Annotated in this window: 46 protein-coding genes, 2 pseudogenes and 1 other annotated feature (1 of these 49 running past the window's edge); of the genes and pseudogenes, 20 read left to right on the forward strand and 28 right to left on the reverse strand. The window is 56.1% G+C overall.

The window, feature by feature from the left end; translation table 11 throughout:
• On the reverse strand, window positions 1-1,106 hold the 5' portion of the coding sequence (envC, locus tag RTU33_RS13385; protein ID WP_312627983.1) for a murein hydrolase activator EnvC. Its footprint begins 166 nt before the window's first position; only the first 1,106 of its 1,272 coding nucleotides appear in the window; it begins with the start codon at window positions 1,104-1,106; its stop codon lies beyond the left edge, outside the window.
• A 9-nt stretch (window positions 1,107-1,115) separates the two neighbouring features.
• On the reverse strand, window positions 1,116-2,660 hold the full coding sequence (gene gpmM / locus RTU33_RS13390; protein ID WP_312627984.1) for a 2,3-bisphosphoglycerate-independent phosphoglycerate mutase: 1,545 nt from the start codon (window positions 2,658-2,660) through the stop codon (window positions 1,116-1,118).
• Window positions 2,661-2,909: 249 nt separating this feature from the next.
• Between gpmM and RTU33_RS13395 the strand changes: the two genes are divergently transcribed.
• The 5 genes from RTU33_RS13395 to cysE all read left to right on the forward strand — a co-directional run bounded on the left by RTU33_RS13395 (window position 2,910) and on the right by cysE (window position 6,021).
• Window positions 2,910-3,341, forward strand: a complete 432-nt coding sequence (locus tag RTU33_RS13395; RefSeq protein ID WP_312627985.1) for a rhodanese-like domain-containing protein — start codon at window positions 2,910-2,912, stop codon at window positions 3,339-3,341.
• A 17-nt stretch (window positions 3,342-3,358) separates the two neighbouring features.
• Window positions 3,359-3,610 (forward strand): glutaredoxin 3, encoded by a 252-nt coding sequence (gene grxC, locus RTU33_RS13400; protein WP_312627986.1) that lies wholly within the window; start codon window positions 3,359-3,361, stop codon window positions 3,608-3,610.
• A 23-nt stretch (window positions 3,611-3,633) separates the two neighbouring features.
• Window positions 3,634-4,101 (forward strand): protein-export chaperone SecB, encoded by a 468-nt coding sequence (secB, locus tag RTU33_RS13405; RefSeq protein WP_312627987.1) that lies wholly within the window; start codon window positions 3,634-3,636, stop codon window positions 4,099-4,101.
• Complete coding sequence (gpsA, locus tag RTU33_RS13410; RefSeq protein ID WP_312627988.1) at window positions 4,101-5,120, forward strand: NAD(P)H-dependent glycerol-3-phosphate dehydrogenase; 1,020 nt, start codon at window positions 4,101-4,103, stop codon at window positions 5,118-5,120. The genes secB and gpsA overlap by 1 nt, the downstream gene beginning before the upstream one ends.
• A gap of 79 nt (window positions 5,121-5,199) precedes the next feature.
• Window positions 5,200-6,021: a serine O-acetyltransferase gene (gene cysE, locus RTU33_RS13415; protein ID WP_312627990.1), complete on the forward strand. Its 822-nt coding sequence runs from the start codon at window positions 5,200-5,202 to the stop codon at window positions 6,019-6,021.
• Between the two features lie 91 nt (window positions 6,022-6,112).
• Here cysE and trmL read toward each other — a convergent pair whose 3' ends face one another.
• From trmL to ivbL, 5 genes are all read right to left on the reverse strand, one after another.
• Window positions 6,113-6,586, reverse strand: a complete 474-nt coding sequence (trmL, locus tag RTU33_RS13420; RefSeq protein ID WP_312627991.1) for a tRNA (uridine(34)/cytosine(34)/5-carboxymethylaminomethyluridine(34)-2'-O)-methyltransferase TrmL — start codon at window positions 6,584-6,586, stop codon at window positions 6,113-6,115.
• Window positions 6,587-6,790: 204 nt separating this feature from the next.
• On the reverse strand, window positions 6,791-7,243 hold the full coding sequence (locus RTU33_RS13425) for a DUF1198 family protein (protein ID WP_312627992.1): 453 nt from the start codon (window positions 7,241-7,243) through the stop codon (window positions 6,791-6,793).
• Between the two features lie 74 nt (window positions 7,244-7,317).
• On the reverse strand, window positions 7,318-7,608 hold the full coding sequence (gene ilvN, locus RTU33_RS13430) for an acetolactate synthase small subunit (protein ID WP_312627993.1): 291 nt from the start codon (window positions 7,606-7,608) through the stop codon (window positions 7,318-7,320).
• 3 nt (window positions 7,609-7,611) lie between these two features.
• Window positions 7,612-9,315 (reverse strand): acetolactate synthase large subunit, encoded by a 1,704-nt coding sequence (gene ilvB / locus RTU33_RS13435; RefSeq protein WP_312627995.1) that lies wholly within the window; start codon window positions 9,313-9,315, stop codon window positions 7,612-7,614.
• 101 nt (window positions 9,316-9,416) lie between these two features.
• Entirely contained in the window at window positions 9,417-9,515 is a 99-nt protein-coding gene (gene ivbL, locus RTU33_RS13440) for an ilvB operon leader peptide IvbL (RefSeq protein WP_312627996.1), read from the reverse strand.
• Window positions 9,516-10,041: 526 nt separating this feature from the next.
• On the opposite strand from ivbL, the gene tisB reads away from it, so the two are divergent.
• From tisB to dsdA, 3 genes are all read left to right on the forward strand, one after another.
• Window positions 10,042-10,131 carry a type I toxin-antitoxin system toxin TisB gene (tisB, locus tag RTU33_RS13445; RefSeq protein WP_312627997.1) on the forward strand — a complete coding sequence of 30 codons (90 nt, stop codon included), beginning with the start codon at window positions 10,042-10,044 and terminating at the stop codon, window positions 10,129-10,131.
• 224 nt (window positions 10,132-10,355) lie between these two features.
• Window positions 10,356-11,540 (forward strand): multidrug efflux MFS transporter EmrD, encoded by a 1,185-nt coding sequence (gene emrD / locus RTU33_RS13450; RefSeq protein WP_312627999.1) that lies wholly within the window; start codon window positions 10,356-10,358, stop codon window positions 11,538-11,540.
• Between the two features lie 80 nt (window positions 11,541-11,620).
• Window positions 11,621-12,925, forward strand: coding sequence for a D-serine ammonia-lyase (dsdA, locus tag RTU33_RS13455; protein WP_312628001.1), 1,305 nt, complete (start codon window positions 11,621-11,623; stop codon window positions 12,923-12,925).
• Window positions 12,926-12,950: 25 nt separating this feature from the next.
• On the opposite strand, the gene RTU33_RS13460 is transcribed toward dsdA, so the two are convergent.
• The 5 genes from RTU33_RS13460 to RTU33_RS13480 form a co-directional block, all read right to left on the reverse strand.
• Window positions 12,951-14,039 carry an anaerobic sulfatase maturase gene (locus tag RTU33_RS13460; protein ID WP_409438247.1) on the reverse strand — a complete coding sequence of 363 codons (1,089 nt, stop codon included), beginning with the start codon at window positions 14,037-14,039 and terminating at the stop codon, window positions 12,951-12,953.
• Between the two features lie 9 nt (window positions 14,040-14,048).
• Entirely contained in the window at window positions 14,049-14,399 is a 351-nt protein-coding gene (locus RTU33_RS13465; protein ID WP_312628003.1) for a DUF202 domain-containing protein, read from the reverse strand.
• Window positions 14,389-14,736, reverse strand: a complete 348-nt coding sequence (locus RTU33_RS13470; protein WP_312628005.1) for a DUF202 domain-containing protein — start codon at window positions 14,734-14,736, stop codon at window positions 14,389-14,391. Before RTU33_RS13470 ends, RTU33_RS13465 begins: the two co-directional genes overlap by 11 nt.
• Before the next feature lie 114 nt (window positions 14,737-14,850).
• Complete coding sequence (locus RTU33_RS13475) at window positions 14,851-16,344, reverse strand: sulfatase-like hydrolase/transferase (protein ID WP_312628007.1); 1,494 nt, start codon at window positions 16,342-16,344, stop codon at window positions 14,851-14,853.
• A complete protein-coding gene (locus RTU33_RS13480) occupies window positions 16,341-18,056 on the reverse strand; it encodes a solute:sodium symporter family transporter (protein ID WP_312628009.1) in 1,716 nt (571 codons plus the stop codon). Before RTU33_RS13480 ends, RTU33_RS13475 begins: the two co-directional genes overlap by 4 nt.
• Before the next feature lie 84 nt (window positions 18,057-18,140).
• Between RTU33_RS13480 and RTU33_RS13485 the strand changes: the two genes are divergently transcribed.
• Window positions 18,141-19,001 (forward strand): AraC family transcriptional regulator, encoded by an 861-nt coding sequence (locus RTU33_RS13485; RefSeq protein ID WP_312628010.1) that lies wholly within the window; start codon window positions 18,141-18,143, stop codon window positions 18,999-19,001.
• Between the two features lie 19 nt (window positions 19,002-19,020).
• On the opposite strand, the gene RTU33_RS13490 is transcribed toward RTU33_RS13485, so the two are convergent.
• The 3 genes from RTU33_RS13490 to ibpA form a co-directional block, all read right to left on the reverse strand.
• Window positions 19,021-20,676 carry a putative transporter gene (locus RTU33_RS13490; RefSeq protein WP_312628011.1) on the reverse strand — a complete coding sequence of 552 codons (1,656 nt, stop codon included), beginning with the start codon at window positions 20,674-20,676 and terminating at the stop codon, window positions 19,021-19,023.
• 217 nt (window positions 20,677-20,893) lie between these two features.
• Complete coding sequence (ibpB, locus tag RTU33_RS13495; RefSeq protein WP_312628012.1) at window positions 20,894-21,322, reverse strand: small heat shock chaperone IbpB; 429 nt, start codon at window positions 21,320-21,322, stop codon at window positions 20,894-20,896.
• A 116-nt stretch (window positions 21,323-21,438) separates the two neighbouring features.
• Window positions 21,439-21,852, reverse strand: coding sequence for a small heat shock chaperone IbpA (gene ibpA / locus RTU33_RS13500; RefSeq protein WP_312628044.1), 414 nt, complete (start codon window positions 21,850-21,852; stop codon window positions 21,439-21,441).
• Window positions 21,846-21,920: a sequence feature (ROSE (Repression Of Heat Shock gene Expression) occurs in the 5'-region of heat shock genes and acts as an RNA thermometer to modulate expression.), on the reverse strand. (Overlaps the previous gene by 7 nt.)
• 240 nt (window positions 21,921-22,160) lie before the next feature.
• Between ibpA and RTU33_RS13505 the strand changes: the two genes are divergently transcribed.
• Window positions 22,161-22,493 carry a YceK/YidQ family lipoprotein gene (locus RTU33_RS13505; RefSeq protein ID WP_312628013.1) on the forward strand — a complete coding sequence of 111 codons (333 nt, stop codon included), beginning with the start codon at window positions 22,161-22,163 and terminating at the stop codon, window positions 22,491-22,493.
• Between the two features lies 1 nt (window position 22,494).
• Here RTU33_RS13505 and RTU33_RS13510 read toward each other — a convergent pair whose 3' ends face one another.
• The 11 genes and pseudogenes from RTU33_RS13510 to dnaA all read right to left on the reverse strand — a co-directional run bounded on the left by RTU33_RS13510 (window position 22,495) and on the right by dnaA (window position 35,897).
• Entirely contained in the window at window positions 22,495-23,718 is a 1,224-nt protein-coding gene (locus RTU33_RS13510; RefSeq protein WP_312628015.1) for a DUF3748 domain-containing protein, read from the reverse strand.
• 51 nt (window positions 23,719-23,769) lie between these two features.
• A pseudogene (locus RTU33_RS13515) lies at window positions 23,770-25,105 on the reverse strand (MFS transporter).
• Between the two features lie 184 nt (window positions 25,106-25,289).
• Entirely contained in the window at window positions 25,290-26,438 is a 1,149-nt protein-coding gene (gene dgoD, locus RTU33_RS13520) for a galactonate dehydratase (RefSeq protein ID WP_312628017.1), read from the reverse strand.
• Window positions 26,435-27,052 (reverse strand): 2-dehydro-3-deoxy-6-phosphogalactonate aldolase, encoded by a 618-nt coding sequence (locus tag RTU33_RS13525; RefSeq protein ID WP_312628018.1) that lies wholly within the window; start codon window positions 27,050-27,052, stop codon window positions 26,435-26,437. Before RTU33_RS13525 ends, dgoD begins: the two co-directional genes overlap by 4 nt.
• Window positions 27,036-27,914 (reverse strand): 2-dehydro-3-deoxygalactonokinase, encoded by an 879-nt coding sequence (locus RTU33_RS13530; protein WP_312628019.1) that lies wholly within the window; start codon window positions 27,912-27,914, stop codon window positions 27,036-27,038. Before RTU33_RS13530 ends, RTU33_RS13525 begins: the two co-directional genes overlap by 17 nt.
• Window positions 27,911-28,600, reverse strand: a complete 690-nt coding sequence (gene dgoR / locus RTU33_RS13535; RefSeq protein WP_312628021.1) for a D-galactonate utilization transcriptional regulator DgoR — start codon at window positions 28,598-28,600, stop codon at window positions 27,911-27,913. The genes RTU33_RS13530 and dgoR overlap by 4 nt, the downstream gene beginning before the upstream one ends.
• Before the next feature lie 248 nt (window positions 28,601-28,848).
• On the reverse strand, window positions 28,849-29,661 hold the full coding sequence (gene yidA, locus RTU33_RS13540) for a sugar-phosphatase (protein WP_312628023.1): 813 nt from the start codon (window positions 29,659-29,661) through the stop codon (window positions 28,849-28,851).
• Window positions 29,662-29,878: 217 nt separating this feature from the next.
• On the reverse strand, window positions 29,879-32,293 hold the full coding sequence (gene gyrB / locus RTU33_RS13545) for a DNA topoisomerase (ATP-hydrolyzing) subunit B (protein WP_312628025.1): 2,415 nt from the start codon (window positions 32,291-32,293) through the stop codon (window positions 29,879-29,881).
• 28 nt (window positions 32,294-32,321) lie between these two features.
• A complete protein-coding gene (gene recF, locus RTU33_RS13550) occupies window positions 32,322-33,395 on the reverse strand; it encodes a DNA replication/repair protein RecF (RefSeq protein ID WP_312628027.1) in 1,074 nt (357 codons plus the stop codon).
• Complete coding sequence (dnaN, locus tag RTU33_RS13555; protein WP_312628029.1) at window positions 33,395-34,495, reverse strand: DNA polymerase III subunit beta; 1,101 nt, start codon at window positions 34,493-34,495, stop codon at window positions 33,395-33,397. The genes recF and dnaN overlap by 1 nt, the downstream gene beginning before the upstream one ends.
• Before the next feature lie 4 nt (window positions 34,496-34,499).
• Entirely contained in the window at window positions 34,500-35,897 is a 1,398-nt protein-coding gene (gene dnaA, locus RTU33_RS13560; protein ID WP_312585116.1) for a chromosomal replication initiator protein DnaA, read from the reverse strand.
• Window positions 35,898-36,494: 597 nt separating this feature from the next.
• Here dnaA and rpmH point away from each other — a divergent pair.
• The 9 genes from rpmH (at window position 36,495) to RTU33_RS13605 (ending at window position 44,145) form a co-directional block, all read left to right on the forward strand.
• Window positions 36,495-36,635, forward strand: a complete 141-nt coding sequence (gene rpmH, locus RTU33_RS13565; RefSeq protein ID WP_000831330.1) for a 50S ribosomal protein L34 — start codon at window positions 36,495-36,497, stop codon at window positions 36,633-36,635.
• A gap of 16 nt (window positions 36,636-36,651) precedes the next feature.
• On the forward strand, window positions 36,652-37,011 hold the full coding sequence (rnpA, locus tag RTU33_RS13570; protein ID WP_156565723.1) for a ribonuclease P protein component: 360 nt from the start codon (window positions 36,652-36,654) through the stop codon (window positions 37,009-37,011).
• Window positions 36,975-37,232, forward strand: coding sequence for a membrane protein insertion efficiency factor YidD (yidD, locus tag RTU33_RS13575; RefSeq protein ID WP_097162467.1), 258 nt, complete (start codon window positions 36,975-36,977; stop codon window positions 37,230-37,232). Before rnpA ends, yidD begins: the two co-directional genes overlap by 37 nt.
• A gap of 2 nt (window positions 37,233-37,234) precedes the next feature.
• Window positions 37,235-38,884 (forward strand): membrane protein insertase YidC, encoded by a 1,650-nt coding sequence (gene yidC / locus RTU33_RS13580; RefSeq protein WP_312628032.1) that lies wholly within the window; start codon window positions 37,235-37,237, stop codon window positions 38,882-38,884.
• Window positions 38,885-38,984: 100 nt separating this feature from the next.
• Window positions 38,985-40,349 (forward strand): tRNA uridine-5-carboxymethylaminomethyl(34) synthesis GTPase MnmE, encoded by a 1,365-nt coding sequence (mnmE, locus tag RTU33_RS13585; protein ID WP_312628033.1) that lies wholly within the window; start codon window positions 38,985-38,987, stop codon window positions 40,347-40,349.
• A 154-nt stretch (window positions 40,350-40,503) separates the two neighbouring features.
• Window positions 40,504-41,688, forward strand: coding sequence for an MFS transporter (locus tag RTU33_RS13590; protein ID WP_312628034.1), 1,185 nt, complete (start codon window positions 40,504-40,506; stop codon window positions 41,686-41,688).
• Window positions 41,657-42,652 carry an HTH-type transcriptional regulator YidZ gene (yidZ, locus tag RTU33_RS13595; protein WP_312628035.1) on the forward strand — a complete coding sequence of 332 codons (996 nt, stop codon included), beginning with the start codon at window positions 41,657-41,659 and terminating at the stop codon, window positions 42,650-42,652. Before RTU33_RS13590 ends, yidZ begins: the two co-directional genes overlap by 32 nt.
• A gap of 146 nt (window positions 42,653-42,798) precedes the next feature.
• A complete protein-coding gene (locus RTU33_RS13600) occupies window positions 42,799-43,548 on the forward strand; it encodes a hypothetical protein (protein WP_312628036.1) in 750 nt (249 codons plus the stop codon).
• Between the two features lie 30 nt (window positions 43,549-43,578).
• Window positions 43,579-44,145: an NADPH-dependent FMN reductase gene (locus tag RTU33_RS13605; RefSeq protein WP_409438248.1), complete on the forward strand. Its 567-nt coding sequence runs from the start codon at window positions 43,579-43,581 to the stop codon at window positions 44,143-44,145.
• A 129-nt stretch (window positions 44,146-44,274) separates the two neighbouring features.
• Here the strand turns inward: RTU33_RS13605 and adeP are convergent, their stop codons facing one another.
• The gene (gene adeP, locus RTU33_RS13610; protein ID WP_312628038.1) at window positions 44,275-45,612 is read right to left on the reverse strand and encodes an adenine permease AdeP; all 1,338 of its coding nucleotides are present in this window, start codon (window positions 45,610-45,612) and stop codon (window positions 44,275-44,277) included.
• 170 nt (window positions 45,613-45,782) lie between these two features.
• On the opposite strand from adeP, the gene yieH reads away from it, so the two are divergent.
• Complete coding sequence (gene yieH / locus RTU33_RS13615; RefSeq protein ID WP_312628039.1) at window positions 45,783-46,448, forward strand: 6-phosphogluconate phosphatase; 666 nt, start codon at window positions 45,783-45,785, stop codon at window positions 46,446-46,448.
• A 95-nt stretch (window positions 46,449-46,543) separates the two neighbouring features.
• Here yieH and RTU33_RS13620 read toward each other — a convergent pair.
• A pseudogene (locus RTU33_RS13620) lies at window positions 46,544-46,654 on the reverse strand (phosphate transport system regulator PhoU); the annotation flags it as partial.

The following is a 46,654-nucleotide window of genomic DNA, read 5'->3' on the forward strand; positions in this document are numbered from 1 at the left end:
AGGCTCATATCGCCTTTTCCGTGCTCCACCACCACGACCAGGCCGTAGCCCTGCAGCCAGTCGGCGAGGATCACGCGGCCATCGGCGATGGCTTTGACCTCGGTGCCTTCAGACGCACCGATAACCATCCCTTTCCAACGTAGTTCACCCTGGAGCTGTTCGCCATAGCGATGCAGCGTTGGGCCACGAACGGGCCAGAATGCCTGGCCACGAGGTGAGCCCAGGCCGCCGGTACGGGCCATCAGCGAGCGTTCGCTCTCAGAAGGTTTGTAGGTTGTACCTTTACGCGAAGCGTCCTGCTGGCGATCGCGAACGGCCTGCGCCTCTTTGGCTTCTTTTTCGGCGCGTGCACGAGCGGCAGCTTCAGCCTGCGCTATGCGAGAACGCATGCGGGATTCGTTGGCGCGCAGTTCGGAAAGCTGCTGCTGACCGGCCTGAATGGAGGACTCAAGCCCGGCAAGGGTTTTCTTACGTTCGTTACGCGCCTGCTCAAGTTTGGCCTGCTGCGCCTTTTGCTCGTAGAGCAGGGTTTGCTGCTGGCTCTGCTTCTCTTCAAGCAGCGCTTTTTGCGAGGCGACCTCTTCACTGGTCTGCTTCAGCTCGGCGATGGTTTCCTGGCGGGCCTGATTGAGGTAGCCAAAATAGGCCTGCAAACGCTGGCCCCGCTGGCTCTCTTCGCCGCTGAGAATAAGCTGAATACCGGTATGCTCGCCCTGGCGGAATGCCGCATCCAGCTGAGCGGCAAGGTTGCGCTCTTGAGCAGCTTTTTGCTTAAGCAGTTTGGTGATGGAGGCATTCATCTCATCGACCTGCTTATTGAGGTCGGCGAGGGTATTCTGCGTGTCGCGCAGCTTACGGGCGGCGACGGCAATCGCTTCTTCCTGGATTTTAAGCTGGGCGAGCAGGGCTGAGCGCTGCTGTTGCTGCTGGCGTACCGCCTTCTCTTTGCTGGCGATATCGGCCTGAATGGATTTCAGCTGGTCACGGTCATCTGCCTGAGCAGATGCCGCGCACAGCAATACGCCAGCGCTGAACGCGCTGGCGTAACAAACGGATCGGACTGCCGTCGCGATCCAGGTCTTTGAAACAATCGCCTTTCCCCTCATGGGGAGGGATTATTCCACGATGAACAGCGGCTTGCCAGTCATCTCTTGCGGGATTTCCATGCCCATCAGGGAGAGCATGGTTGGGGCGATGTCGGAGAGTTTACCGCCGTCGACCGCTTTCACCGCTTTGTTACCGACGTAAATCAGCGGTACCGGCAGGTTGGTGTGCGCCGTGTGCGCCTGGCCGGTAGAAGGGTCACGCATCTGCTCGGCGTTGCCGTGGTCTGCGGTGATCAGCAGCTGTCCACCAACGGATTCAACGGCTTTGCTCACTTCGTCAATGCAGTGGTCCAGCGCTTCAACCGCCTTCACTGCCGCTTCCATCACGCCGGTATGGCCAACCATGTCGCCATTCGGATAGTTACAGATGATGGCGTCGAATTTACCGCCTTTGATGGCACCGACCAGTTTTTCAGTCAGCTCTGCAGAACTCATTTCTGGCTGCAGATCGTAGGTTGCGACTTTCGGAGAGTTGATCAGGATACGTTCTTCGCCCGCGAAGTTCTCTTCGATGCCGCCGTTGAAGAAGAAGGTCACGTGAGCATATTTCTCGGTTTCAGAGATACGCAGCTGGGTTTTGTCGTTCTTCGCCATCCACTCGCCGAAGGTATTCGCGAGAGAAGCTGGCGGGTAAGCGCACGGTGCGTCGATATCGGCGGCATACTGCGTCAGCATGATGTAGTCGAGGTTAACCACTTTTTTGCGCGCGAAGCCGTCGAAATCTTTGTTTACGAAAGCGCGGGTGATTTCACGGGCACGGTCCGCACGGAAGTTCATGAAGATCAGCGCATCGCCATCTTCCATTGCGGCATCGGCCTGGCCTGCGGCACGGATAACGGTCGCTTTCACGAATTCGTCGTTTTCGTCACGTGCGTAGGCGGCTTCCAGAGCGGCAACTGCGGAGTCGAACTGGAACTCACCTTTTGCCAGGGTCATCAGATCGTAGGCCTGCTCAACGCGGTCCCAACGGTTGTCGCGGTCCATAGCGTAGTAACGACCGATGATTGACGCTACGCGGCCTTTGCCCAGCGCAGCGAATTTCTCTTCGAAGGCAGCCAGAGAGGATTTCGCGCTGCGAGGTGGAGTATCGCGACCGTCGAGGAAAGCGTGCAGGTAGATTTTCTCTGCACCACGCTCAGCGGCCATTTCAACCATCGCCATGATGTGATCTTCATGGCTGTGAACGCCACCGGCAGACAGCAGACCCATAATGTGCACCGCTTTGCCTGCGGCAACAGCTTTATCAACGGCACCGGCCAGCACGCTGTTTTCAAAGAAGGTACGCTCTTTGATTTCCACGTCCAGACGGGTCAGGTCCTGATACACGATACGGCCTGCGCCGAGGTTAACATGGCCGACTTCAGAGTTACCCATCTGACGGTCTGGCAGACCCACTTCCAGGCCGGAAGCGTCAATCAGCGTATGAGGGCGTTTTGCCCACAGGCCATCCATCACTGGCGTTTTCGCGCTGAAGATCGCGTTATCCTGCTGCTCTTCGCGATAGCCATAGCCATCCAGAATCACCAGTACCATCGGTTTTTTAGTATCAGACATTGCGACAACCTCATGCTCACAAGATAAAAAATTTGCGTAATTTTACTACAGCTGAATCGATAAATCTGCCTCAGAAGATCAAAGAACGGGCGCGGCTGGCGGGGCGATTTGGCTATTTTTGATCGAAATTTCTCGTACCACTCCGCAGAAATTGGATTAGCTTAGGTTCGGCTTGCTGTAATTGCCCCCCTGCACAGGTATACTCCTTTCCTGTTTTTTTAATCACTGAGTCGGGAGTTATCACCCCCCATGCAAGAAATTATGCAATTTGTTAGCCGTCATCCCATACTGAGTATCGCCTGGGTTGGCTTACTGGCTGCCGTGCTGTTCACCACGTTCAAAGGCCTGACTTCCAAAATTAAAGTCATCACCCGCGGTGAAGCCACGCGTCTTATCAACAAAGAAGAAGCCATCGTTGTCGATCTGCGCCAGCGTGATGATTTCCGTAAAGGCCACATTGCTGGTTCCGTTAACCTGCTGCCAGCCGAAATCAAAGCGAATAACCTCGGCGAGCTTGAAAAACATAAAGATAAACCCATCATCGTTGTAGATGGTTCCGGTATGCAGGCTCAGGAGCCCGCCAACAATCTGAACAAAGCGGGCTTCGGGCGCGTTTTCGTTCTGAAAGAAGGTGTTGCAGGCTGGAGCGGTGAGAACCTGCCGCTGGTTCGCGGTAAGTAATTTTCTGAGGTAACGTCATGGCCAATATTGAGATCTACACCAAAGCAACCTGTCCGTTCTGCGTACGCGCGAAAGCGCTGCTGAAAGAGAAGGGCGTCAGCTTCCAGGAGTTGCCTATCGATGGTAACGCTGAAAAGCGCGAAGAGATGATTGAACGTAGTGGCCGCACCACGGTGCCGCAGATTTTTATTGATGCACAGCACATTGGCGGCTGTGACGACTTGTATGCGCTTGACGCGCGTGGTGGACTCGATCCCCTGCTGAAATAATCCCTTTTAAGGACAAAAAAAAGATGTCAGAACAAACCAACCCAGAAATGACTTTCCAGATTCAGCGTATTTACACCAAAGACGTTTCCTTTGAAGCGCCAAATGCGCCGCATGTTTTCCAGAAAGACTGGCAGCCAGAGGTTAAACTTGATCTGGATACCGCTTCCACCCAGTTGGCGGAAGGCGTGTATGAAGTCGTACTGCGCGTGACCGTAACCGCGTCCCTGGGCGAAGAAACGGCGTTCCTGTGCGAAGTTCAGCAGGGCGGCATTTTCTCCATCGAAGGTATCGAAGGGACTCAGATGGCACACTGCCTGGGTGCATACTGCCCGAACATTCTGTTCCCGTATGCTCGCGAATGCATCACAAGCCTGGTTGGCCGCGGTACATTCCCACAACTGAACCTTGCGCCAGTGAACTTTGATGCGCTGTTCATGAACTATCTACAGCAGCAGGCTGGCGAAGGTGCCGAACAACATCAGGATGCCTGATGAACGCACGTAAAGCTGCAATGACTGTGATCGGTGCCGGCTCGTACGGCACCGCTCTTGCCATCACCCTGGCAAGAAATGGCCACGACGTAGTGCTTTGGGGGCACGACCCGAAACACCTCGCCGTGCTGCAACAAGACCGCTGCAACGCGGCCTTCCTCCCTGACGTGCCTTTCCCTGACACGCTGCACCTTGAAGCCGATCTCGCCACGGCGATGGCCGCCAGTCGCGATATTCTGGTCGTCGTGCCAAGCCATGTCTTTGGCGAAGTGCTGCGCCAGCTTAAACCGCTGATGCGCGCTGATGCCCGCCTGGTCTGGGCGACCAAAGGACTCGAAGCGGAGACAGGTCGTCTGCTGCAGGATGTTGCGCGTGAAGCGCTGGGCGATGCCATTCCGCTGGCGGTAATTTCAGGCCCGACGTTTGCGAAAGAGCTGGCGGCAGGCATGCCAACGGCGATTGCGCTGGCGTCAACCGACCCTCAGTTCGCGGAAGATCTGCAAAAGCTGCTGCACTGCGGCAAAAGCTTTCGCGTCTACAGCAACCCGGATTTCATCGGCGTGCAGCTGGGCGGTGCGGTGAAAAACGTGATTGCCATTGGTGCGGGCATGTCCGACGGTATCGGCTTTGGCGCGAACGCGCGCACGGCGCTGATCACCCGCGGGCTTGCAGAAATGTCCCGCCTGGGCGCAGCGTTAGGCGCCGATCCTTCCACCTTTATGGGCATGGCGGGGCTTGGCGACCTGGTGCTGACCTGCACCGATAACCAGTCGCGCAACCGCCGCTTTGGCATGGCGCTCGGCCAGGGTAAAGACGTGCAAAGCGCACAGGATGCGATTGGTCAGGTGGTCGAAGGCTACCGCAATACCAAAGAGGTTCGGGCACTTGCGCACCGGTTTGGTGTCGAAATGCCAATAACCGAGGAAATTTATCAGGTATTGTATTGCGGAAAGAATGCGCGCGAGGCAGCATTGACCCTATTAGGTCGTGCCAGCAAGGAAGAGCGCAGCCACCACTAGCCGCAGGGAAACGTCATCATCCCAATGACCCGGTCAGCGCAGAACTGACCGGTCATTTGCTTATCGCCTGGAGTTCGCAATGCCGTGTGAAGAACTGGACATCGTCTGGAACAATATCAAAGCCGAAGCCCGCGCGCTGGCCGACTGTGAGCCGATGCTTGCCAGCTTCTACCACGCCACGCTCCTCAAACATGAAAACCTCGGCAGTGCGCTGAGCTATATGCTCGCCAACAAGCTCGCCTCCTCCATTATGCCCGCGATTGCCATTCGTGAAGTGGTGGAAGAAGCCTACGCCGCTGACCCGGAAATGATCGCCTCCGCCGCCTGCGATATTCAGGCCGTGCGCACCCGTGACCCGGCCGTCGATAAATACTCCACTCCGCTGCTGTACCTCAAAGGTTTCCACGCGCTTCAGGCTTATCGTATCGGCCACTGGTTGTGGAATCAGGGGCGTCGTGCACTCGCCATTTTCCTGCAAAACCAGGTCTCGGTGACGTTCCAGGTGGACATCCACCCGGCGGCAAAAATTGGCCGCGGCATCATGCTCGACCACGCCACCGGCATTGTGGTGGGCGAAACAGCCGTCATCGAAAATGACGTATCCATTCTGCAGTCCGTGACTCTCGGCGGGACAGGCAAAACCAGCGGCGATCGCCATCCGAAAATTCGTGAAGGGGTGATGATTGGCGCGGGGGCGAAAATCCTTGGCAATATCGAAGTGGGCCGCGGCGCGAAGATTGGTGCGGGCTCCGTCGTGTTGCAGCCCGTCCCTCCACACACGACCGCCGCAGGCGTTCCGGCGCGCATCGTCGGCAAGCCGGACAGCGACAAACCGGCGATGGATATGGATCAGCACTTCAACGGCATTCACCATACCTTTGAGTATGGTGACGGCATTTAGCGTATTGCCCGGCGGCTCTCACGTTTGCCGGGCCTACACGAACGTCGAATCTGTAGGTCGGGTCAGGCGTAGCCGCCACCCGACAAATCCTTCAGCTGCGTAAGACCGCGCCCGGATATCCCAGCTGGCGCCATGCCTCATACACCACGACCGACACCGCATTCGACAGGTTCATGCTGCGGCTGTCCGGCATCATCGGAATGCGAATTTTTTGCTCTGGCGGCAATGCATCCAGAATGCTGGCAGGCAAACCGCGGGTTTCCGGGCCAAACATCAGATAATCCCCGTCCTGATAGCTCACCGCACTGTGGGCAGGCGTGCCTTTGGTGGTGAGCGCAAACAGGCGCTGCGGCTTCTCTGCCTCAAAAAAAGCGTCGTAGCTGGCATGGCGCTGAACGGCGGTAAATTCGTGATAATCCAGTCCCGCGCGGCGCAGACGCTTATCATCCCAGGCAAAGCCCATAGGCTCGATGATGTGCAGGCGAAAGCCGGTGTTGGCGCACAGGCGAATGATATTGCCGGTATTGGGTGGGATTTCTGGTTCGAATAAAACGATGTTAAGCATGCTGCCCCCTTAATTGCGCGGGCAGAATAGCAGAAATTTTATTAACCCTCACCCCGGCCCCCGGGGGAAAAATGGCCAGAATAATAACGTCCTGAGTAGTTGGCTCTGTCATTTGAACCACGCCAGCGAACGAGGTTCAGTTTGCGCATCAGGATGACATAAATGAATGACGATCGCCGATACCAGTCGTCATTCACCGTGGTATCAGTGCAGCCAGGTGACGCCATCCTGCGGCATAAACAGCTGATTGTAGCGGTGCTGGAAGGCGTTAAACTCGGCCATATCAGGATCCAGCTCCCGCAAAAAGCTCAGCGCAAGGCGTATTTGCGCGTCGGTGACGGGCACCGCAAGTCGCGCCTTTTGCAGTTGCCTGTGCCAGAAAAGCAGGTTGGACTCACTTGCGTCCACCACTGCCACCTGCCAGATCAGCAAAATCTGTGCAGCATTCTGTAGATGGGCCTCATTTGGGCGGTGCAGATAGCTCAGGTACTCCTCCCCCATCTTTTTACCCATCTGATCGATCATCGATTCGATGTGCATGGGCGTTATATTCAGGCGCTCGCTCAGGCGCTTAATTGCCCGGCGCGAATCCGAAGTTAATACCCGGAACCCCACCACAAATACCACCACCAGCGTGGCCAGCGTCAACCAGATCATGCGTCCTCACAGATTGCTTTTGCCTGCACATCATAAAGGCATCCACGAGTAAGTCGACAGCCAGCCTGAGTTAATTACTCAAAAAACAGGCCCAGCTTATTGAAGACGCCAGGGTCACTCTGGTGGCGCATCACCTCGGTGACGTCTTCAAGCTTGTCGATTTGGCTTATCATCTGTTCCAGACGCTGGTCATTGTTAACCAATAGCCAAATACGGCTTTTATCGCTGTTCTGAATCGGCAGGCACAGAATGCCCTCCACGTTGAATGCACGGCGGGCGAACAGGCCGCATACGTGGGTCATTACGCCCGGGTGGTTGCGCACGGTGAGTTCAAGGATTACGTTGTCATGGGTTGCGTTTTGCATGGCTTATTCCCCCACCATTTCAGTATTTGCGGCACCCGGCGGCACCATTGGCCAGACTTTTTGTTGCGGGTCGATGCGCACGTGAATCAGCGCCGGGCCCGGACGGGAAATGATTTCCTGCAGTGTGGCCTGCGGCTCTTCCGCTGCATTCAGGTCACAGGTTTGCAGACCAAAGCCCTGCGCAATCTGCATAAAGTTGATCATACCTGGATAGGTCGCGGCGAATACGCCCTGCTTGTAGAACAGGCTTTGCTGCTGATGCACCAGCCCCAGCGCCTCGTTGTTCATCAGGATGATTTTGACGTCGAGCTGGTTTTCTGCCGCCGTCGCCATCTCCTGAATGTTCATCATCAGGCTGCCGTCGCCGGAGAAGCACAGCACTTTGCGGTGCGGGTTCGCCAGCGCCGCGCCAATAGCCGCGGGCAGGCCAAAACCCATAGTCCCGAGACCGCCGGAGGTCAGCCACTGACGCGGGCGGTTCAGCGGGTAAGCCTGCGCCGTCCACATCTGGTGCTGGCCCACGTCGGTGGTCACAATCGCATCGTCATCCACGCAGGCGGCCACGGCATTAATCAGGCCGTAGTGCGTTAACGGATCGCCAGCCTGCGGGATCGCCGATGGAAACTCCTGCTGCAAATCGCTCACCAGCTGACGCCACTCGGCGCGCGGCTGCGCTTCGATCAGCGGGATTAACTGGTCCAGCACTTCACCGACGTCTGCCTGAATCGCCACGTGCGGCTGCTTGATTTTACCAAGCTCCGCGCGATCGATATCAACGTGGATAATTTTGGCATTCGGGCAGAACTGCTCGGTTTTACCAATCGCCCGATCATCAAAACGTGCGCCTAAAACAATCAGTAAATCAGATTCTTGCAGGATATAGTTGGTGCTTCGCGCGCCGTGCATCCCGAGCATCCCGAGCGACAGCGGATGCGTTTTCGGCAGCATGCCCAACGCCATTAACGTCATGGTGGTCGGGAGGTTGGCTTTTTCCGCAAGCTTGCGAATATGTTCCGGCGCGTTAATCACGCCACCGCCCAGGTACAGCACCGGGCGTTTGGCGGCATTGATCATCGCTGCTGCGTCGCGAACATCGGAAAGGTTAAACACCGGCGCAGGCGCTTTACAGCCCGGCATTGGCAGGTCGTCGATGTCGATTTCTGCGGTCTGAACATCCTTCGGAATATCCACCCACACCGGGCCTGGGCGGCCAGACTGCGCGATCCGGAACGCGTCGCTGATGACCTGCGGCAGTTCGCTGATGTCACGCACTAAGTAGTTATGTTTGGTGATCGGGATGGAGATGCCGTAGGTGTCCACTTCCTGGAATGCGTCAGTACCAATCATCGAGGCAGGCACCTGGCCGGTGATGCAGACCAGCGGAATGGAATCGAGCCGGGCATCGGCAATGGCGGTGACCAGATTGGTGGCACCCGGCCCGCTACAGGCCATACATACGGCAGGTTTGCCCTGAGTGCGCGCCATGCCCTGCGCAATAAACCCTGCACCCTGCTCGTGGCGGGCCAGCACGTGGCGTATTTGTTTGCTCTGGCTGAGGGCGTCGTACAGCGGTAAAACCGTGCCGCCAGGGATCCCCGTAACGGTAGTGATACCCTGACGTTCCAGCAGGTGAACAATCAGCTGCGCGCCAGTAAAGCGCTTAGCCTGTGAAGTTGCTTGTGACGACTGCGTGCCCGAAGTTGCCATGCTCCAGTCCTTCTTCTTCTGGGCCGACTTTCCGGGGGGCTTTTAACGAAAAACCCCGCCGGTTTGCGCCGGCGGGGTTTTGGAATCGTGTGTTCCGGACCCTACGGCGCATTGCCGACGACGACCACCACACGCACGACGACCACTGCGGCTGGTTGCGCAGTTGGTAGTAGGTTCAGTGCGTTGAAGGTAGCGTTCATTAGGGACCATGACGTTGTGTTATTGACCAGAATCATACAAGCACAGCTTTACAGATTTCGGCAAGGGCTTTATCGCGACTCATGACGTTTTGTGCAATCGATCACATTTCGCTGTAAAACATCAGAAAACAAAAAACCCCGCCGGAGCGAGGTTTTGTCTGCGATCTGCGGGTGGTAGCCGCAAAGCACACTCTGTTACGTCAACCGCAAAAGTATACGCGATCGGCGGCGATCGTGCAATTTTAGCCCCGGTTTTCCGCGTAGTCCCGCATCCAGAACATGACGAATTTCACTTATAAAAACACCTGTTCATATATACAGCATTTATCTATACTGAAGCTGTTCACGGTGAGCCATTTGGGGGCCGCATGTACACCGGCGCGCAATAAGTCCTGGCTGAAACGGGTGGTGCCGTCAGCGCCTTAACCCCCGGGAGAGCACACTGTGTTACGTCAACAACACGGCTGATGACAGGCAGCGGAGAGGTAAGTCAGCCGGAAGTTCTCCTTCACTACGGGAGAAGCGTATGGGTGGAATGGAACTGGCACTGTTAGTCCTGAAACTCATGGTTGCGTTGCTGCAACTGCTTGATGCAGTCCTGAAAACCTTCCGGTGATCGGGTTCAGGCCGTACCGAAGAGGGGCGGGCAACCGCCCCTCTTTTATAAATCGCTGGCAACAATAGTTGCCGAGTGTTGTTTACAAAATCTGCCTGAACCCTGCGAATCAATCAGCCCGACATGGTTGTTCTGTCGTTTTACTGTGGTAGATTTCCACCGCGTTTAACGGATGTGCCAGTCACATATTCTTTCTTTTAAATAATTCACAAAGTATTCATCGCATGAAAAGGCATAAGAACGTCAGTCTGCTGTTGATGTTGGTGCTGCTTGTCGCCGTCGGGCAGATGGCGCAGACCATTTATATTCCGGCAATTGCCGACATGGCGCGCGAGCTGAACGTCCAGGAAGGCGCGGTGCAAAGCGTCATGGCCGCTTATCTGCTGACTTACGGCATTTCGCAGCTCTTTTACGGCCCGCTCTCCGATCGGGTGGGTCGCCGCCCGGTGATTCTGGTCGGGATGACGATTTTTATGCTGGCGACGGTCATCGCTATGACCACCCACAGCCTGACGGTTCTGATTGCCGCCAGCGCACTGCAGGGAATGGGAACCGGCGTTGGCGGCGTGATGGCGCGTACGCTTCCGCGTGATTTATACGAAGGCACGCAGCTGCGTCACGCCAACAGCTTGCTGAATATGGGCATCCTGGTAAGCCCGCTGTTGGCCCCGCTGGTTGGCGGCCTGCTGGACACGGCCTGGAGCTGGCGCGCGTGCTACGGTTTCCTGCTGGTGCTGTGCATGGGCGTAACGTTCAGCATGGCGCGCTGGATGCCGGAAACGCGTCCGCAAAACGCACCGCCAACGCGCTTATCCACCCGCTACAAAACCCTGTTTGGCAACGGTGCTTTTAACTGCTATCTGCTGATGCTGATTGGCGGCCTGGCGGGTATTGCGGTGTTTGAAGCCTGTTCCGGCGTGCTGCTGGGTGCAGGCCTGGGCTACAGCAGCATGGTGGTCAGTATTCTGTTCATCCTGCCAATCCCGGCGGCCTTTTTTGGTGCCTGGTTCGCCGGTCGCCAAAATAAGCGCTTCGCCAGCCTGATGTGGCAGTCGGTCATCAGCTGTCTGCTGGCCGGGCTGATGATGTGGATCCCCGGTCTGTTCGGCGTGATGAACGTCTGGACGCTGCTGGTGCCTGCCGCGCTGTTCTTCTTCGGTGCCGGAATGCTGTTCCCGCTCGCTACCAGCGGCGCGATGGAACCCTTCCCGTTCCTCGCAGGCACGGCAGGTGCGCTGGTCGGCGGTCTGCAAAATATTGGCTCCGGTGCGCTGGCCTGGCTTTCCGCGATGCTGCCGCAAACCGGGCAAAGCAGCCTTGGGTTACTGATGACCCTGATGGGGCTGCTGATTCTGCTGTGCTGGCTGCCGCTCGCCTCGCGCTTTAACCAGCACCAGCAGCCCATCTGATTTTCCCGGCGGCAGGTTTTGCTTGCCCTGTCGCCCGCTTTTTGGCTTTATTCTGGCATCCGTCTGAACAGAGCCTCGCCATGAATGCCATCGAACTGACCGAACTGAAACAGCGCTTTCCACTGGTTGCTGAACTCATTGCGCTACGTGAAACCTGCTGGCTAAATCCAAAATCCTCCTCGCTGGCCGTTGGCCTTCCTTACGTAGGGCTGACTGCGGAGGATGTAAAAGATGCCCATGCCCGCCTCGCGCGCTTTGCGCCTTATCTTGAAAAAGCGTTTCCGGAAACCGCGCCCACCCACGGCATTATCGAATCAGAGCTGATCCCCATTCCGGCCATGCAGCGCCGCCTTGAACAGGAGTACGGTCAACCGATAGCGGGCACGCTGCTGCTGAAAAAAGACAGCCACCTGCCTATTTCCGGCTCCATCAAAGCCCGTGGCGGCATCTATGAAGTGCTGGCCCATGCTGAAAAGCTGGCGATTGAGGCGGGTTTGCTCTCCGTCAGTGATGACTACAGTCGGCTGTTATTGCCCGAAGCTCAGCGCTTTTTCAGCCAGTACAGTATCGCCGTCGGTTCTACGGGGAATCTGGGGATGTCGATTGGCATCATCAGCGCCAGGCTCGGCTTCAGGGTCACCGTACACATGTCTGCCGATGCCCGCGAATGGAAGAAGGCAAAGCTGCGCAGCCACGGCGTTGAGGTCATCGAGTATGTTGAAGATTACGGTGTTGCCGTGGAGCAAGGACGTATCGCCGCCGGGCGCGATCCGAGCTGTTTTTTCATCGACGACGAAAACTCCCGCAATCTGTTTCTGGGTTATGCGGTGGCAGGCGAACGGCTGAAAGCCCAGTTTAGCGACCAGGGTCGCGTGGTGGACGCAGATCATCCTCTGTATGTTTACCTGCCCTGCGGCGTTGGCGGAGGGCCGGGCGGCGTGGCGTTTGGCTTAAAACTCGCCTTTGGCGATCATGTTCACTGCTTTTTTGCCGAGCCCACGCACTCACCTTGCATGCTGCTCGGGGTTTATACCGGCCTGCATGATGGAATTTCGGTGCAGGAACTTGGCATCGACAATATCACCGCCGCAGATGGTCTGGCCGTGGGTCGAGCTTCCGGTTTTGTCGGACGCGCCATGGAGCATTTGCTGGACGGTTTTTACACCCTGGACGATCAAACGCTGTACGACATGCTTGGCTGGCTGGCGCAGGAAGAGCACCTTTTCCTTGAGCCCTCGGCGCTGGCCGGAATGGCCGGACCACAGCGGACAAGCGCTCTGCTGGCACCCGAGAAAATCTGCCAGGCCACCCATCTGGTGTGGGCAACAGGTGGCGGCATGGTGCCGGAAGCCGAGATGGCGCAATACCTGGCGAAAGGACGTTAACTCACCTGCTGACGCAGCATCGCCATCAGCTCCAGCGGCGCTGATTGATTAAATCGCGCATCACCTTCATGTGTGGCGCAGTGTATTCAAAGAATGCACGATAGCCTTCGCATAGCGCACTTTTGCCGGAAGCATCGCGATGTTTTGGGCAGTCTCCGTTGCAGAGCCGCAGCACGGCGCAGGAGTGACATTCCTGCGGCAGCGATGCCAGCTTGTAGTGCCCAAAAGCTGCCGCTTCGGCGCTGCTGTTTATGTCCTCCAGCGTGGTGTGGTGAATATTCCCCAGCCGGTAAGAGGGATAAACGTAGTGATCGCACTGGTACACGTCACCGTTGCTCTCCAGCGCAAAAGCATGGCCGCAGGTTTTACTGAGCGAGCACATCTGTGAGGAAAAACCATTCCAGACCCCGAGCGTGGAATCAAACAACTGCACGAATACCCGACCAATATCCTCACGCACCCAGACGTCAAAGACCCCGCACAGAAACTCACCCCACGCCTTCGCCGACACGGAGTACTCATCCGGCTGATGGCGATCGTTCATCTCCAGCAGCGGGATGAATTGCAGGAACGGCGTGCCGAGCTCGCGCAGATAGCGATACAGGCGTTGCGGCTGCGCGCTGTTGAGGCTGTTCACCACAACTAAAAGATTAAATTCGACGCCGTGCGTCTTCAGGTACTCAATTGCCCGCAGCACCTTGTGATGCGTGGGATTCCCGCTGCGGCTGACGCGAAACGCATCGTGTAACGCTGCCGGGCCATCAAGAGAGATACCCACCAGCCAGTTGTGATCTTTGAAGAACTGACACCATTCGTCGTTCAGTAACACGCCGTTGGTCTGAAAGGCGTTGTAGATGCGTTTCTCCCCGGCGTAGCGCTGCTGAAGCACCACGACGCGGCGAAAGAAATCGAGCCCGCAGAGCGTGGGTTCGCCGCCCTGCCAGGCAAACTGCACGTCGCCGCCGGGCTGCGCATCAATATGCTGACGAATAAAAGCCTCCAGCGTGGCGTCGCTCATCACCGGCTGTTGGTTTTTTTCGAGATAAAAACAGTAGCGACAACGGAGGTTACAGCGCGAGCTGGCCGGTTTAGCCATGACGTGACATCCTGTCATTTCAGTCCCTTAGAATAGTGTTACGAGTTGCTGTAAGTGAGTTATAGCAAACAACAAAGCCAGGGAGAGGACCGCGAGAGCGATCAAAAATTTATCACGCACTGCTCTATTTTGAGAAAAGTCCAGGTCTGTAACATTCATCAGATTGCGGCTGCGGGTGTAGTGCCAGAGGATAAAACTCACCACCATCAACACCGCCACAGAGAGCCAGAACGGCGTACCCGACCGGTGCCAGTTGTGCTTAAGCGCCAGCGCCATCAGCGCGCCGTAGCCAAGCAGGGTGCGGAACCAGGCAAGCGACGTACGTTCTGGCTGAAGACCGGGATCGCTTACGCGACGCGCGCGACGGTTATCCGGCATAGAACACCAGCACAATCACTGCCGCCGCCACGCCTACCAGTGCCATGCTGATAATCAGCAGCCCGCGCGTATAGGGCAGATCGTCTTTCAGGCGCATCGCTCTTTCGTTATTGAGCCAGCGAAGATAACCGTAAATCGCCAGCGCGCCCGCAAACAGGCAAAGCAGGAGCGCCAGCAGTTCACGGATGAGCGGCGTGGCGAAATCCGGAGCCAGTTGGTCAAGACCAACACCCGCGGCCAGAAACCCCAGCGCGGTACGAATCCACGCCAGGAATGTGCGCTCGTTTGCCAGCGAGAAGCGGTAGTCCGGCGCTTCGCCGAGGCGGGATAGCTTCATTGTTGCTCCTTTATCTCATCCATTTTTTGCCGGGCGGCACTACGTTTGCCCTGCCTGGGTACCCTGTAGGCCCGGTAAGCTTCGCGCCACCGGGCAGCAACAGGAAACCGGTCATCAAAACTTCTGCTTCTTCTCTTCCACCTTAACACCCTGAGTGGGCAGCCCGGTATCGTAGTCGCGCACCACCGGCGAGTAGCCATCCTCAGGACGTGGGCGAAACGCGCCCATCCAGCGGGGTTTCGCCTGAGCGCGCCACGGGCGCAGGCTCCACTGGTAGGTCCGGAACGGATCGCGGATTTTGTCCATATAATCCAGCAGGCTGTCGTGCATTTCGTCGCGTACTTTAGCGTAGTCTGCATTCTCAATCAGGTTGCGCAGCTCGTCCGGGTCATTGTGTCTGTCGTACAGCTCATCGCTGGTGAACAGATTCAGCACCAGCTTCCAGCGGTCCGTCACCCAGCAGCGCACCGGGATGAAGCCGCCGAAGCTGTCGTGCTCAATTTCATAGCGGTTAAACTCCACCATCACCCCACGAGCCGCATCCGCCTGCAGGATATTCTCGCCGGGCAAAATGTCGGGCTGATGAATTCCCGCCATCGCCATCATGGTCGGCAACAGATCGACATGACTGACGGGGGTGTCCACCTGCGCAGTCTTACCGCCCGGCGGGCGAATGATAAGCGGAATACGGGTGATATCGTCGTACATCGCCGCGCCTTTACTGATAAGCCGGTGCGCGCCCATCATCTCACCGTGATCGGAGGTGTAAATCACCCAGGTATTTTCCCGCTGCTCCGGCGTCAGGGCGTTGATCACCCGGCCAATCTGATCGTCCACAAAGTCGTTGCAGGCAAAATACATTGGGTGATGGTAGCGGGCATCCTCGCCCACCGGCGACGGCATCGCCTGCGCCCACAGCCTGTGATGCTCGGGTTTGCTGTCCAGGCTATCGCGTCCTTTGTCGCCGAGCTCGTAGTAAAAGTCCTGATACTTCTCAAGATACGCCACCGGGCAGGTGAACGGATGATGCGGCTCGTCGTAGGAGACCACCATCAGGAACGGCTCGTCCTGGCGATCCGGTTTGCCGAGAAAATCGATCGCCCGGTTGCTGATGCGGTACGCCCAGGTGAAGGTTTCATCTATCTGATGCTCCTGCAAATCCTCCACGCTGTTCAGGCCGTTACGCCACAGGCTGATTTGCTCATCGGTCAGCTCCGACAGGTAGTTCGCCCCGTCATACCAGTACCCCGCATCCCACTCGGGCGGGCAAACGCCGGTGCCGAAGTAGTCGTGTCCGTCGAGATGCCATTTGCCGATGTAGCAGGTGCGGTAGCCCGCGTCCTGAAAATAGCGCCCCATCGTTGAGATGTTTTTCCCCGGCGCGACGTTGTTGGTCCATGGCCCGGACTGGTTGGCATAAATACCGGTAAACAGCCCGGCGCGGGCTGGCGTACAGACGGGCGAGCAGGTGTAGGCCGAATTAAAGCGGATCCCTTCCTCAGCAAGTTGGTCAATATGGTTCGTATTCAGCGGCTTCCCGCTATAGCAGCCCACCATGTTGGTGGCCTGGGTGTCGGTCATGATGAACAGGAAATTGGGACGGCTCATGGTTTTTCCTTAATCTCTTTAGCGAAAACGTCAGGCCCTGCGCGGCGCGCCTGCCAGCCCGAAAACAGGAGATACAGCACCACCGCGACGGTGATGCCGTAGCTCAGAACGGTCAGCCATTTCACGTGATAGCCGCCGAACTGCGCCAGCCCGGAATAGACGCCAATCATCGCGAACAGGACGCCAACGGAGGCGATTTTCGCGTTTCGCCACGGTTTCATGTCCACGGCAAAGGCATCATGGAACTTAAACGGCGTGGCGCGCGGCCAGAGGGCGCCGATGACCAGCATCAGCACCACGTTGATGCAGAAGGTGCAGGCCAGCACGTAGAGGAAATGCAGCTCGAAATGCACCAGATATTTCAGGGTGATGTAGCTGAAAATGCCAAAAAGCATGGCGGCTTTGGCCGCCACGGCGGGAATACGCGGGAAGAAAAAGCCCATGATCACAATCGTTACCAGCGGCACGTTGTAGATGCCGTTGAGCTGCTTCATCCAGGTGTAAAGCCCTTCAGGCGCGTTGGCGATCCACGGCGCAACCAGCACGGAGACGATCGCCACGATAAACCCAAAGCGACGGCCCACAGAAACCAGCTGCTCCGGCCTGGCCTGCTCGTTGATAATGCGGCGATAAATGCCCATGCTGAATAGCGTTGACGCACTATTCAGAAAACCGCAGAACGCGCTGATAATCGCGCCGAAAAGTACCGCACTGAAGAAGCCAATCAGCGGCAACGGCATCACTTTGTTGACCAGCGCCGGGTAGGCCATATCGGCTTTCGGCAGGTCCTGGAACAGGTGAAAAGCAATTACCCCCGGCAGCACCAGAATTAAAGGATCGAGCATCTTCAGCACCGCCGTCAGCAGCGCGCCTTTTTGTCCTTCAGCCAGGCTTTTCGAGGCCAGCGTACGCTGGACAATGCCCTGATTGGTACACCAGTAGAACGTGTTAACCAGAATCAGTCCGGTCAGCGCCGCGCCAATAGGCACCGGATCGTGGCTGCCGCCGACAGAGTTGAGCATCTGGCTGTGATCGGTAGTCAGCTTATGAAGACCCGCCGAAAGGCTACCGCCGCCCATCGCCATCAGGCCAAACAGTGGTACCATCAGGCCGCCAATCACCAGTCCGATACCGTTAATCACATCGGCGATGGCTATCGCCCTCATGCCACCGACCACCGCGTAGAGAATGCCGCAAATGCCCAGCACGGCCGACATTGCCCAGATAGCCGCGTTCTGGCTGATGCCAAACGCTTCGGCCACGTGGAACATGCTGTTAAACGCCAGCGCGCCGGAATAAAGAATGATCGGCAGGAAGCAGATGCCTGTGGCAATCAGGAAACAGCAGTCGATGATGATGCGGGTCGTTTTATCGTAGCGTTCTTCAATAAAATCCGGGATGGTGGCGATGCCGCGCTGGAGGTAGCGCGGCAGGAAAATTAAGGCCAGGAAAATCAGAGGAATGGCGGAGATAACCTCCCAGGCCATCACCGACATGCCGCTGCGGTAAGCCTGGCCCGTCAGGCCAACCAGCTGTTCAGTCGACAGGTTGGTCAACATCAGCGATGCCGCAATCACCGGCGCTTTCAGCGAACGTCCGGCCAGAAAATAGCCCTGTTGCGAAGCCGTGTCGGCCTTGCGTAACTTCCACCATGTAATCAATGCCACCAGTAGGGTAAATGCTATAAAGCTCACAATCTGTTGAATGTTCATCTTGCAGCCCTTAACGATTTATTATTCGGGGATTACACTCCCCATTAATGTGCTGGGCAGATAATTGGTTGTGGACGAAATAAAATGAATGGAAAAAGCGTTCTTTTGCATGTAAAAAACGAAATCACTTACAATATTCCGTTAGTTATTGACGAAAATGTGATCTCCAGCGGCATCTCATTAATTTCACTCTGGCATACGCTGGCCGACGAAAGCTACAAGGTTATTTGGCCAAGGGATAAGAAAAAACCGCTGATACCGAATTCATGGGTGGCTATCTACACCCTACAGGGCTGCGGCCAGCTGCTGCTGCGCGACGGTACGGAAATAATCCTGAACGGCAACTGCATTATTTTCCTGAAACCTATGGATATTCAGTCCTATCACTGCGCAGGCCTGCTGTGGGAACAATACTGGATGGAGTTTATCCCCACCAACGTGATGGAAATTCCGCTATTACAGACGGGTATAATTTATAACGGTGAGATATTTAACCAGGAGCTGTCGGAAGTTGCGTTATTGATTGCTCATAAAGACCCACTAAAGAATAACCTCGCGGTCGCGTTCTTAACCAAAATGATATACCAGTGGATATGTCTTATTTCAGAAAACGGCAAGAAAGATGCGCTGCTTATTCAGATTGAGAAATTACTGTCAGTATTACACAGCGATCTACAGCGAAACTGGAGCGTGACGGAAATGGCGCAAAAGATGCAATGCAGCGAGCAATATCTGCGGCGTCTGTTTCTACGCTACACCGGAAAAACGCCAAAGGAGTACTACCTGGACGCGCGTCTGGACCTTGCGCATTCGCTGCTGAAGCAGGAGGGACAAAGCGTGGGAAAAGTGGCCGATATGCTGAATTTTTTCGACTCGTTTCACTTCAGCAAGGCGTTTAAGCGCAGGTTTGGCCTCCCGCCGTCTCAGCTGTTAAAGGGGGAGTAATCCCCCTTCGGTGAAACGACTAGGCCCAGAACAGCACCGCCAGCAGCTGCGGCGTAATAATGCGCAGGAACATCACCAGCGGATAGACCGTGGCATAGGAGAGCGCCGCTGCACCGCTCGTTGCATGCAGGTTATTAGCAAAAGCTAACGCAGGTGGATCGGTCATTGAGCCTGCGAGCATACCGCACAGCGTCAGGTAGTTCATTTTGGCAAAGATGCGCGCCAGGATACCGACCGTCAGCAGCGGTACGGCGGTAATGAAAATGCCGTAACCAATCCAGCTTAAGCCGTCGCCTTCCGTGAGCGTACGGATAAAATCACCGCCGGACTTAAGGCCAACCACCGCCAGAAACAGCACAATCCCCAACTCTCGCAGTGCAAGGTTAGCGCTCGGCGGCATAAACCAGTACAGCTTGCCGATGCTGCCGATGCGCCCAAGAATCAGCGCCATAATCAGCGGCCCGCCCGCCAGACCAAGCTTCAGCGCCACCGGGAAACCCGGTATAAACAGCGGCACGGAGCCCAACAGCACGCCAAGCCCGATCCCAATAAACACCGGCAGCATCTGAACCTGTTGTAGCTTCTGCTGCACGTTGCCAACTTCTGCCGCCACTGCGTCAATCGACGCCGGGCGCCCGACAAGGTTAAGGATATCGCCAAACTGCAGGCTGGCGTTGCTGCTTGCCACCAGCTCAACGCCCGCGCGATTGAGTCGCGATATCACCACGTCATAGCGCTGTTTGAAGTGCAGATCGCGGATTTTCTTGCCTAATACCTTCTCATTGGTGACGACAACGCGTTCAACTTTCAGATCCGTACCGCGCGTGGAGAGCGACGTTTCCACCTCTTTGCCAATCACCAGCTGCGCGTTATGCAGATCCACCTCAAGCCCGACCAGGTGCAGCAAATCCCCGGACTGAATCACCGTTCCCGGCGACGGCACCATCAGCATTTCGTCGCGCTTCAGGCGCGAGCAGATGATTTTATCGCTGTTGAGAATGGGGACGTCCTGAATGGCAAGGTTGTGCAGGTTGGGGTTTTCCACGCGAATGTTGATGGTGTGCAGATGGCTGTGTCCGTTCCCGGCCTGCGCATCAAACTGCTGCGCTTCTTTCTCGACGTTCACCCTGAAAAAGAGCCGCACAAACCACATAGTCAGCAGAATGCCGCAGATGCCGAACGGATAAGCCATGGCGTAGCTCATCCCCATCTGATCGACGACTTCGAACGGCACGCCCAGATCGCGCAGAATTTGCTGCCCGGCCCCGAGCGCTGGCGTGTTGGTGACGGCCCCGGAAAAAATCCCCAGCATCACCGGCAAAGGAATGGCGAACAGCTTATGCAGCAGTGCGGTCACCACACCGCCAAGCAGCACAATCAGAATGGCGAAGAGATTCAGCCGCAGGCCGGACACCCGCAGCGAGGCGAAAAAACCCGGTCCGACCTGAATCCCAATGGTGTAGACGAACAGGATCAGGCCGAACTCCTGAATAAAGTGCAGCATCGGGCTGCTCAGCGTAACGCCCGCCTGTTCAACAAAATGGCCAACGATAATGCCGCCAAACAGCACGCCGCCAATACCAAACCCGACGCCGCGAACTTTAATATTACCGATCCACAGCCCCACAACCGCCACCAGCGCCAGAACGCTGACGGTCAATGCTATATCACTCATCGTCTTTTCCCTGTGAATAACATTACTGATAGAAGGGATTCTGGCAGAGAGGCACTGAAATGTATCGATCGCGGCGCACAAAAAAGCCCTGAAGAATTCAGGGCTCAGAATGCGGCTTGAATTGCCCGGCGGCGCTTCGCTTGCCCGGGCCGACAAGACCAACAAATCGTGGTGGGTACGTAGGCCCGGTAAGCCTGCGCCACCGGGTATCTGGAACTTAGCTGTCCAACGCCGGACGCTCGCTAATGGCAATGCGCTGCGGAGCGATGGCTTCCGGCTCGTTACGGGTCAAATCAATATGCAGTAACCCGTTGCTGAAGGTCGCCCCGGTAACTTCCATATGCTCGGCAAGGGTGAAGCTCAGGCTAAACGGTTGCATCACCAGGCCCTGATGCAGCCATTTGGTTTCGGTTTCAGGCTTCACCGGCGTGCCTTTAACGCTGAGACGAGTGCCTTCCAGCTGCACGTCCAGATCTTCCTGACGGAAGCCTGCCAGCGCAAGGGTAATACGGTAGTGGTTATCGTCGCTTTTTTCGATGTTGTACGGCGGGAAACCCTGAGTTTCCGGGGTATTCAGCATCGCGTTGGCCAGTTTATCGAAGCCAATCCACTGACGCAGCATAGGGGTTAAATCGTAGTTACGCATGATAGTTCTCCTTCAAAGAAGCGAGTTTGGCCCGGCGAGTGAAAGACTCGCCATTGCTCCCTGTCGGCAAGCAGCGGGCTGGTATTATCAGACGGCGCATGGCCGCCTGAAGGGAATCAATTGATTTCGATACGACGCGGTTTATTCGCTTCAGGAATAATGCGTTCAAGGTCGATATAGAGCAGCCCGTTCACCAGATTGGCGCCTTTAATATGCACGTTTTCAGCAATCTGGAATTTGCGCTCAAAGTTACGCTCGGCAATACCCTGATAGAGATAAGTCCGCTCTTTTTGCTCGGTTGGGTGGGAGCCTTTCACCACCAGCAGGTTGTCCTGGGCGGTAATCTCCAGCTCGCTTTCGGCAAAGCCTGCGACCGCGATAGCGATGCGGTAGTTATTTTCGTCAACGAGTTCAACGTTATATGGAGGGTAGCCGCCGTTGCTCTGGCTCTGGTTGTTTTCCAGCAGATTGAAAAGACGGTCAAAACCAATGGCGGAACGGTACAGTGGGGAAAGATCGAAGTTGCGCATAATCATAAAGCTCCTGAAATCAGCGAGAATTTTCTGACCTTCCACAATGGACAGGTCGTGAACCCGGAACACCCCTCAGGCATGTTCTCAATGGGTACAGGATTAAAATGGGATTCGCGGAACGTTTATCAAGGGCAAAGGTCTTACTTTTTTTGCACTTTCGCCCACAGAGCATAGACTGAAGGGCGGCACGGAGGCCGAAAGTGCGACAGGTGCCACAGAGCGCCATTTCCGGACTATGTATTTTTTCAGCGGGCCGTTATAACCCGATAGACAGGCACTCCGGGTGCCGACAACGATGATAGCGCATGATGAAAACGTTAATGTTGAAACCTGTTTTATTCTCAGGGATGGTCGCGCTGGCAGGGTGCTCCAGCGTCATGTCTCACACCGGCGGCAAAGAGGGGACCTACCCCGGCACGCGCGCCAGTGCAGAGATGGTAGGGGATGATGCCACCAACTGGGGCACTAAAACCCTTGTTCTGCTGGATTTACCGTTTACCGCCGTCGCGGATACGCTGCTGCTGCCGTGGGATTTGTTCCGCAAAGATAACTCGGTCCGTTCCCGCGTAGAGAAAAGCGAACAGCAAACGCAGGCGATGAACGCCGTGATCCCGCCTGCGGCGATGCCCGTTCGTTGATTCAGACTTCCGTGCTCGTCATCCAGAGCTGGCGATAGCCGCCCGTCTCCTGCATCCAGGCAACATGCTCTCCCGTTGGTGAGAACACAATGGCGTCACCCGACGGTGGGTTTTCATGATTAGTCGTCAAAAAGCGAATATCACCGTTTTGCGCATCGCAGAGCACAATCCTGTCTTCCAACACAAACCCAAGCCATTTGCCTGACGGATGCCAGTTAAACGCAGACTGAATGCCGCTGGCGTGCGTCAGCTGGCGCAGATCGCTGCCGTCCGGCGCAATCAGCCAAAGCTGAACCACGCCTGATTCATCACGCATCAGAAAGGCGATCGTGTCACCTTGTGGATTACAGCGCACCCAGTGGCGTGGCGTATTCACCAGCCCCGGAAATGCCCTGTCATGGGTGAACGTCAGACGACGCTGAACTACGTCCGCAGGCGGCGCGGGCATTGTACTTTCAGAGCCACAAAGCGAGGACTTCCCGGCCCGCTTCCATCCGGATTCCTCTTTCGGCAGGTCAACGATAAACAGCTCCGGGATTTTTTCCCCGCTCAGCGACAGCGTATCGCCGATAAACGCTAACTGCTCATTCCCCACCCAGCCTTCTTCGTAGGCGCGATTAATCTCATCGCTGCCGGGCTTTGGCGCTGGCGTGGTCTGGCTCACCAGCACGCACCAGTGGCTGCCCGCATATTCGCGCGGATGATGGCCCGGCGGCGTAACAGGCCCGAACGGCACGGCCACGCCAACATTACGTAAATCCAGCGCCGGGTCGCGTTCATGCAAAACATGATCGTTATAAGTGAAGCTCACGAATTCACCGTTCGGGCTGTAAACGTGAACGTGGGTTCCACCCCGCAGCGCGCCGGGCGTGAACGGCGGGGTGATATCCATGGCGTCGAGATTGCGGGTTTCACTGTGATGCGTTACCACGCCGCGGCGATGATGAAAATCGTAGTGCCATGACGCGTCCGGATTTTCAGGGCCGTGAATAAATACATAGCGATCTTCAAACGGATGCACGGTCACTACGCCAACGTGCGCGCCGTTGGTAGCCCGATAAAGCACCTCTGTGTCACCACTGTGGACATTGACCCGCTCGATGGTTTCACCGGTAAAGAATGCGCCGGACGGACGCACGTCAAACACCAGCCACTGGCCGTCAGGAGTCCATGTCCGGGTATTCGTTAACTGGTGATGACGAGGAGCAAAAGTGAGTTGTTTCATTGAGGAACCCTGATGCGCGTGAATCGCATCAGGGTATAGCAAGGCAGGAATTTAGCCTACACGTTTCACATCGCCGACCAGCAGGATGTAGGACAGCGCGCCAATCAGCGTAATTGCTGAGATGTAGGTCAGCGCCGGAGCAAAGCCGTGCGCCTGTGCCAGATAGCCAATCACCAGCGGCACCGTGATCCCACCCAGGCCACCCGCAAAGTTGAATACCCCACCGGTCAGGCCAATCAGGCGCATCGGTGCCAGAGACGACACCAGAGACCAGGTAATGGACGCAAAGCCATTGCCGAAGAACGCCACCGCCATCAGCACGGTGATCCACACCGGGTCATTGGTGTAGTTAGCGCCCATGATGCAGGTGGAAATCAGCAGGCCACAGATAATCGGCAGCTTACGGGAGAAGCCAATTGAGAAGCCTTTACGCACCAGTTTGTCCGCAATCCAGCCCGAAAGCAGTACCCCGACGAACGCCGCCAGGAACGGCACCGTTGTCATAAAGCCCGCTTTTAGCGCAGTGATGCCTTTTTCCTGGGTCAGGTAGTTCGGGAACCAGGTCAGGAAGAACCACAGCGTCGAAGCGATAGCGAACTGACCCAGATAGACGCCCACCAGCTTGCGATGGAACACCAGCTTCCAGTCAGCTTTGGTCAACGGCGCGCTGACTTTGTTTTCAATCTGCGCATCGCCGTCAATCAGGCCACCGCCCTGTTCGATATAGTCCAGCTCCGCCTGGGTGATGCCTTTGGTTTTGCGCGGGGCCTGGTAAACCTTATGCCAGATTAAAGCCCAGATGATGCCGATGCCGCCGGTGACGATAAACACCCAGTGCCAGCTCAGCATCTCCTGGATCCAGATGAGCAGCGGCGTCAGGAATGCCAGACCAACAAACTGCCCGGAGGTGTAGAAACCAACCGCCGAAGCACGCTCTTGCTCCGGGAACCAGCTGGTGACCATGCGGTTGTTGGTGGGAAATGCGGGTGCTTCAAAAATACCGGTAATGGCGCGCAGGCCAATCAGCGACAACAGCCCGGTCGCGAAGCCCTGGAACAGCGTGGCGACGGACCAGCCCATAATAGCGATGAAGTAGGTGGTGCGGGAACCTAAACGGTCGAGCACGCGACCGCCGGGGATCTGGCAGAGCGTATACATCCAGGCAAACGCCGAGAAGATATAGCCCATCTCCGTTTTTGTAATGCCAAACTCTTCCTGAATATGTGCAGAAGCGACGGCAAGGTTTGCGCGATCGACGTAACAAATCACCACGGTGATAAAAATCATCAGCAGCGTCAGGTAGCGACGGCGCCCTGTTTTAACGTTAGTCACGGAAATATCCATTCATCTGTCTCCAGATTCTGGGCATAGCGATACGTGCCACCATGCCCTGTAAATTACAGAGGGTGTGTAAGTTCTATAAAATTAAAAGGCACTGCTTATTGCGCTAAATAATTCGCGGCGGTGGGGGGAGGCCGCAAATTTTCTCATCCCCGGGCGCAGACAAAAAGTATGTGACCGGGGTAAGAAAACACAGCCGACGCATCACCAGCGTGAAGTATGACGCGCAATTACCACTCGGCGACAGCGCCGTCCGGATAACGCCACAGCGGGTTACGCCAGTCCGGGGCCTGTTTGCTCATTTCGATGACTTTGGCTTCGTCAATCTCCACGCCCAGACCCGGCTTCATCAGCGGTCTGAAGTAGCCGCCTTCCATACTGAAGTCTTCTTTATTGATAACAAAGTCGAGGAGCTCCGCGCCTTTGTTGTAGTGAATGCCCATGCTTTGCTCCTGCAACACCGCGTTGCGGGAAACAAAGTCGATGTGCAGACAGGCCGCCAGCGCAATCGGGCCAAGCGGGCAGTGCGGGGCAAGCGATACATCATAGGCTTCAGCCATCGCCGCGATTTTGTAGCATTCGGTGATGCCGCCCGCGTGTGAGAGATCGGGTTGCAATATCGCCAGACCGCCAGCCTGCAATACGCGTTTGAATTCGAAGCGCGAGAACATCCGCTCGCCAGCGGCAATGGGAATATGGGTTTGTTCCGCGAGCTTCGGATAGTATTCCGCCTGCTCGGCCAGCACCGGCTCTTCGATAAACAGAGGGCGATACGGCTCCAGCTCTTTGATCAGCACTTTTGCCATCGGTGCGCTGACGCGACCGTGGAAATCGAGGCCGAACTCAATTTCATTGCCAAAGGCTTCACGAATCTTGGCCACGGTATGCACAGCGGCATCCACGCTGCGGGAATCATCGATAACGCCCATCTCTTCGCAGCCGTTCAGCTTAAAGGTGTCAAAGCCAATGCTGCGCAGGGTTTTGATGCCGTCGATAACGTCCGCCGGACGGTCGCCGCCGACCCAGCTGTAGGCCTTAATTTTATCGCGTACCAGGCCACCCATCAGCTGCCACACCGGCGCGCCGAGGACTTTGCCTTTGATATCCCACAGCGCCTGGTCGATACCGGCGATGGCGCTCATCAGAATCGGGCCACCGCGGTAGAAACCGCCGCGGTACATCACCTGCCACAGATCGTTGATGCGTGCCGGGTCCTGACCAATCAGGTATTCACCCAGCTCATGCACGGCAGCCTCCACCGTCCTCGCTTTGCCTTCAATAACGGGCTCGCCCCAGCCGATAACACCCTCATCGGTTTCGATTTTCAGGAACATCCAGCGCGGCGGTAAACGGTAAGTTGTCAGTTTAGTGATTTTCATTGGGTGGCCTCCTGCCAGGCTTTTACAAAGGCCGCAGCCTGCTGTGCGGAACGTTCAACGGATTGTCCGGCTCGATAGAGATCGCTGCCAAGCCCGGCTCCTGCACAGCCGGCATCCAGCCACACGTTAAGGTTTTCTGGCGTCACGCCGCCGACGGCAAACACCGGCACGTCTTTTGGCAGTACCGCTTTCAGCGCTTTGATGTACTCCGGGCCAAAAGCGGAGGAGGGGAAGATTTTCAGCGTCTGTGCGCCCGCTTCCAGCGCGGTGAAGGCTTCAGTGGCTGTAGCGCAGCCTGCGCAGACCGTCATGCCGTGAGCAACTGCCCGGCGAATAACATCAGCGTTCGTATTTGGCGTCACAACCAGTTTGCTGCCTATCGCAGCTAACGTGTCGACATCTTTGGCTTTCAGCACCGTTCCGGCACCTATCAGTGCCTTATCACCAAACTCTGCCACCATCGCGGCGATGCTGGTTTGCCATGCCGGTGAGTTGAGAGGAATTTCTACCGCGTCGAATCCTGCGTTGAGAATAGCGGCGATGTGATCGCGCGCCTCTTCCGGCCTGATGCCGCGCAAAATAGCGATCAGGGGAAGTTTAGTTTGCCACTGCATGGGCGATGCTCCTTATACCTGCCTGAAATGCCGCGTCGCCGGAAACGAACGTCGAACAGCGACCCACGCGGCTTAGCGCCTGCTGGTAGCGGTCGGCGAGGGATTTTCCTGCGACAAGCGTTATCGCCTGTTCACCGGGGAAGCATTCGCACATCGTGGCGACTTCTGCGCCGATAAGCAGACCGGATAAAAATTCGCTCACCTGTTCGTGCGGGAGAGCCCCGAGCACGTGGGAGGCGCGAACTTCAAAAAGCTGCGGCAGCAGGGCAGGTCCACAAAGCCCTTTCTCCAGACCGGCAGCGAATGCCTCAGGCGATGTTTCCTGCTCAGGCAGGCCTGCGCCCACCAGCGAGTAATTCAGCAGAAGGTGGTGCAGTTCGCCGGTCATCACGGTCCGGAAATCAAAAATTTGCTGGTTGTCCGCCAGCACCCATTTGCAGTGGGTGCCCGGCATGACGTACAGCGACGCAGGTGCCAGCTGGCGAGCACCCAGAAGTTGGGTCTCCTCACCGCGCATGACGTTGTGGTTGTCGTCTCTCGACACGGAAAGGCCTGGAATAATCCATACTTTATCGGCAACGGGCGTTAACTGCTGGCCAATTGCCGGGAAATGCACTGGAACGGGTAAATAAGGGGCCACCTTCCAGCCAACATTACTGCCGACCATGCCCGCCATCACTACCGGCGTGGCGGCATCCCGCCAGCCTTGAGTGATTTCCGCTAACACCGCTTCGGGGGAACGCCCGTTCAGGCGAGTGACCCCTGCTTCAGACTGCCGGTTATCCAGGCACTCATCGCCCTGATAAAGCCAGGCGCGCAGGTTGGTCGATCCCCAGTCGATAGCGATGTAGCGTGATGTCATGTGCTTTCCTTTAACCTTCGTGTTGAGCTGGCGATCATGGTGAGCGCCGCCTGCTCTGCCGCATTGCTGTCCTGATGCCGGATGGCGTCAAAAAGCGCTTTGTGCTCCTGAAGGGTCTGCGGCATGTTGGCCTCATCGCCCATCCAGGTGCGTTCAAAAACTGCCCGCTGCAGCGAACTTATCGCCACGCTGAGCTGCTGTAATACCGGGTTATGGACCGAGGCCAGTACCGCTTCGTGATAGCGGATATCGGCTTCGTTGAAGGCATCGCGATCCTGGTTGTTCGCCACCATGTCATTCAGCGCCGCTTCGATTTGCGCCAGGTCGCTGGAGGTCGCCCGCTCGGCGGCCCAGCGGGCAATCGCTGGCTCCACCAGGTTTCGTACTTCGCTCATCGCCACGATAAGCCGTGGGTCGTAGTCGTTTTCCAGCACCCATTCCAGGACGTCAGTGTCGAGGTAGTTCCATTCGTTGCGCGGGGCGACAAATGCACCGCGATAACGCTTCATCTCAATCAGCCGCTTCGCCATCAGCGAACGAAACACTTCACGGATGATATTGCGGGACGTTTCAAATTCTTCGCAGAGGTCTGCCTCGGCGGGCAGCGCCGCGCCGGGAACGTATTTTCCGCTCACAATCTGGCGGCCCAGCGTCACGATAATGCGGTCGGTTTTGGTCAGGTTCATGGATTGTCCTTTTATTCGGAATACCCGACTACTTTACCGCGACTGCCGAAACTCCTCTCACTTTTGCAGTACAAACTTGAACATATACGTCTTTCCATACGCCACAATGTAGTACAAACAGTTTATATTGTACTACAATTTAGATCACAAAAACGACAACTCAGATCGAGAAAGCGTAAAGCGAGGATCGTCAGGCAATAAAAAAGCCCGCGCACAGGGCAACGGGCTTGAATTGAAAAAGGGAAGAATCAGTTCAGAACAAACTTCTCGATAGCGTAAGCCACGCCGTCTTCAAGGTTGGATTTAGTGACGAAGTCAGCAACCTCTTTAACCGAAGGGATGGCGTTTTCCATTGCGACACCCATTCCGGCGTATTCAATCATCGCAATATCGTTTTCCTGATCGCCCAGGGTCATCACCTCTTCAGGTTTAATGCCCAGCGTATCGGCCAGCGATTTCACACCGGTGCCCTTATTGACGCGTTTATCGAGGATTTCGAGGAAGTACGGCGCGCTTTTCAGCACGGTATACTTCTCTTTCACTTCCGCCGGAATGCGGGCGATGGCTTTGTCCAGAATGGCCGGTTCGTCGATCATCATCACCTTCAGCAGCTGAATATCGCGCGCCATATTTTCCGCTTCGCAGAACACCAGCGGAATGGTTGCCACGTAGGATTCATGCACGGTGTAGTAGCTGATGTCGCGGTTAGCGGTGTACAGCGTGTTGCGGTCAAGCGCGTGGAAGTGAGAACCCACCTCGCGGGAAAGCTGTTCCAGATAGCGGTAATCATCATAACTCAGCGCCGTTTGCGCTACCGTGCTGCCGTCGCTGGCGTTCTGGACCAGTGCGCCGTTATAGGTGATGCAGTAATCCCCTTCCTGCTCCATGTGCAGCTCTTTCAGGTAGCTGTGAACGCCCGCATACGGACGACCGGTACACAGCACCACCTTCACCCCGCGCTCACGCGCCGCGGCAATGGCCTGCTTAACCGCTGGAGAGATGGTGTGATCGGGCAGCAGCAATGTTCCGTCCATGTCGATTGCAATGAGTTTGATAGCCATTAGGGTCCCCGGGATAAGTGAGTTATCACTCATGCTAACGCGATTTAGCTCAAAAAACAGCAAAAGAGTCGGGGGAAAAGGGGGATGGAAAGAAGTGGGGGGATTCCTCTTTTCGAGGATGAATGTAGGCCTGATAAGCGAAGCGCATCAGGCGCTTCTGAACACCCGCCAGATGCGGCTGGTGCCTTATCCGGCCTACATTATTTTACTGCAAAACTTAGATATCGATGTTCGCTGCTTTCAGGGCGTTCTCTTCGATAAATGCACGACGCGGTTCAACGGCATCGCCCATCAGCGTGGTGAAAAGCTGGTCAGCTGCGATCGCGTCTTTTACGGTCACGCGCAGCATACGGCGGCTTTCCGGATCCATGGTGGTTTCCCAGAGCTGTTCCGGGTTCATCTCGCCCAGACCTTTATAACGCTGGATTGCCAGGCCACGACGCGACTCTTTCTGCAGCCATTCAAGCGCCTGCTCGAAGCTCGCTACCGGCTGACGACGTTCGCCACGTTCGATGAACGCATCCTCTTCAATGAGGCCACGCAGTTTTTCACCCAGCGTGCAGATACGACGATATTCGCCGCCGGTGATGAACTCCTGGTCCAGCGGATAATCGGTATCCACACCGTGAGTACGCACGCGAATAATTGGCTCAAACAGGTGCAGCTCGGCGTTCTGACGGACATCAAGCTGCCACATGCTGCCATGCTGCTCATTTTCATTCAGCGTGGTGACCAGAGCATTTACCCAGCGGGTGACTTTCTGCTCGTCGCTCAGATCGGCTTCTGCCAGAGTCGGCTGATAGATCAGCTCTTTCAGCAGCGAGCGAGGGAAGCGGCGCTCCATGCGACCAATCATTTTCTGCGTAGCGTTAAACTCGGCCACCAGTTTTTCCAGCGCTTCACCTGCCAGCGCCGGGGCGCTGGCGTTGGTGTGCAGGGTTGCACCATCAAGGGCGATAGCGATTTGGTACTGATCCATCGCTTCGTCGTCTTTAATGTACTGTTCCTGCTTGCCTTTTTTCACTTTGTACAGCGGCGGCTGGGCGATATACACGTGGCCACGCTCAACGATTTCCGGCATCTGACGGTAGAAGAAGGTCAACAGCAGCGTACGGATGTGCGAGCCGTCGACGTCGGCATCGGTCATGATGATGATGCTGTGATAGCGCAGCTTGTCCGGGTTGTACTCGTCGCGACCAATGCCGCAGCCCAGCGCAGTGATAAGCGTCGCCACTTCCTGCGAGGAGAGCATTTTGTCAAAGCGCGCTTTCTCAACGTTGAGGATTTTACCCTTCAGCGGCAGAATCGCCTGGTTCTTACGGTTACGACCCTGCTTCGCAGAGCCGCCCGCGGAGTCCCCTTCCACGAGGTACAGTTCGGACAGCGCCGGGTCACGTTCCTGACAGTCCGCCAGCTTGCCCGGCAGGCCAGCCAGATCCAGCGCGCCTTTACGGCGGGTCATTTCGCGGGCTTTACGCGCCGCTTCACGGGCACGCGCTGCGTCGATAATTTTGCCGACCACGATTTTCGCATCGGACGGGTTTTCCAGCAGGTATTCTGCCAGCAGTTCGTTCATCTGCTGCTCAACCGCGGATTTCACCTCTGAAGAGACCAGCTTGTCTTTGGTCTGCGAGGAGAATTTCGGATCCGGTACCTTCACGGAAACGACGGCAATCAGGCCTTCACGGGCATCGTCACCGGTGGCGCTGACTTTGGCCTTTTTGCTGTAGCCTTCTTTGTCCATGTAGGCGTTCAGGGTACGGGTCATCGCCGCACGGAAGCCCGCCAGGTGGGTACCGCCGTCACGCTGTGGAATGTTGTTAGTGAAGCAGTAGATGTTTTCCTGGAAACCGTCGTTCCATTGCAGCGCGACCTCAACGCCGATACCGTCTTTTTCGGTGGAGAAGTAGAAGATATTCGGGTGGATTGGTGTTTTGTTCTTGTTCAGATATTCCACGAACGCTTTGATACCGCCTTCGTAATGGAAGTGATCTTCTTTGCCATCACGCTTGTCTTTCAGGCGAATAGAAACGCCGGAGTTCAGGAACGACAGCTCGCGCAGACGTTTTGCCAGAATCTCGTATTCAAATTCGGTGACGTTAGTGAACGTTTCATGGCTTGGCCAGAAGCGCACCTGAGTACCGGTGGCTTCGGTTTCACCCGTTACGGCCAGAGGCGCTTGCGGCACGCCGTGAACGTAAATCTGCTGGTGAACTTTGCCTTCGCGGCGAATCACCAGCTCCAGCTTCTGGGACAGGGCGTTTACAACCGAGACGCCCACGCCATGCAGACCGCCAGAGACTTTATAGGAGTTATCATCGAACTTACCGCCTGCGTGCAGGACGGTCATGATCACTTCCGCCGCCGACACACCTTCTTCCGGGTGAATACCGGTTGGGATGCCACGACCGTCATCCGTTACGGAGACTGAGTTATCGGCATGGATGGTGACCACGATGTCTTTACAGTGACCCGCGAGCGCTTCGTCGATAGCGTTATCTACCACCTCAAATACCATGTGGTGCAGACCGGTGCCGTCATCCGTGTCGCCGATATACATACCCGGGCGCTTACGCACCGCATCCAGCCCTTTCAGGACTTTGATACTGGAGGAGTCATAAGAATTCGACATCAACGTTTCTCGCTCATTTAAACTTGGGTTAATCCGTTATTTTACCTTTTTCCACGCTGAACATCTTCGAATTTTTGTCCGACATGTCCATAACGTGTTCAGCGCTGATCGCACTGACGAAAACCTGGGATTCCGTGGCCTTGAGCCTGCTTGCTAACAGGCCCCGGCGTTCGTCATCCAGCTCTGAGGCAAAATCATCGATGAGGTACAGGCAGCGTCGACCGCTTTCGCGAGTCAGAAACTCGCCCTGCGCCAGACGTAAGGCGCACATCAGCAGCTTCAGCTGCCCGCGCGATAAGGTGTCTTCCACCGGCGCACCGTCAGCACGAATGCGAAAATCCGCTTTGTGCGGGCCGTGGGCGGTATAGGTCAGCATCCTGTCTCGCTCGAAATTCCGTTCGAGCACCTCAGAATAGTCGGTCTCTTTTTCCCAGCCGCGCTGGAAAGAGAAGCTGAGACTGAATTCGGGCAAAAACTGTTTACAGGTATCCGCCATGTCTTCGGCGATCCCTGCGCTGTATTCCGCGCGCCACTGGCTGATTTGCTCGGCCAGCGGAATCAGCTCCATATCCCACGGACGCAGCTGGGCGTAGCGCGTGACCTGGCGCAATGCCGCGTTACGCTGTTTCAGCAAACGCTTCAGGTTGCTCCAGGCGGTAAAAAAACCGGCTTCGTTGTGAAAGCATCCCCAGTCGAGGAAGGCTCTTCTGTATTTGGGGCCGCCGTTGAGTAAAGTAAACCCCTCCGGCGTGATGAGCTGCATCGGCATCAGCAGCGCCAGTTCAGCCACCTTGTGGCCGTCGGTGCCGTCGATGCGCACTTTGCTGTCACCCTGCTTATCTTTGGTCAGGCCAATGGCAATTTCACGCTCCTGACCCTGCAACCGTCCGTGTAAGACAAACGATTCCTGCTCGTGGCGGATGACGCGGCCAATCTGCAAGCTGCGAAACGCCCGGCCGTGGCCGAGCGTATAGATGGCTTCCAGCACGCTGGTTTTGCCGCTGCCGTTGGCGCCTACCAGGAAGTTAAAGCCGGGGGAAAGGGCGAGATCCGCGTTTTCGATGTTGCGAAAGTCGCGGATCAACAAGCGGGTGAGCGCCATTACAGTCTCATTGGCATAACAACATAAGCCGCGCTCTGGCTGGCTGCATCTTCAATCTGCACGCTGGAAACTGAGTCGGTCAGCAGAATACGGACGTTTTCGCACTTCAGCGCGTTGAGCACGTCCAGCACGTAGCTGACGTTGAAACCGATTTCCATTTCGGTACCGGCGTAGGTGACATCCAGAATTTCTTCTGCTTCTTCCTGCTCCGGGTTATTAGCGGTGATTTTCAGCTGATTTTCGCTGACGTACAAACGTACTCCGCGGAATTTCTCGTTCGAGAGGATTGCCGCGCGGGCAAATGCCTGCTTGAGAATATCGCAGCCGGCATCCAGATGTTTATCCGGATTTTTCGGCAGCACGCGACGGTAGTCCGGGAAGCGACCATCCACCAGCTTAGAGGTGAAGATGAAATCACCGACGTGAGCGCGGATATTGTTGCTGCCAATCTGCACGCGCATCGGGTTTTCGCCGCCGTCGAGCATACGCATCAGCTCAATCACGCCTTTACGAGGGACGATCACCGAATGGTTTGGCAGGGATTCGCCAATCGGCATGGAGCAGACCGCCAGACGGTGGCCGTCGGTCGCCACGGTGCGCAGCTCTTCCCCTTCGGTTTCGAACAGCATACCGTTTAAATAGTAGCGAACATCCTGATGCGCCATGGAGAACTGCGTGGCTTCAATCAGGCGTTTCATCGTGGCCTGGGCTACGGTGAACTCCACTTCGCTCTGCCAGTCGTCCAGGTTCGGGAAATCCGCAGCGGGCAAAGTGGAAAGCGAGAAGCGGCTGCGGCCAGAGCGCACCAGCATGCGGTCGCCCTCCAGCTGCACGGCAATTTCGGCGCCTTCCGGCAGGCCGCGGCAAATATCAAAGAACTTGCGCGCCGGGACGGTTGTGGCGCCCGCTTCGTGCGGCTGTGAAAGCGCGACGCGAGCCACCATTTCCATTTCAAGGTCGGTCCCGGTCAGCGACAGGGAGCCATCTGCGACCTGCAGCAGCAGGTTGCCAAGAATAGGCAACGTTGGGCGGCCACCTAATGGACCACTTACCTGCTGCAGCGGTTTTAATAAATGTTCACGTTCAACGGTAAATTTCATAGCGTCACGAAGATAATGTTCTGATTAAATTGGAGAAATCTTCTTTGATATCATGGCTTTCTTCACGCAACTGCTCGATCTTGCGGCACGCATGCAGCACGGTCGTGTGGTCGCGGCCACCAAACGCATCGCCGATTTCCGGCAGGCTGTGGTTGGTGAGCTCTTTGGCCAACGCCATCGCCATCTGGCGCGGACGCGCCACCGAGCGGGAACGACGCTTGGAGAGCAGATCGGCCACTTTGATCTTGTAGTATTCCGCCACCGTCTTCTGAATATTGTCGATGGTGACCAGTTTTTCCTGCAGCGCCAACAAATCACGCAGCGCTTCACGCACGAAATCGATAGTAATGGCGCGTCCGGTAAAGTTGGCGTTGGCGATAACGCGGTTCAGCGCGCCCTCAAGCTCACGTACGTTCGAACGCAGACGTTTGGCAATAAAGAAGGCCACTTCGCCCGGCAGACGAATGTCGTTTTCGTCGGCCTTTTTCATCAGGATCGCCACACGGGTTTCCAGCTCTGGCGGCTCGATCGCCACGGTCAGGCCCCAGCCGAAGCGGGATTTCAGACGATCTTCCACGCCGTTGATCTCTTTTGGATAGCGATCCGACGTCAGGATGATCTGCTGATTACCTTCCAGCAGGGCATTAAAGGTGTGGAAGAACTCTTCCTGCGAGCGCTCTTTATTGGCAAAGAATTGAATGTCATCGATAAGCAGCGCATCAACGGAGCGGTAGTAGCGTTTGAACTCCTCAATAGCGTTGTTTTGCAGGGCCTTAACCATGTCCTGCACAAAGCGCTCGGAGTGCATGTACACCACTTTCGCATTCGGTTTACGCGCAATAATGCCGTTGCCGACGGCGTGCAAAAGGTGGGTTTTACCCAGACCCGTGCCGCCATAAAGGAATAAAGGGTTGTACGCGCCGCCAGGGTTATCCGCCACCTGACGTGCCGCAGCGCGAGCCAGCTGGTTCGATTTACCTTCCACGAAGTTATCAAAGGTGTGCTTGACGTTAACGTTAGAGCGGTAAGACGGTTCGGCGGGGGCAGGAACGTTATCCCAGCCCTGGCGTGCGGCAGGCACGGCCATGCGCGGAGCCTGAACCTGCGCGGTCGCCTGGACGGCAACCTGAGCCATCTCTTTTACAACCTGAGTGACGGGACGGGCACCGACTTCGAAGCGCAGCTGTGGTGCGTCGGTACCGCAGAAATCATTCAACAATCCGTTGATGTTATTAAGGTATTTGTCCCTGACCCAATCGAGCACGAAACGGTTTGGCGCATACAAAGCAAGCGTGTTGTCGCTCAGTTCCGCCTGCAATGGGCGGATCCACATGCTGAATTCTGTGGCTGGTAACTCATCCTGCAATCGGGCAAGACACTGCTGCCAAAGCGAAAGTGACACGGCGGACTCCACTCGAACTGAAAAGGGTGAAACTGAATTAATGATTGTTGGCACACATCGGACAGCCCACAGGTGGTGAGGTGACGTGCGAACCGCTATCAGCGGTTGTTACTCCGTTCAGGATCCTGGATCGCGATCGGGACCGCGGATCATAGCCTAAACTGAGCCAGAGATCTTCTGTTTCTCACAGATTCTTCCCGATTTATCCACAGGGAAGAAGAGACCGGCTAAGTGTAAACGATCCTGGCAAGAGTGAGGGGCGATTTCGTCCGCATATTGGAAAAATTAATGAGTCACGACAATTTTTTGCTTAAACGATCTAATAAAGATCCCGGGGGATCCTTGCGATTTGACAGGCAGGCTTTATAATCCCCCACCCGGTGCGTGCTGCTCGTTAACAGGTACCGGCGCCGGTCATTTTCCACGCGAAATCGTGCGGAAATACGCGGGAAATAAGGTAAAGAGAATTGACTCCGGAGTGTACAATTATTACAATCCGGCCTCTTTAATCACCCACACTGAAGCGGAAGTCGTTCGAATCTCGTTCGGGTACACGCAAAAGTCAGTGAATTTATTCAAGTTTAGGTAGAAATCGCCATGAAACGCACTTTTCAACCGTCTGTACTGAAGCGCAACCGTTCTCACGGCTTCCGTGCTCGTATGGCTACTAAAAATGGTCGTCAGGTTCTGGCACGTCGTCGTGCTAAAGGCCGCGCTCGTCTGACCGTTTCCAAGTAATAAAGCTAACCCCTGAGTGGTTAAGCTAGCTTTTCCCAGGGAGTTACGTTTGTTAACTCCCACTCATTTCACTTTCGTCTTCCAGCAGCCGCAACGGGCTGGCACGCCGCAAATCACCATCCTCGGCCGCCTGAATTCGCTGGGGCATCCCCGCATCGGTCTTACTGTCGCCAAGAAAAACGTTAAACGCGCCCATGAACGCAATCGGATTAAACGTCTGACGCGTGAGAGCTTTCGTTTACGTCAGCATGAACTTCCCGCTATGGATTTCGTGGTGGTGGCGAAGAAAGGGGTTGCAGACCTCGACAACCGGGCACTCACGGAAGCGTTGGAAAAATTATGGCGCCGTCACTGTCGCCTGGCTCACGGGTCCTGATAGCCCTCATCCGGGTTTATCAACGCCTGATTAGTCCGCTACTCGGGCCACACTGCCGTTTTACTCCCACCTGTTCACAATACGGAATTGAGGCATTGCGCAGGTTTGGTGTGATAAAAGGCAGTTGGTTGACGGTGAAACGCGTATTAAAATGCCACCCTTTACACCCGGGTGGTGACGATCCCGTCCCACCAGGACATTCTAATACCAGAGAACACTAACGATGGATTCGCAACGCAATCTTCTTATCATCGCTTTGTTGTTCGTGTCTTTCATGATCTGGCAGGCTTGGGAGCAGGATAAAAATCCTCAGCCTCAGCAGCAGATTACGCAGACTACGACCACCGCCACGGCTAACGCCGCCGACCAGGGCGTTCCGTCCAGCGGACAGGGAAAACTGATTACGGTGAAAACCGACGTGCTGGAGCTCGTCATCAACACCCGTGGGGGTGATGTTGAGCAGGCTCTGCTGTTAACTTATCCAAAAACGCAGAATTCTACTGAGCCGTTTAAGTTACTCGACACTTCACCGCAGTTTATCTACCAGGCGCAGAGCGGCCTGACCGGTCGTGACGGCCCGGATAACCCGGCAAATGGTGCACGTCCGCTGTACAACATTGATAAAGATGCGTTTGTTCTGGCTGATGGGCAGAATGAACTGACCGTTCCGCTGACTTACACCGACAAAGCCGGCAACACCTTCACCAAAACCTTCACCCTGACACGCGGTGGCTATGCGGTGAACGTGGGCTATGACGTGAAGAACGCTGGCGAGAAACCACTGGAAGTTTCCACCTTCGGTCAGCTGAAACAGTCCATCAACCTGCCTAAGGAACTCGACACCCAAAGCGGCGGCGGTCTGTCTACCATGCATACCTTCCGCGGTGCGGCGTACTCCACGCCGGACGAGAAGTATGAGAAATACAAGTTCGACAAAATCGCCGATAACGAGAACCTGAACATCAGTTCTAAAGGCGGTTGGGTAGCCATGCTGCAGCAATACTTTGCAACCGCATGGGTACCGAACAACGACGGCTCGAACAACTTCTACACCACAAACCTGGGTAACGGCATCGCGGCGATTGGTTATAAATCTCAGCCGGTTCTGGTTCAGCCAGGTCAGTCAGGTAAGCTGGCGAGCACCCTGTGGGTTGGCCCGGAAATTCAGGACAAAATGGCCGCCGTTGCGCCACACCTGGATCTGACCGTGGACTACGGCTGGCTGTGGTTCATCTCTCAGCCGCTGTTCAAACTGCTGAAGTTTATCCACAGCTTCCTCGGAAACTGGGGCTTCTCAATCATCGTTATCACCTTCATCGTACGTGGCATCATGTACCCGCTGACCAAAGCGCAGTACACCTCCATGGCGAAGATGCGCATGCTGCAGCCGAAAATTCAGGCGATGCGTGAGCGTCTGGGCGATGACAAGCAGCGTCAGAGCCAGGAAATGATGGCCCTGTACAAAGCCGAGAAAGTGAACCCGCTGGGCGGCTGTTTCCCACTGCTGATTCAGATGCCAATCTTCCTGGCGCTGTATTACATGCTGATGGGCTCCGTTGAACTGCGTCATGCGCCGTTCGCTCTGTGGATCCATGACCTCTCCGCACAGGACCCGTACTACATCCTGCCGATCCTGATGGGCGTAACGATGTTCTTCATTCAGAAGATGTCGCCGACCACCGTGACCGACCCGATGCAGCAGAAGATCATGACCTTTATGCCGGTCATCTTCACCGTGTTCTTCCTGTGGTTCCCGTCAGGTCTGGTGCTGTACTATATCGTCAGCAACCTGGTGACGATTATCCAGCAGCAGCTGATTTACCGTGGTCTGGAAAAACGTGGTCTGCACAGCCGCGATAAGAAAAAGTCCTGATTCACGTGCCGGGTAAGCGAAACGCTACCCGGCAATCAGAAAAGTAATGACAGGGCGGTCGATTGACCGCCTTTTCTATTGGTATTGAAAGAGACAAACCATGAGCCATAACGACACGATTGTTGCCCAGGCCACCCCGCCAGGACGCGGCGGCGTGGGGATCCTGCGTATTTCCGGCCTGAACGCGTGCGACGTGGCGCAGGCGGTGCTGGGTAAGCTGCCGAAGCCGCGCTATGCCGACTACCTGCCGTTCCGTGATGCCGAAGGTAACACACTGGATCAGGGCATTGCGCTATGGTTCCCGGGGCCGAACTCTTTCACCGGTGAAGACGTGCTCGAGCTTCAGGGCCACGGCGGCCCGGTTATTCTCGATCTGCTGTTAAAGCGCATCCTGACGCTGCCGAACATTCGTATCGCGAATCCAGGCGAATTCTCCGAGCGCGCCTTTCTTAACGATAAGCTCGATTTGGCCCAGGCCGAAGCGATTGCCGACCTGATCGACGCCAGTTCAGAACAGGCGGCACGCTCGGCAATGAACTCGTTGCAGGGTGCCTTTTCCGCACGCGTGAACCATCTTGTGGAAGCACTCACTCACCTGCGTATCTACGTGGAAGCAGCCATCGACTTCCCGGACGAGGAAATTGATTTTCTCTCCGACGGTAAAATCGAAGCTCAGCTGAATACCGTGATCGGCGATCTCGATGCCGTTCGCGCCGAAGCGCGCCAGGGGAGCCTGCTGCGTGAAGGTATGAAGGTGGTGATCGCCGGGCGGCCTAACGCCGGGAAGTCGAGCCTGCTGAACGCGCTGGCGGGCCGTGAAGCCGCTATCGTCACCGACATTGCAGGCACGACCCGCGACGTCCTGCGCGAGCACATTCATATCGACGGTATGCCGCTGCACATCATTGATACCGCCGGACTGCGCGACGCCAGCGACGAAGTGGAGCGCATCGGTATCGAACGCGCCTGGCAGGAGATCGAGCAGGCGGACCGCGTGTTGTTTATGGTCGACAGCACAACCACCAGCGCCGTTGATCCGGCTGAGATCTGGCCAGATTTTATCGCCCGCTTACCGGCGAACCTGCCGATTACCGTGGTGCGTAATAAAGCCGACATCACCGGTGAAGACGTGGGTCTGAGCGAGGTGAACGGTCACTCACTGATTCGCCTTTCCGCTCGTCAGGGCAAAGGCGTGGACATTCTGCGCAACCATCTGAAGCAGAGCATGGGCTTCGACACCAACATGGAAGGCGGCTTCCTGGCTCGTCGTCGCCATTTGCAGGCGCTGGAAGCCGCAGCCGAACATCTGCAGCAGGGTAAAGCGCAGCTGCTGGGCGCGTGGGCCGGAGAACTGCTGGCCGAAGAGTTGCGCCTGGCGCAGCAAAACCTGAGTGAAATCACCGGGGAATTCACCTCCGACGATCTGCTGGGGCGCATCTTCTCGAGCTTCTGTATCGGTAAATAATCACTACCGGATGAAATGCCCGGCGGCGCTATGCTTGCCGGGCCTGCACCACGATTATGATGTTTTCCTCAATGGAAAACACCGTTGTCCAAACGGCAACTCGTCTCCCTCAATAAAGCCCCGTATTCTCGCCGCACTTTCCTGTGAGGTGACTATGGCCCGTTTTCTGTTTTGCAGCTTCGCTCTTGTCCTGCTTTATCCCTCCGGGATCGATATGTATCTCGTCGGCCTGCCGCGCATTGCGGCGGATCTCTCCGCGAGCGAAGCTCAACTGCATATTGCGTTTTCCGTCTATCTGGCCGGTATGGCGACGGCAATGCTGATTGCCGGGCGCGTCGCCGACAAAGCCGGGCGTCAGCCAGTCGCTATCTGCGGAGCGATAATCTTCGCGCTGGCCTCCGCGCTTTGCGCCAGTGCGGCCAGCAGCACGCTGTTTCTGGTCGGGCGCTTTATTCAGGGTATCGGCGCGGGCGGCTGCTACGTTGTGGCGTTCGCCATTCTGCGTGACACGCTGGACGATCGCCGCCGCGCGAAGGTGCTGTCGCTGCTGAACGGCATCACCTGCATTATTCCGGTACTGGCACCGGTTATCGGGAATCTGATCATGCTGAAGTTTCCGTGGCAGATGCTGTTCTGGGTTATGGCGACCATGGGCGTCATCGTCTGCCTGCTTTCCACTCTGGTGCTGAAAGAAACGCACCCGGGTGCATGCCAGAGTGCAACAGCCATTCCCGATGCTGCGCCAGAATCGCTCATCAGCGGCTTTTTTCTCAGTCGGGTCGCCATTACCACGCTCAGCGTTACCGCCATCCTCACCTATGTGAACATCTCCCCGGTGCTGCTGATGGATGTCCTGCATTTCGATCGCGGTGAATACTCAACCATCATGGCGTTGACGGCGCTGGTGAGTATGGGCGTGGCCTTCTCCACGCCGTTTGCCCTGACAAAATTCCGCCAGCGCAGCCTGATTCTGATGGCTCAGGGACTATTTTTCGTTGCGGCGGTCGTGCTGGCCACAGCGACCTCAACCGGCGTTATCCTGTCTGGCCTGACTTTGGTATGCGCAGGCTTTTCGCTGGGCTTTGGCGTGACGATGAGTCAGGCGCTGGGGCCGTTCCGCCAGCGGGCGGGGGTAGCGAGCTCCATTCTGGGTATCGCTCAGGTATGTGGCTCATCGTTGTACATCTGGCTGGCAGCCCTTTCCGGCGTCAGCGCGCTGAATATGCTGATCGGGATTCTGATTAGCTGTAGCATGGTCTGCATTCTGTTGACCACCTTTGTGTCCGCGCGGGCGGGCGCGCCGGACCATGAAAAAATCCCTGACCACTCTCGATCTTAATCTCCTCTTTTGCCTGCAGCTGCTGCTTCAGGAACGCAGCGTCAGTAAGACGGCGAAGCGGATGAGCGTCACGCCGTCCGCCGTCAGCAAATCTCTGGCAAAACTTCGGGACTGGTTCAACGATCCGCTGTTCGTCAAAACGCCGACCGGCCTGCATCCCACGCCGCTGGCCGTGAGCATGGAGCAGGATCTGGCTGACTGGATGCAGATGAGCCACCAGCTTCTGGATAAACCACACTACGACACGCCCCGCGGATTGACGTTTGAACTGGCGGCAGAATCTCCGTTGATGCTGATTGCCTTCAACACGCTCACGCAGCAAATTCACCAGCGTTATTCCGAAGCAACGGTGCGCCTGCGCAACTGGGATTACGATTCGCTGGACGCCATCGTGCGAGGCGAGGTGGATCTGGGCTTTAGCGGGCGGGAAAGCCATCCGCGATCGCGGGAATCATTAAGCCTGTTGCCGTGGTTTATCGACTTCGAAGTGCTGTTTACCGACCTGCCTCGCGTCTATCTACGAGAAGATCATCCGGCCCTACAGCAAGAGTGGAATCTGGAGACGTTCCTGCGCTATCCGCACATCAGCATCTGCTGGGAGAAAAGCGACACCTGGGCGCTGGACGAAGTGCTGAATGAGTCCGGGCACAAGCGTCAGATAGCGATGAGCCTGCCGGGTTTTGAAGCCACTATGTTTATGGCCGCCCAGCCCGGGCATACGCTGCTCGCCACCGCGCCTTATTATTGTCAGTACTATAATCAACAGCACGGCCTGAAGCTGGTAACGCGCCCCATTCCACTGGACGAAACGCAGCTGCAAAAACTGGCCGTCCCTTTTACGCTGATGTGGCATAAACGCAACGGCCACAACCCGAAGATTATCTGGCTGACGTCGATGTTCAAACAGCTGTACGGTGAAGCGTTTCAGTCTGGTTTACTCAGTGATGAGCCCACAAATGTGTGAACTGACAGACCATTGCGGCTAAGGAAATGTAAATGTGCTGGTCGGGAACTTTCCCGGCCTGTTATTCAACATTAAAACCTCATCAACCTGGGTGATAATAGAGTTACATTCTCAGCCTCACAGACCATTAATCACGGAGCGACATAATGGCAATGCATTTTGCAAGAGGGATCCTTAACGACGGACATCTGCACTCAGTGCGACTTTCCTCGTCCTGTCACAACGAAGCGCGAAAGCTGCCTCAGCATCGCCAGGCACGTTTCCTGGCCTCGCGCGGGCTGCTCGCCGAGCTGTTATTTATGCTCTACGGCACCAGCGAACTTCCGGAAATAATCTACCGCCCCGATGGAAAGCCCGTTTTTCGCGATGAGAACCATCCGCGCTTTTCCATTGCTTACGCCGGGAATATTGTCGGCGTGGCGCTGACCACCGAAGGCGAATGTGGTCTGGACATGGAGCTTCAGCGTGCTACCCGCAGCTTTCATCATCCTCATGCCCCGGAAACCTATCCCTTCAGCAGCAATGAAACAATCTGGATCAACAACCAGAACGATCCCAATGAAGCTCGCGCACAGCTGCAGGCTTTACGCCAGAGCGTGCTGAAGCTGATTGGCGAGACGCAAAGCGATTCGTCCCGGCATCTCCAGCTGTTACCCGGTTCCGGCCGTCTGAGAGCCGCCAAAGTGCTGCAGATTGAAGCCATTTGCGATGCAGAAGACGTACTGGTGTGGTCCGTTGCGGCAACGCCTGCTATCGAAAGGCTAAAGGTCTGGGAGTTCGACAGCAAAACCGGATGGCGCAGCCTGCCGGATGTGCCCCTTCGCGCCAGCGAGCCTGCCGCACGCCTGATGCGTTTTACCAGCCTGCCTGCGGAAAAAGCCCTTATACTGAACTGACCCATCATGATGAAAACTAAAGGAGTAATCATGTCTGAAGCGTTAAAAGTTGTTACGTTGCTGGGGAGCCTGCGCAAAGATTCATTTAACGGTATGGTCGCACGAACTCTGCCAAATCTCGCCCCGGTGGGCATGGAAATCAGCGCACTGCCGTCCATCGGCGATATCCCGCTGTATGACGCCGATATCCAACAGGAAGAGGGATTCCCGCAGAGCGTAGAGGCGCTGGCGGCACAAATTCGTGAGGCTGATGGCGTAGTGATCGTGACGCCTGAGTATAACTATTCCGTGCCGGGTGGCCTGAAAAACGCCATCGACTGGCTGTCTCGTCTGCCTGAACAGCCGCTGGCCGGGAAGCCGGTACTGATCCAGACCAGCTCAATGGGCGCGATCGGCGGCGCACGCTGTCAGTATCATCTGCGTCAGATTCTGGTGTTCCTGGACGCGATGGTGATGAACAAACCTGAATTTATGGGCGGCGTGATTCAAAACAAAGTCGACCCGCAAACGGGTGAAGTGGTGGATCAAAGCACGCGCGATCACCTCACTGGTCAACTGACTGCGTTTGGTGAATATATTCAGCGAGTGAAAGCGTAAAAGAAAAAGGTGTGCGGCCTGATGCCCTCACCCCAGCCCTCTCCCACAGGGAGAGGGTGCAAACACAAAAGGCCTTCCCTCGGGAAGGCCTTGCTGTTTATTTTGCCACCTGACACCACAAGCCACACCTTAATGAGCGTCAATAAACACAATCTTCAGCACAAACAGTAACGCCACGATAATCACGCACGGGCTCAGGTCGCGGAAACGACCGGTCCCGATTTTCATCACGCAGTAAGAGATAAAGCCCAGCGCGATGCCTTCGGTGATCGAGAAGCTGAACGGCATCATCACAGCAGTAATAAACGCCGGAACGGCTTCGGTCAGATCGTCCCACTTCACGCGGGCCAGGCTTGAGGTCATCAGCACGCCTACATAAATCAGCGCACCTGCTGCCGCATAAGGTGGCACCATACCAGCCAGCGGTGAGAGGAAAATCACCAGCAGGAACAGCAGGCCAACCACGACTGCCGTCAGGCCGGTACGACCACCGACGGAAACGCCGGAAGAGGATTCAATGTACGCGGTAACGGAAGACGTCCCGATAAAGGAACCGGCAACGGAAGAGATGCTGTCCACGTACAGCGCCTGCTTCATGCGCGGGAATTTGCCTTTTTCGTCGGTCAGGCCCGCTTTATCCGTCACGCCGATCAGGGTACCGGAGGAGTCAAACAGGTTTACCAGCATGAAGGAGAAGATAACGCCTGCCAGGCCGAGGTTTAATGACCCCGCCAGGTCAACGTGGCCAATAACGGAAGTCACATCCGGCGGCGTGGAGACGATACCAGCGTAGTGCACATCGCCCAGCATCCAGCCCAGCAGGGTGGTCACGACGATAGACACCAGCACCGCGGCATGAATGTTACGCGAAGCCAGAATAGCGATAATAAAGAAGCCCAGCACACCCAGCAGCACGCTGTGGGAAGTCAGATTACCAATGCTCACCAGCGTCTCTTTGTTGGCAACGATCACGCCCGCATTTTTCAGGCCCATCATGCCGATGAACAGACCGATACCGCTGGTGATGCCCACGCGCAGGCTTACCGGGATATTGGCAATCATCCAGTAGCGCACGCGGAAGATGGTCAGCAGCAGCAGGCCAATCGCGCCCCAGAAGATAGCACCCATACCCACCTGCCACGGCAGGCCCATCGCCTGCACGACCACGAAGGCGAAGAACGCATTCAGGCCCATAGCCGGTGCCAGCGCAACCGGCAGGTTCGCAAACAGACCCATCATGATGCTGCCGAAGGCGGCAATCAGGCAGGTGGTGACGAAGACGGCGCTGGTGTCCATGCCAGCCACGCCCAGAATTTGCGGGTTTACAAAAACGATGTAAACCATCGTCAGGAAGGTGGTAAATCCGGCAATCACTTCCGTGCGTGCCGTCGTTCCGTGCTCGCGCAGTTTAAACACGCGCTGAAGCAGACCCTGACCTGACGCCTGGGTGTTATCTTGTTGGCTCATCTTCTTGCTTCCGAACATAAGGAGGGGAAAATTCGTCGCTATCCTATACCAAAATGCGACAATAGGGGCGCTTCGAATGCATTTTTTTCATTGATTTTGCTTATACGGCAACGATTGCGTCGGGCAAATTGTATTACGTAAACGTTAAACTTGTGACAACAGGAAACGGCATGTCCAGTATTGAGGCGGTATTCTTCGACTGCGATGGCACGCTGGTCGACAGTGAAGTGATTTGTTCCCGGGCTTATGTCCACATGTTCCGGGAGTTTGGCATCACCCTTGAGCTTGAAGAGATCTTCAAACGCTTTAAAGGGGTGAAGCTGTACGAGATTATCGACACCATTAATGCCGAGTACGGCGTGAAGCTTGAAAAAGAGAGGCTGGAACCCGTTTATCGTGCCGAGGTTGCGCGGCTGTTCGACAGCGAGCTCGAAGCGATCGATGGCGCAAATGCCCTGCTGGACGCGATGACGGTTCCGATGTGCATCGTCTCCAACGGTCCGGTGAGTAAAATGCAGCACTCTTTAGGCAACACCGGCCTGCTGCATCATTTTCCCGATAAGCTGTTCAGCGGCTATGACATTCAGGCCTGGAAACCCGATCCGGCGCTGATGTACCACGCGGCGAAAGCCATGAACGTTGATCCGGTAAAGTGCGTGCTGGTCGACGATTCCAGCGCGGGGGCGATGTCCGGCGTGGCGGCAGGGATGGAGGTGTTTTACTTCTGTGCCGATCCGCACAACCAGCCAATTAACCACCCGAAGGTAACGACGTTTACGCGTCTGGATGAGTTACCAGGATTGTGGAAGGCCCGGGGCTGGAGCATTACGGAATAATTTTTCTGAATGCCTGATACGCAAGCTTATCCGGCCTACGGGATCCCCGGTTTCGTAGGCCGGGTAAGCAACGCGCCACCCGCCAGACGTTCCGCTTACTCCTTCGGATCTTTCCCCGCCAGCAGCTTGTCCAGCTCGTCGCCACCGACGTGACGGAAATCCTGCCCCTTCACGAAGTAGAAGATGTATTCGCAGATGTTCTGGCA

The sequence above is a fragment of the Scandinavium sp. genome (genome assembly GCF_032012665.1).
In the GTDB taxonomy this organism is placed as follows: Bacteria; Pseudomonadota; Gammaproteobacteria; order Enterobacterales; family Enterobacteriaceae; genus Scandinavium.

Excerpts from the sequence above, each read along its gene's own strand:
- gpmM (WP_312627984.1), bottom strand. The coding sequence starts at position 2,660 with ATGTCTGATACTAAAAAACCGATGGTACTGGTGATTCTGGATGGCTAT.
- RTU33_RS13395 (WP_312627985.1), top strand. The coding sequence starts at position 2,910 with ATGCAAGAAATTATGCAATTTGTTAGCCGTCATCCCATACTGAGTATC.
- grxC (WP_312627986.1), top strand. The coding sequence starts at position 3,359 with ATGGCCAATATTGAGATCTACACCAAAGCAACCTGTCCGTTCTGCGTA.
- secB (WP_312627987.1), top strand. The coding sequence starts at position 3,634 with ATGTCAGAACAAACCAACCCAGAAATGACTTTCCAGATTCAGCGTATT.
- gpsA (WP_312627988.1), top strand. The coding sequence starts at position 4,101 with ATGAACGCACGTAAAGCTGCAATGACTGTGATCGGTGCCGGCTCGTAC.
- cysE (WP_312627990.1), top strand. The coding sequence starts at position 5,200 with ATGCCGTGTGAAGAACTGGACATCGTCTGGAACAATATCAAAGCCGAA.
- trmL (WP_312627991.1), bottom strand. The coding sequence starts at position 6,586 with ATGCTTAACATCGTTTTATTCGAACCAGAAATCCCACCCAATACCGGC.
- RTU33_RS13425 (WP_312627992.1), bottom strand. The coding sequence starts at position 7,243 with ATGATCTGGTTGACGCTGGCCACGCTGGTGGTGGTATTTGTGGTGGGG.
- ilvN (WP_312627993.1), bottom strand. The coding sequence starts at position 7,608 with ATGCAAAACGCAACCCATGACAACGTAATCCTTGAACTCACCGTGCGC.
- ilvB (WP_312627995.1), bottom strand. The coding sequence starts at position 9,315 with ATGGCAACTTCGGGCACGCAGTCGTCACAAGCAACTTCACAGGCTAAG.
- ivbL (WP_312627996.1), bottom strand. The coding sequence starts at position 9,515 with ATGAACGCTACCTTCAACGCACTGAACCTACTACCAACTGCGCAACCA.
- tisB (WP_312627997.1), top strand. The coding sequence starts at position 10,042 with ATGGGTGGAATGGAACTGGCACTGTTAGTCCTGAAACTCATGGTTGCG.
- emrD (WP_312627999.1), top strand. The coding sequence starts at position 10,356 with ATGAAAAGGCATAAGAACGTCAGTCTGCTGTTGATGTTGGTGCTGCTT.
- dsdA (WP_312628001.1), top strand. The coding sequence starts at position 11,621 with ATGAATGCCATCGAACTGACCGAACTGAAACAGCGCTTTCCACTGGTT.
- RTU33_RS13460 (WP_409438247.1), bottom strand. The coding sequence starts at position 14,039 with ATGACAGGATGTCACGTCATGGCTAAACCGGCCAGCTCGCGCTGTAAC.
- RTU33_RS13465 (WP_312628003.1), bottom strand. The coding sequence starts at position 14,399 with ATGCCGGATAACCGTCGCGCGCGTCGCGTAAGCGATCCCGGTCTTCAG.
- RTU33_RS13470 (WP_312628005.1), bottom strand. The coding sequence starts at position 14,736 with ATGAAGCTATCCCGCCTCGGCGAAGCGCCGGACTACCGCTTCTCGCTG.
- RTU33_RS13475 (WP_312628007.1), bottom strand. The coding sequence starts at position 16,344 with ATGAGCCGTCCCAATTTCCTGTTCATCATGACCGACACCCAGGCCACC.
- RTU33_RS13480 (WP_312628009.1), bottom strand. The coding sequence starts at position 18,056 with ATGAACATTCAACAGATTGTGAGCTTTATAGCATTTACCCTACTGGTG.
- RTU33_RS13485 (WP_312628010.1), top strand. The coding sequence starts at position 18,141 with ATGAATGGAAAAAGCGTTCTTTTGCATGTAAAAAACGAAATCACTTAC.
- RTU33_RS13490 (WP_312628011.1), bottom strand. The coding sequence starts at position 20,676 with ATGAGTGATATAGCATTGACCGTCAGCGTTCTGGCGCTGGTGGCGGTT.
- ibpB (WP_312628012.1), bottom strand. The coding sequence starts at position 21,322 with ATGCGTAACTACGATTTAACCCCTATGCTGCGTCAGTGGATTGGCTTC.
- ibpA (WP_312628044.1), bottom strand. The coding sequence starts at position 21,852 with ATGCGCAACTTCGATCTTTCCCCACTGTACCGTTCCGCCATTGGTTTT.
- RTU33_RS13505 (WP_312628013.1), top strand. The coding sequence starts at position 22,161 with ATGATGAAAACGTTAATGTTGAAACCTGTTTTATTCTCAGGGATGGTC.
- RTU33_RS13510 (WP_312628015.1), bottom strand. The coding sequence starts at position 23,718 with ATGAAACAACTCACTTTTGCTCCTCGTCATCACCAGTTAACGAATACC.
- dgoD (WP_312628017.1), bottom strand. The coding sequence starts at position 26,438 with ATGAAAATCACTAAACTGACAACTTACCGTTTACCGCCGCGCTGGATG.
- RTU33_RS13525 (WP_312628018.1), bottom strand. The coding sequence starts at position 27,052 with ATGCAGTGGCAAACTAAACTTCCCCTGATCGCTATTTTGCGCGGCATC.
- RTU33_RS13530 (WP_312628019.1), bottom strand. The coding sequence starts at position 27,914 with ATGACATCACGCTACATCGCTATCGACTGGGGATCGACCAACCTGCGC.
- dgoR (WP_312628021.1), bottom strand. The coding sequence starts at position 28,600 with ATGAACCTGACCAAAACCGACCGCATTATCGTGACGCTGGGCCGCCAG.
- yidA (WP_312628023.1), bottom strand. The coding sequence starts at position 29,661 with ATGGCTATCAAACTCATTGCAATCGACATGGACGGAACATTGCTGCTG.
- gyrB (WP_312628025.1), bottom strand. The coding sequence starts at position 32,293 with ATGTCGAATTCTTATGACTCCTCCAGTATCAAAGTCCTGAAAGGGCTG.
- recF (WP_312628027.1), bottom strand. The coding sequence starts at position 33,395 with ATGGCGCTCACCCGCTTGTTGATCCGCGACTTTCGCAACATCGAAAAC.
- dnaN (WP_312628029.1), bottom strand. The coding sequence starts at position 34,495 with ATGAAATTTACCGTTGAACGTGAACATTTATTAAAACCGCTGCAGCAG.
- rpmH (WP_000831330.1), top strand. The coding sequence starts at position 36,495 with ATGAAACGCACTTTTCAACCGTCTGTACTGAAGCGCAACCGTTCTCAC.
- yidD (WP_097162467.1), top strand. The coding sequence starts at position 36,975 with ATGGCGCCGTCACTGTCGCCTGGCTCACGGGTCCTGATAGCCCTCATC.
- yidC (WP_312628032.1), top strand. The coding sequence starts at position 37,235 with ATGGATTCGCAACGCAATCTTCTTATCATCGCTTTGTTGTTCGTGTCT.
- mnmE (WP_312628033.1), top strand. The coding sequence starts at position 38,985 with ATGAGCCATAACGACACGATTGTTGCCCAGGCCACCCCGCCAGGACGC.
- RTU33_RS13590 (WP_312628034.1), top strand. The coding sequence starts at position 40,504 with ATGGCCCGTTTTCTGTTTTGCAGCTTCGCTCTTGTCCTGCTTTATCCC.
- yidZ (WP_312628035.1), top strand. The coding sequence starts at position 41,657 with ATGAAAAAATCCCTGACCACTCTCGATCTTAATCTCCTCTTTTGCCTG.
- RTU33_RS13600 (WP_312628036.1), top strand. The coding sequence starts at position 42,799 with ATGGCAATGCATTTTGCAAGAGGGATCCTTAACGACGGACATCTGCAC.
- RTU33_RS13605 (WP_409438248.1), top strand. The coding sequence starts at position 43,579 with ATGTCTGAAGCGTTAAAAGTTGTTACGTTGCTGGGGAGCCTGCGCAAA.
- adeP (WP_312628038.1), bottom strand. The coding sequence starts at position 45,612 with ATGAGCCAACAAGATAACACCCAGGCGTCAGGTCAGGGTCTGCTTCAG.
- yieH (WP_312628039.1), top strand. The coding sequence starts at position 45,783 with ATGTCCAGTATTGAGGCGGTATTCTTCGACTGCGATGGCACGCTGGTC.